This is a genomic window from Pseudaminobacter soli (ex Zhang et al. 2022), from assembly GCF_014595955.1.
Classification (GTDB): domain Bacteria; phylum Pseudomonadota; class Alphaproteobacteria; order Rhizobiales; family Rhizobiaceae; genus Kumtagia; species Kumtagia pseudosoli.
In genome coordinates, this window is sequence record NZ_JABVCF010000019.1 from 1 (window position 1) to 57,671 (window position 57,671).

38 protein-coding genes and 5 pseudogenes are annotated in these 57,671 nt (G+C 62.3%); 11 read left to right on the forward strand and 32 right to left on the reverse strand.

All coding sequences use genetic code 11. The features are described from left to right. The 11 genes and pseudogenes from HUI96_RS30140 to HUI96_RS26055 all read right to left on the reverse strand — a co-directional run. Positions 1 to 110 (reverse strand): TA system antitoxin ParD family protein (locus HUI96_RS30140; RefSeq protein ID WP_425299307.1); only part of this gene is annotated, 110 nt, incomplete at its 3' end. A 110-nt stretch (positions 111 to 220) separates the two neighbouring features. Then, positions 221 to 2,556: pseudogene (locus HUI96_RS30350) on the reverse strand (hypothetical protein). Positions 2,557 to 2,905: 349 nt separating this feature from the next. Beyond that, on the reverse strand, positions 2,906 to 5,650 hold the full coding sequence (locus HUI96_RS26015) for a LuxR C-terminal-related transcriptional regulator (RefSeq protein ID WP_237684383.1): 2,745 nt from the start codon (positions 5,648 to 5,650) through the stop codon (positions 2,906 to 2,908). A gap of 70 nt (positions 5,651 to 5,720) precedes the next feature. Continuing rightward, positions 5,721 to 6,806: a DUF917 domain-containing protein gene (locus HUI96_RS26020; protein WP_188257674.1), complete on the reverse strand. Its 1,086-nt coding sequence runs from the start codon at positions 6,804 to 6,806 to the stop codon at positions 5,721 to 5,723. A gap of 4 nt (positions 6,807 to 6,810) precedes the next feature. Next, positions 6,811 to 7,899 carry a DUF917 domain-containing protein gene (locus HUI96_RS26025; protein WP_188257624.1) on the reverse strand — a complete coding sequence of 363 codons (1,089 nt, stop codon included), beginning with the start codon at positions 7,897 to 7,899 and terminating at the stop codon, positions 6,811 to 6,813. 7 nt (positions 7,900 to 7,906) lie between these two features. Next, a complete protein-coding gene (locus HUI96_RS26030) occupies positions 7,907 to 9,448 on the reverse strand; it encodes a hydantoinase/oxoprolinase family protein (protein WP_188257625.1) in 1,542 nt (513 codons plus the stop codon). A gap of 80 nt (positions 9,449 to 9,528) precedes the next feature. Then, entirely contained in the window at positions 9,529 to 10,590 is a 1,062-nt protein-coding gene (locus HUI96_RS26035; RefSeq protein ID WP_188257626.1) for an ABC transporter ATP-binding protein, read from the reverse strand. Between the two features lie 62 nt (positions 10,591 to 10,652). Beyond that, positions 10,653 to 11,750 carry an ABC transporter substrate-binding protein gene (locus HUI96_RS26040; RefSeq protein ID WP_188257627.1) on the reverse strand — a complete coding sequence of 366 codons (1,098 nt, stop codon included), beginning with the start codon at positions 11,748 to 11,750 and terminating at the stop codon, positions 10,653 to 10,655. 40 nt (positions 11,751 to 11,790) lie between these two features. Then, the gene (locus tag HUI96_RS26045; RefSeq protein WP_188257628.1) at positions 11,791 to 12,594 is read right to left on the reverse strand and encodes an ABC transporter permease; all 804 of its coding nucleotides are present in this window, start codon (positions 12,592 to 12,594) and stop codon (positions 11,791 to 11,793) included. Beyond that, positions 12,594 to 13,511, reverse strand: coding sequence for an ABC transporter permease (locus HUI96_RS26050; protein WP_337918638.1), 918 nt, complete (start codon positions 13,509 to 13,511; stop codon positions 12,594 to 12,596). The genes HUI96_RS26045 and HUI96_RS26050 overlap by 1 nt, the downstream gene beginning before the upstream one ends. Before the next feature lie 36 nt (positions 13,512 to 13,547). Continuing rightward, the gene (locus tag HUI96_RS26055; RefSeq protein ID WP_188257629.1) at positions 13,548 to 14,318 is read right to left on the reverse strand and encodes an aspartate/glutamate racemase family protein; all 771 of its coding nucleotides are present in this window, start codon (positions 14,316 to 14,318) and stop codon (positions 13,548 to 13,550) included. Positions 14,319 to 14,654: 336 nt separating this feature from the next. On the opposite strand from HUI96_RS26055, the gene HUI96_RS26060 reads away from it, so the two are divergent. The 4 genes and pseudogenes from HUI96_RS26060 to HUI96_RS26075 all read left to right on the forward strand — a co-directional run bounded on the left by HUI96_RS26060 (position 14,655) and on the right by HUI96_RS26075 (position 20,093). Next, positions 14,655 to 15,668, forward strand: a complete 1,014-nt coding sequence (locus tag HUI96_RS26060) for a nitroreductase family protein (protein WP_188257630.1) — start codon at positions 14,655 to 14,657, stop codon at positions 15,666 to 15,668. Positions 15,669 to 15,688: 20 nt separating this feature from the next. Continuing rightward, a pseudogene (locus HUI96_RS26065) lies at positions 15,689 to 15,919 on the forward strand (2Fe-2S iron-sulfur cluster-binding protein); the annotation flags it as partial. A gap of 1,228 nt (positions 15,920 to 17,147) precedes the next feature. Beyond that, a pseudogene (locus tag HUI96_RS26070) lies at positions 17,148 to 18,595 on the forward strand (family 16 glycosylhydrolase). Positions 18,596 to 19,016: 421 nt separating this feature from the next. Further along, positions 19,017 to 20,093, forward strand: a complete 1,077-nt coding sequence (locus HUI96_RS26075; protein ID WP_188257631.1) for a hypothetical protein — start codon at positions 19,017 to 19,019, stop codon at positions 20,091 to 20,093. A 246-nt stretch (positions 20,094 to 20,339) separates the two neighbouring features. Here HUI96_RS26075 and HUI96_RS26085 read toward each other — a convergent pair whose 3' ends face one another. The 9 genes from HUI96_RS26085 to HUI96_RS26125 form a co-directional block, all read right to left on the reverse strand. Further along, the gene (locus HUI96_RS26085; protein ID WP_188257680.1) at positions 20,340 to 20,525 is read right to left on the reverse strand and encodes a hypothetical protein; all 186 of its coding nucleotides are present in this window, start codon (positions 20,523 to 20,525) and stop codon (positions 20,340 to 20,342) included. Positions 20,526 to 21,354: 829 nt separating this feature from the next. Then, the gene (locus HUI96_RS26090; protein WP_188257632.1) at positions 21,355 to 23,322 is read right to left on the reverse strand and encodes a TniQ family protein; all 1,968 of its coding nucleotides are present in this window, start codon (positions 23,320 to 23,322) and stop codon (positions 21,355 to 21,357) included. Beyond that, complete coding sequence (locus HUI96_RS26095) at positions 23,322 to 24,341, reverse strand: ATP-binding protein (protein WP_188257633.1); 1,020 nt, start codon at positions 24,339 to 24,341, stop codon at positions 23,322 to 23,324. Before HUI96_RS26095 ends, HUI96_RS26090 begins: the two co-directional genes overlap by 1 nt. Continuing rightward, the gene (locus HUI96_RS26100) at positions 24,338 to 26,605 is read right to left on the reverse strand and encodes a Mu transposase C-terminal domain-containing protein (protein WP_188257634.1); all 2,268 of its coding nucleotides are present in this window, start codon (positions 26,603 to 26,605) and stop codon (positions 24,338 to 24,340) included. The genes HUI96_RS26095 and HUI96_RS26100 overlap by 4 nt, the downstream gene beginning before the upstream one ends. A gap of 42 nt (positions 26,606 to 26,647) precedes the next feature. Continuing rightward, positions 26,648 to 27,268 (reverse strand): hypothetical protein, encoded by a 621-nt coding sequence (locus tag HUI96_RS26105; RefSeq protein WP_188257635.1) that lies wholly within the window; start codon positions 27,266 to 27,268, stop codon positions 26,648 to 26,650. Positions 27,269 to 27,518: 250 nt separating this feature from the next. Next, entirely contained in the window at positions 27,519 to 28,346 is an 828-nt protein-coding gene (locus HUI96_RS30355) for a Mu transposase C-terminal domain-containing protein (protein WP_425299303.1), read from the reverse strand. Positions 28,347 to 28,765: 419 nt separating this feature from the next. Then, complete coding sequence (locus tag HUI96_RS26115; protein WP_188257637.1) at positions 28,766 to 29,416, reverse strand: hypothetical protein; 651 nt, start codon at positions 29,414 to 29,416, stop codon at positions 28,766 to 28,768. 1,900 nt (positions 29,417 to 31,316) lie between these two features. Continuing rightward, positions 31,317 to 33,326 carry a CocE/NonD family hydrolase gene (locus HUI96_RS26120; protein WP_188257638.1) on the reverse strand — a complete coding sequence of 670 codons (2,010 nt, stop codon included), beginning with the start codon at positions 33,324 to 33,326 and terminating at the stop codon, positions 31,317 to 31,319. 44 nt (positions 33,327 to 33,370) lie between these two features. Continuing rightward, positions 33,371 to 34,978 carry an ABC transporter substrate-binding protein gene (locus HUI96_RS26125; protein WP_188257639.1) on the reverse strand — a complete coding sequence of 536 codons (1,608 nt, stop codon included), beginning with the start codon at positions 34,976 to 34,978 and terminating at the stop codon, positions 33,371 to 33,373. A gap of 244 nt (positions 34,979 to 35,222) precedes the next feature. Between HUI96_RS26125 and HUI96_RS26130 the strand changes: the two genes are divergently transcribed. The 5 genes from HUI96_RS26130 to HUI96_RS26150 all read left to right on the forward strand — a co-directional run bounded on the left by HUI96_RS26130 (position 35,223) and on the right by HUI96_RS26150 (position 40,719). Further along, on the forward strand, positions 35,223 to 36,164 hold the full coding sequence (locus HUI96_RS26130) for an NAD(P)-dependent oxidoreductase (protein ID WP_188257640.1): 942 nt from the start codon (positions 35,223 to 35,225) through the stop codon (positions 36,162 to 36,164). Between the two features lie 116 nt (positions 36,165 to 36,280). Beyond that, the gene (locus HUI96_RS26135) at positions 36,281 to 37,252 is read left to right on the forward strand and encodes an ABC transporter permease (protein WP_188257641.1); all 972 of its coding nucleotides are present in this window, start codon (positions 36,281 to 36,283) and stop codon (positions 37,250 to 37,252) included. A 4-nt stretch (positions 37,253 to 37,256) separates the two neighbouring features. Continuing rightward, the gene (locus tag HUI96_RS26140) at positions 37,257 to 38,099 is read left to right on the forward strand and encodes an ABC transporter permease (protein ID WP_188257642.1); all 843 of its coding nucleotides are present in this window, start codon (positions 37,257 to 37,259) and stop codon (positions 38,097 to 38,099) included. A gap of 2 nt (positions 38,100 to 38,101) precedes the next feature. Beyond that, positions 38,102 to 39,709: an ABC transporter ATP-binding protein gene (locus HUI96_RS26145; RefSeq protein ID WP_188257643.1), complete on the forward strand. Its 1,608-nt coding sequence runs from the start codon at positions 38,102 to 38,104 to the stop codon at positions 39,707 to 39,709. A gap of 128 nt (positions 39,710 to 39,837) precedes the next feature. Beyond that, positions 39,838 to 40,719 carry a LysR family transcriptional regulator gene (locus tag HUI96_RS26150; protein WP_188257644.1) on the forward strand — a complete coding sequence of 294 codons (882 nt, stop codon included), beginning with the start codon at positions 39,838 to 39,840 and terminating at the stop codon, positions 40,717 to 40,719. A 198-nt stretch (positions 40,720 to 40,917) separates the two neighbouring features. Here the strand turns inward: HUI96_RS26150 and HUI96_RS26155 are convergent, their stop codons facing one another. Continuing rightward, entirely contained in the window at positions 40,918 to 41,127 is a 210-nt protein-coding gene (locus HUI96_RS26155) for a hypothetical protein (protein ID WP_188257645.1), read from the reverse strand. Between the two features lie 1,500 nt (positions 41,128 to 42,627). Between HUI96_RS26155 and HUI96_RS26160 the strand changes: the two are divergent. Both HUI96_RS26160 and HUI96_RS26165 read left to right on the forward strand, forming a co-directional pair. Beyond that, a pseudogene (locus HUI96_RS26160) lies at positions 42,628 to 42,949 on the forward strand (IS3 family transposase); the annotation flags it as partial. A 250-nt stretch (positions 42,950 to 43,199) separates the two neighbouring features. Beyond that, entirely contained in the window at positions 43,200 to 43,829 is a 630-nt protein-coding gene (locus HUI96_RS26165; RefSeq protein WP_188257646.1) for a hypothetical protein, read from the forward strand. Positions 43,830 to 44,100: 271 nt separating this feature from the next. On the opposite strand, the gene HUI96_RS30150 is transcribed toward HUI96_RS26165, so the two are convergent. From HUI96_RS30150 to HUI96_RS26215, 11 genes and pseudogenes are all read right to left on the reverse strand, one after another. Beyond that, entirely contained in the window at positions 44,101 to 44,700 is a 600-nt protein-coding gene (locus HUI96_RS30150) for an NAD(P)/FAD-dependent oxidoreductase (RefSeq protein ID WP_337918642.1), read from the reverse strand. Further along, a complete protein-coding gene (locus tag HUI96_RS30155) occupies positions 44,669 to 45,127 on the reverse strand; it encodes an FAD-dependent oxidoreductase (RefSeq protein WP_337918643.1) in 459 nt (152 codons plus the stop codon). Before HUI96_RS30155 ends, HUI96_RS30150 begins: the two co-directional genes overlap by 32 nt. Beyond that, on the reverse strand, positions 45,087 to 45,581 hold the full coding sequence (locus tag HUI96_RS26175) for a phosphate-starvation-inducible PsiE family protein (protein ID WP_188257647.1): 495 nt from the start codon (positions 45,579 to 45,581) through the stop codon (positions 45,087 to 45,089). Before HUI96_RS26175 ends, HUI96_RS30155 begins: the two co-directional genes overlap by 41 nt. 99 nt (positions 45,582 to 45,680) lie before the next feature. After that, positions 45,681 to 46,328, reverse strand: coding sequence for an Hsp20/alpha crystallin family protein (locus HUI96_RS26180; RefSeq protein WP_237684384.1), 648 nt, complete (start codon positions 46,326 to 46,328; stop codon positions 45,681 to 45,683). A 39-nt stretch (positions 46,329 to 46,367) separates the two neighbouring features. Further along, entirely contained in the window at positions 46,368 to 49,235 is a 2,868-nt protein-coding gene (locus tag HUI96_RS26185) for an ATP-dependent Clp protease ATP-binding subunit (RefSeq protein WP_188257648.1), read from the reverse strand. A gap of 933 nt (positions 49,236 to 50,168) precedes the next feature. Continuing rightward, complete coding sequence (locus HUI96_RS26190; RefSeq protein WP_188257649.1) at positions 50,169 to 51,323, reverse strand: two pore domain potassium channel family protein; 1,155 nt, start codon at positions 51,321 to 51,323, stop codon at positions 50,169 to 50,171. Between the two features lie 28 nt (positions 51,324 to 51,351). Then, on the reverse strand, positions 51,352 to 52,512 hold the full coding sequence (locus HUI96_RS26195; protein WP_188257650.1) for an SMP-30/gluconolactonase/LRE family protein: 1,161 nt from the start codon (positions 52,510 to 52,512) through the stop codon (positions 51,352 to 51,354). A gap of 92 nt (positions 52,513 to 52,604) precedes the next feature. Then, positions 52,605 to 53,201, reverse strand: coding sequence for a hypothetical protein (locus tag HUI96_RS26200; RefSeq protein WP_188257651.1), 597 nt, complete (start codon positions 53,199 to 53,201; stop codon positions 52,605 to 52,607). Beyond that, positions 53,198 to 54,394: a zinc-dependent alcohol dehydrogenase gene (locus tag HUI96_RS26205; RefSeq protein ID WP_188257652.1), complete on the reverse strand. Its 1,197-nt coding sequence runs from the start codon at positions 54,392 to 54,394 to the stop codon at positions 53,198 to 53,200. The genes HUI96_RS26200 and HUI96_RS26205 overlap by 4 nt, the downstream gene beginning before the upstream one ends. 374 nt (positions 54,395 to 54,768) lie before the next feature. After that, a pseudogene (locus tag HUI96_RS26210) lies at positions 54,769 to 55,071 on the reverse strand (formaldehyde dehydrogenase, glutathione-independent); the annotation flags it as partial. Positions 55,072 to 55,207: 136 nt separating this feature from the next. After that, positions 55,208 to 57,358 (reverse strand): PAS domain S-box protein, encoded by a 2,151-nt coding sequence (locus HUI96_RS26215; RefSeq protein ID WP_210320332.1) that lies wholly within the window; start codon positions 57,356 to 57,358, stop codon positions 55,208 to 55,210. Positions 57,359 to 57,671 lie beyond the last annotated feature (313 nt).

The following is a 57,671-nucleotide window of genomic DNA, read 5'->3' on the forward strand; positions in this document are numbered from 1 at the left end:
TTTAGCCAATGGGCGATCTGCCCTGCAACAGACCGGCTCTGAAGATCCGCCTCCCGGCGGACGAGTGCCATAATGTCATCAGCGAGTTTAACGGACTGAGCCATATTCATCTCCTGTGTGACTTCGACGGCTATGGCGCGACCACGCCTTCAGCATAGTTAGCCCGATGTCCGCTTCCGGGCGGAGGCAAAGTTTGTCGAGGCCACCACAAAGAGGTTGGCTATGCTGCTTCCCAGACTTGGTTGAGAATGCGGGCCGCCAGGGCCGCCTTGTCTTGCGGAAGAAAGGACCGTAGTGCTTGGCAACCATGTCGGGGGTATCCTGGATGGCGTACCTCGCCTGTTCGTACGAGCCGGTCTTCTTCAGGATGTGCGTGGCCAGCACATCACGGACATTGTGCGGGCCGTGGGGCAATAACCCCTTGATCACGCCGCGCCCCGTGTACGGATTGTAGATGCCGTGACGCTGGATGGTGAGCCGCCAGGCCTCGAAGAACGTGGTCTGGTCATAGGCAGCCGTCACGCTGTTCTCCTTCATGGTCTTCACGAAGAAGGTGCCAGGATCATCCGCACCCTTCAGGAGGCGAATGCGGTGTCGACCGACATAGGCGTCGACATATCGATAGAGCTCGCCGATGTCGGGGAGGATCAGACGAAACGGCTTGTCTCCGAAATAGGAGGAATTCGCGTTTTTGAATGCCACGGAGGGAATGAAAACTTCCCATCCGTGATCCCGTTCGCTCCAGCGGAGTTCACCGACCTTCATATCCTCGAGCTGGCGCTCTGAAGTCGGCAATCGCCCTTTCGGGCATAATAGCATCTGCCGCAGATTCTTCTGTCGAAGGCCTGTATGCAGGCCGAACCGGATCACGAGGAAGGATCTCACCGCTTCCGCAGCTGCCACCGGATAACGCCGTTCGTCCGGCATCGTCCTGATGATCTCGTCGGCGATCTTTCGATATTCTCCGACGGGGCTGTCGGCTTCCAGGATGGGCATGATCGGCTCGAAGGGATCGCGGTGAACCTTCGCGACGCGCTGGCTTTCCCTGACGCGTCCGGCGCAGTGCTTCTGGCAGGTGTCGCAGGCGGCGTTCCAGTCAGCTTGTACCGCCATGATCTGCGCTTCGGAGACGAGACCGGGAATGGCTTGAAGATGCGCTGCTAGATCAGGTCGCTGACGAAGCCAGCCCGTTTCGGCCCGCGTCAACGCGAGCGCGATGCGTAGCATGTCGACTTCCCACGCAGTGTAGAAACCACGGCGTTTCTCGCGCCAGGTCAAATACCAGTCCCACACCGATGGAAAGACGAGGAGCGCGAATGTGAGCGCCTCCAGCGAAATGCCGTGGCCCCGTACCGCGCTGCGCTTTGGCGCGGCGAGCGCGCCGAACAGCAAGCCGAAGTGCTCGACCTTCTGGGCGGCAGTCTCTTCCCCCCAGACGCCGATCCTCTGGAATCCAAAGGAGGTCAGCGTCGCCGTCTTGAACTGCAGGAGTTCGGCCATCTCGCTCCAGAGCCGCGCCGGCGCATCGACCGCCACGTTGCTAGCGCCCTGCAAGTCATCCTGCAGATCGAATTCGAGCTCCTGGCGCTCCCGCACGACCGCGTGGGAACGGGAGACCGATGCGCCGTCGAGCACTCCCGGAAAGCGCACGCCGTAGCGGTTGCGTAGCGCTAGAGCCTGGAAGCGTCGGTAGTCCGTACCTCCGGAGATGATGTTGTTCTGCACCCACTGCAGAATCTCCTCTCGTTCCTGCGGAGGCCGGCGATCGAAGTAGTCCGGAAGATGCCACGCGATGCGTCGGAGCTGGGACGGTGATACATCTATTGGCCGATGACCAGTTGCAGCGCGGGCAGGGTGGGCAAACTTTGCCTTGAAGTACCCTTCCGGTAATCGGTACCGCCGCTCAATGCGGTTGAGGATCTCGAAGCTCGATACGGATCGCGGTGCCTTGGTCCCCTGTATCCAGGTCACGAACGTCTTGTGATCGAACGCTTCGTGTGGCTTCACGATTGCGCGGTGGAGATGCCATGGGCTGTCGCCATGGCGATCGATGTGGAGCTTGAGAGCTTCCGGAAAAGTCTCGGGCTCCTCCCATTCGTTCCACAACGGCTCCGGAAACTCGACGATAGGCCTTGACTGGATTCCCCGCTTGCGACGCCGCGGTGAGCATGCAGGCGAACTATCGTTCGCTGTCTCAGGCGTGGAAAGCGACTTTCGTGGCGTATCTCTCTTCCTCGCCGTCGATTGCGCTGCACCCCTACCAGCCGGGCGCGCTTTTCTGTCCACGGGGGAGGGTGTGAGCTTCCGCTTGCCTCCAGTCGGTCCGATGAAGCGTGTGATAGAGTTGATGCCTGGCTCCAGCACACTGCCAGCCCCGATCAGCGCGTCCGGATCCACACCGCATGCAGCCGCGATCGCATTCCAATCAGGTTGGCCTCCTGCACGTGGCGGCAGGACAGCTTCCTTGATGAGACCCCTCAGGTAGCTACCCACCCGTTCCAGGTCGCGAGGAGGAAGAACGCAGGCACCGCGCTGGCGCAGGAACTGTTCAATCATGCGGGGGGAAGGACACCCGCCGTGCACTGGTCGTCATTATCATCTCGTTTGAGAACAACGACCCCGTGCCGTTGCCGGCCAGCATCCCTAGCCGGCTGGAAGAGCGGCGTCACCGGCGAAACCTGCACGCCTCTCAGCCTGTGGAAAAGCTGACCCTGCGGAGATGTTCGCAAGGCCCAACCCGAAGTGGGCCTGGGACCTGGGAGTGTGGCATCAATGTAGGGGACATCCACGCAGTCGACGGCAGGACTACGAGCGACTCGCTGAGACATATGTGCCGAATATCATGGGCCTGCATCGCAGGTTATCAGCGATTGAGGCTCTGAAGGTCCGGGACGACGCCGCTCTATCAATTGATTTTGAGCTTGTCGGACACAGCAATCGCCATCGATCGCCGATTGACACCAAGCTTCAGGAAAACGTTCTTCATGTGAAACTTGATCGTGGCCTCGGACAGGCCGAGATCGCGCGCGATTTCCTTGTTACTCTTTCCTTTCCTCAGAAGCAGCAACGCCTCTCGCTCGCGTGCGCTCAATAGTCCTTGGGCAGATGGGGCCTTGCCGTTTCTAGTTTTTGGCGAGCGTTCTCCTGGCAAAAGGGCCCGCTGGCCGACGACGCGGCTGATGAAATCGACTCCGTCGGCACTAAACACCTTCAAGCCGAAGCGCCGGACGATTGCGCGCAAGATCGCCGCGAACTCCGGTCCCTCGTCAACGAACATCTGCGTGACCTCATGGACGCGAGCGCGAGCGATGGCCGATTGCAGGAACTCCAGCGACCGTCCGTAGGCCCCATCCTCCCAGGTAACGCGAACAGCCAGAACCTCCGCCGCCAGCAGGTAGTGACCGCTGCCGTTGCCATGACTTGTGGCCAGCACGAGGTTGATGTTCTCCATCGCTTCCGCATAGTTTCCCTGTGCGACGTGCAGCCGGGCGCGGGCGAGGTGGAAATCGTTGGTCTCGCGCCAGGTCCAGTGGTCCAGCGCAGCCGCCTCTTGAACCATTCCCGTTAGCCGATCAGCGATCGCCACTGCAGATTCGATCAGGCCGCTGCGCGTGAACAGTTCAACCCGCATGATGTTGGACGCATGCTTCAACCGCGGCAACGAGCGCTCGACGGCCACTTCCTCCGCCTTGTCAATGGCCGCAAGGGCGAGGTCCAGTCCGCTCAGCCGCAACCGACTGCGGGCAAGGTTCCAGAACAGGCGCACGAAGATCTCGACCCAGCCTTCGCCCCGCACGATCGGCTTCATCGCCTCGTTGAGGCTTTCCTCTACTTGCCGCAAATCGCCCCGCTGGTAGTGGATCTCTGCGGCCGCGACGCTGCAGATCGCGTCGAGGTTCTCGTCCTTCCACTCCGCGCTGCGGGCGAGTTCCTGCGCCTGTCGGCAGAAGGAAAGCGCGGCGGAGAAATTGCCGGCCAGCGAATTTACGAGGCCAAGATGCATCAGCATGAAGGCTTCGGCGTAGACCGCCTTTTCCTCGCGGTAGCAGGCAAGACCCTTCAGCGCGGTGCGGTGGGCAAGGTCCAGCCGGCCTGTGCGGGTGTAGGCGATGCAGAGGTGGTTGTTGATCCAGCCCAAGTCCCAGGTCGCCTGCGGCGGAAGCTCGGCCGCCATTCGTTCCAATTCGCGCACGGCAGCCGGAACGGAGCAGAGGTCCTGATAGATCCCGATCATCCCCTCGATATGGCCGAAGGCGGAGGAGTTGATGTCGAAGCCCTCCAACTCGCACTGGCCAGGCATCATCTTCAGGGCTTCAATCCGCTCACGGGCCGCCTGCACATTGCCGCTCTTGGCCAGCACTAGCGTGTGGCACAGCATCAGACCGGGCGACTCGTGGATGACACTTGCGGGCAAGTCCTCGATAAGCGTCTGAAGAACTGTATGGCCGGCGCGGATGAACAGGTTTACGCCGCCGGCCTGCCGGATCGCATCTGCGGCGAGCGAGAAGTTGCCTCCCTGCGCGGCATGCGACACAGCCTTCTGGATCAGCTGTCGCTCGGTGAACCAGACGGCGGCCTTGCTGTGCAACCGCGCGGGCAGAAGGTTGGGGTCGACCGCTAGTTCCGCCTCCAGGCACCGCCGGAGCACCGGGTGCAGACAGTACCAGCCCGGCCCGAGGGCGCTCTTCTCAATCAGCGGATAGAGATCGTCCAGTGCGCGGATTTCGGCCGGCAGCATCTTCAGGCCTGACAGGTGCTCGGCTAACTCGGGGCTGAAATCGTCGAGGATTGCGCAGTAGCGCAGGATCGCGTGCAGCGAGGGCGACACCAGTGCCGCTAGTTCCTCGCTGACATACGCGTGCAGTCGCGGATGGTTGCCGTCGAACAGCGATCGCCGCTCGCTCGGGTCGCTGATCCCGGGCAGCAGGTCGCGCGTGATCTGCGCCAGCGCCGGCCAGCCATAGGATGCCCGATAGAACGTTTCCATCTCGTTCGCGTTGGCCAGGCGGCCGAACAGCGTTCGCAACTCCGACCGGCTGAAGGCGAGTTCGCGCGCAGTTAGTTCGGTCACCAGTCCGCGCACTCCGAGCCGCGCGAGCGGCAGGTGAGGCAAATGGCGGAAGGCGCTGGCGATACGCAGATTGTCCGGCGCGTTCAGGAAGAGTTCCGAAAGCATGCTCGCCACGCCGGGTTCGGACGGTTCCTCGACCTCGTCGAGGAAAAGCAATGTGCAGCCCGATCGGCAGCCCACCTCGTCGAACAGCTCGGGGAGCGTCATCTTGCCCGGAAGCGGAGCCACGCCCAGCGCCGTGGCCAGATCGGTCACCGCATGCGCGGCATCGGCATAGCTGTGCGAAAACGTCAGCCAGCCGCAGTGCGAGATGCCCTGCGGAAACAGTTCAGCCATGCCGCCAGGATTGGTGGTGACGTGCTCGTAGGCCGCCCTCAACGCGGCCGTCTTCCCGAACGCCGGCGGCGAGTGCAGCTTCGCGATTTTGCGGGAGACGCCGTCCAGGATCTTTTCCTGGACGGAAGGCCTATCGATCGCCTGGAAAAGCATGCGTGGCGGTCGAAAGCGGGGAGGGTGGGATTTTTCCCCGACAGCGGCGGAGGCGGCATCGCCTCCTGGCGGGGGGTCGTTCTGCTGCATGGTAAACCTCTGATGCAGCAGACTAGTCGACACGCCTCTGTTTGCAACCGCCGCCGGTCGGGTCCGCAGCCTACGCCTCAAGCGGCGCGTAGTCGCGATCCAGACCGAAAGCCGACGGCCCGAACACGGCCAGCGCCTCCGGCGTGCGCATAATCGGCGGCACCTTGACCCCCAACACGTTCACCCGCTGGCCATAGCGCAGCCGCTCAGTAGTGATCGGCATAGACGTGTCCAGTTCGAGGATACAGATCAGATCCGGCACGATGGCCAGTACCATTCCGTCCTGCTCGGCAATCAGGTTCTCGTTCTGGATCTGGATCGTCACCGGCTTGCCAGGATTGTCGAACGGCTCGATGGTCACCACGCCGACCGACCAACCATTTCGCTCGCGACGCGACACGTCGATGATCTTGCCCGAGGCGATGACTCTGGCAATCTCGTAGTGCGTCGTTTGGAAGAAGTTGATTAGCGCTTCAAGAGCGTCGGCCCGTGCTTCCGCGGCTTCGCGCATGGTGCGGCCAATGCCGATCGACAGCGACATCGTCGCCGGCACCGAGACACGGCGCGTGGTTGCGCCGTCCATGCCGTAGTTGACGAGGTAAGACTGGCCCCCCATGCGAATTGTCACCCCACGCGCAAGGAACTCGGCCTTCGCCGCGTTATCGGTCTCGATGATCACGGTGTTTCCCTGCTCGTCGGCTAGGGCCAGCGGGCATGCGGGCACGCCGTAGACGTTGAACGTTTCCATCTCGAGTTGCGGGAAAGCGCGGCCCATACCGTCCGCATCGATGACGGGCAGCCGGAACTCCGCCGCGAGCATGATCGGCACCATCGAGTTGATGCCGCCCGCTTCGAACGGAATGATCGCGTCGACCTTACGACCCATGCGGCTTTCATAGGCGCGCAAGGCTACCCCTATCTCCTCGCCACTCGGCATCTTCTCGATGAGGATCGTGGGTGCGCCCATCGCACCGCAAGCGATGACGTTCATGCCATCCGGCACCTGGTCCAGAGAAAGCAACTCCACAGGGCCGTGGGTCTCCAGGGCGGCGCGCGCCATCAGCTTGCCGATATACGGATCGCCGCCGCCGCCGGTACCCAGCAATGCCGCGCCGACGGAAAGGTCTTCGATGTCCTGATTGGTGATGTTGGCCATGAGGTCACGCAATCTCTTCAATGGGAGTGAAGGGTTCCTTCAAGCCGAAACAGGCGGGGCCGAACACGTCGAGCGCCTCGGGCGACCGCATGATCTCGGGAACTGACACCGCGAGCACCGTGACGCGCTGACCATACCGCAGCTCTTCGCTGGTGATGGGCTCCGCTGTCTCAGTGTTCATGATGCAGATTAGATCGGGAACGATGGCTCTTACCTTGCCGTCAACCCGCGCGACCAGATTCTCGTTCTGGATCTCGATTTCCATGACCGAGGAGAACGGTGCCAGACCCTCAATCCGGGCTCGCCCGATAGAGAAGCCGTTTTTGGTCTCTCTGTGCACATCGATCATCTTGCCTGAGAAGATCAGCTTGCCGTACCGGTAGAGCGTGGACGGCAGGAAGCCGAGCAGCGCGTCGAAGGCATTGCGGTGTTCGGCACGCGCCTTGCGCAGCACTGCACCGATCCGGATGGCAAGCGTCATCGTGTTCGGCACCGCTGTCCGCTTTACGTCGGCTCCGGACATGGCATATTCGGCGATGTAGGCGCTTCCGCCCATTCGGATGGCGATGGCGCGGGCGAGCCATTCCATCTGGCGATTGTCGACTGCGTTGATGATCGCGCCATCACCATACTCGTCACTAATCGCCAGCGGGCTGCCGGATATGCCGTAAACGCCGAACGTCTCCATTTCGAGGAAAGGAAAGGCGCGTCCCATGCCGTCCGCGTCAACGATCGGTAGGCCCATGCGCGCACCGACGACCAACGGTATCGTGGAGTTGATGCCGCCGATTTCGATCGGCATAGTCGCATGCGCCGTCCGCCCCAAGTGTCGTTCCAAGCGTCGCAGCGAGGAGATGGCTTCGTCCCCGCTCGGGATCTTCTCGACCAGCACGGTCGGCGCACCCATCATCGCCGTGGGGATCACCAGCGCATCGTCCTTCAGTTCCTTCGGGTCGATGATCTCGACTGTCAGCCCCTCGTCGAGGCATTGCTGCACCATCAGGCGGCCGACATAGGGGTTGCCGCCCCCGCCGGTGCCGAGGAATGCCGCGCCGACCGCCAAGTCGCACAGTTGCTCGCTGTTCAGCTTCATGATGCGATCACTCCACCGCTAGGTCGCCGACGGCCTTGACGCGGATGCGCGTCGCGCTGCCGGGCAGGTAGGCGAGAGGAACTTCCTCGATGTCGATGATCTTGACTGTGCCGGGCTTGGCGCCCGCCGCCAGCGCGCGCTCGCTAGCTTCCGCCTTGGCGCCGTCGAGAACGGCGTCGCGAGACGTGCCTTCGAGCGAGAAGATGCGGTCGATCTCGCCGCCGACCTGCGCGATGGCCGCGCCGATCGCGTTCGCCACCGAGGCGTTCTCGGGCCGGATCAGCTTGGATGCTGACGGCAGGTCCCGCGAGATCAGGATCGATCCTCCGCCTGCCAGGATCACCGGCAGCGGCTCGGCGCTGGTCTTCATGCGGTCCACGGCGCCGTCCGCGATCCGGTGGATTGTGTTGAGCGCGGTCTCGATGGTCTTGGCCGGGATGTGCGCCACGCGGGAACGGTCGCCGATGTCCTCAAGCCCGGCCGCCACCACGATGTCGGTCGTGGTCAGCGTGTCGCCGCCGAACACCAGAGCGCGCGAGGTGATCTCGTACCCCACCGAGTCTGGCCCGATTCGCGCGCCGTCGTCGCGCACAATCGAGCCGCCGCCGAGGCCCACCGCCAGCACGTCTGGCATGCGGAAGTTGGTGCGCACCCCGCCGATATCTACCGCCACGGCCGACTCACGCGGGAAGCCATGCATCAGCATGCCGACGTCCGAAGTCGTGCCGCCGATATCAATGACCATCGCATCCTTCTCGCCCGCGAGCATTGCCGCTCCGCGCATCGAGTTTGTCGGGCCGGACGCGAAGGTTAGCACCGGATAGCGTTCGACATAGTCCGGCACCATAAGCGTGCCGTCGTTCTGGCTGATATAGAAAGGCGCCTCGATCGACAGTTCCTTCAGCGCGTTGCGGAAGGACGAAACCACCTTGCGAGACAGATCGGCCAGCGACGCGTTCATGATCGACGCGTTCTCGCGCTCCAGGAAACCGACGCGCCCGATTTCGTGGCTGAGCGAGATGGCTATGTCGGGATTTTCCTCGCGCAGGATTTCCGCTGCGCGCAGCTCCATGTCTGGCGTGACCGGCGAGAACACAGAGGTCACCGAGGCGCTGCGCAGGCCGCGCGCCCTAACGTCCTTGGCGATCCGAACAAGCTCCTTCTCGTCCAGCGGCGCAATCTTGCGGCCGTCGAACTCGTGCCCCCCGCGCACCATGAACGTGTGCCGGCCAAGAGTGTCGGCCAGATCCTTCGGCCAGTCGGTCAGTGGCGGCAGCGCCTTAGTGGCTGGCAGGCCTAGGCGAATCGCGGCCACTGCCAGCAAGCGACGCCGCTCGACCACAGCGTTGGTGAAGTGAGTGGTACCGATCATCACGGCGCTGATTTCGGACGCTGGGACGCGTCCCATTGCCAGCACCGTCTTCATCACTGTGACGATGCCCGATCCGACGTCGCTAGTGGTCGGCGACTTGCACGCTGCCAGAACGTTCGGGCCATCCATCAGGGCGGCATCGGTATTCGTGCCGCCGACGTCAATTCCAATGCGCATTCTCTGCCTCCTCGGCCAAAATCTTCCCTTCGCCGGAACGTCTTGTCCCCGCGTCATTCGTTCTTCCCAATCGTTGACTGTCAGGTGGCGAGCACTTCGGTCATCCCGGGATCCCAGCCGATCATCACTTCGGCTCCGGGGGAGAAGCGTTCGTTTCCTATGCTGTTCTGGCGCTCGGCGATGATTTCCTGTGCCCCTATACCTAACCGGTAGCGTACGATCGCACCCTGATAGCTTTCCCCGATCACCTTGGCCGAAAGGGTCACCGACGCACGAGCATCCGGATTGATCAGCACGTTCTCCGGCCTGACAACCAGTTTCGCCGCTCTGCCAGCCTCGAGGTTTTCCGGCCCGCGCGTCGGCAGCTTTCGCCCATCGAGGACCACCATCATGTCCGGCCCCTTGCTGACGACAGTCACGTCAATGACGTTGGAGTGCCCGATGAAGGTCGTAACGAACAGTGTCTTCGGCCGTTCGTAGATCTCCTCCGGCGTGCCCACCTGCACGACGCGCGCCTTCTGCATCACGCCGATGCGGTCGGACATGGTCAGCGCCTCATCTTGGTCATGGGTCACGTAGACGGTGGTGATGCCTAGACGCTTCTGGAGATCCTTGATCCAGTACTTCATCTCCTCGCGGAGGCTCTTGTCGAGCGCCGACAGCGGCTCGTCCAGCAGCAGGATGCGCGGCTCGGTCACCAGCACGCGGGCCAGGGCCACGCGCTGCTGCTCGCCGCCAGAAAGCTGCCGCTGGTAGCGGTCCTCGTAGCCCGCGAGCCCGACCTGCTGGAGCGCAGCCTTGACCTTGGACCGGACCTCTTCCTTCGGGCGCTTGCGCAGCTTCAGGCCGAACGCGATGTTTTCCGCCACGCTCATGTGCGGAAAAATCGCGTAGTTCTGGAACACAATGCCGATGTCCCGCTTCTCGGGCGGCAGCGCCGTTACCTCGTCGGAGCCGATGAATATCTCTCCGCTCGTCGGCCGAATGAAGCCCGCGATCATACGCAGCGTCGTGGACTTGCCGCAGCCGGATGGGCCCAGCAGCGAGAAAAACTCGCCTTCACCTATCTTGAGATCGATGCCAGCCACGGCGGTGTAGGTGCCGTAGGACTTGGTCAAATTCTTGAGTTGGATGTCGGACATGTACCCTTGCTTTCGTGGGTGGAAGCGGGGCGGTGCGTGAGGTGCCGCCCCGCCTGTCCCGATCAGCCGCCGAAGATCTCGTTCACGGTCTCGACGATGTCGTCCTCATTGTCGATGTAGGCGTTCCAGTCCGGGGTCCAGTAGTCCTTGGTGGAGTCGGCCGTGTTGACTACGCCTGCTTTGACGAGGTTGTCCGGCAGCACCGCGTTCTGGATGGTCGGCCGCAGGTAGAACTCCCGGCCCATGTCGGAGAGGAACTCCGGCGTCAGCACGCGGTCCAAGAAGGCCAGTGCCAGCTTCTTCTGCATCGGCTCGGAGTATCGGCTGATCGTGTGGACCTGCGAGATGATCGGCTGCTTCTCGGTCCAGTACCAGAAGCCGATCGGCGCGCCGCGGTCACGTGCCTGCAGCGGGTCGGAGTCGAGCGCCACGGCGACCACGACTTCGCCGCGCTCCATCAGGGTCTGCATGTTGCCGGTGAAGTCGGAGATCTTGGCTGGCATCAGTTCACGCATGGCCTGATAGCCGGCTTCCAGGTCGTACTGGTCCTTGCCGAAGAGTTCGCAGGCTGTGACGAAGAAGTCCATCTGCAGGCCGTTCGAAGTGATGTAGGTGCCGCGCTTGCCGGCATATTCCGGCTTCCACAGATCCTTGAACGCGGCAGGCGGCGGGTTCACCAGATCGTTGCGATAGGCGTAGCCGTACTGGTTGTAGGCCCACACGACGCCGACGCCGTTAGCAGTCGCAAACGGCCAAAGGTTCTTGCCGTTCGGTATGTTCGGGATGATCTCGTCCAGCGACAGGAAGTAGTCTCCCGCCTTGGAAGTCTTGACCATCTCAGGCACGTTCCAGTTGCAGATGTCGAGCGGGGGCTTCTCCGGGCCGCCGGCAACGAACTTCGGGAACCACGGCCAGCTGGAGTCGTACTGTACCTTGCAGTTGAATTCCTTTTCGAAGGCCGCGATCAGGTACTTCTGCACCGTCTCGCCCCAGGTGCCGCCCCACTCGCCGAGGCGAAGCACGGCGCCGCCGGCGTCGAACGCCTGGCCGTCGAAAAGCACTTCCTGCGACCAGGCATGATTGATGTTGAACAGCGGCAGGCTCGCCGCGGCCGCGCCCATCTTCAGGACAGAGCGGCGATCAAAGGACTTGCTTGTCATTGTATTCCCCTTTTTCGGTTTGTGATGACGGGTGCGCGGGTCAGCGTTCGAAGATCTTCTTCAGGTTCACGAGACGTGACGTGACGACCATGGAGATGACGACGAGGGCGATGGCGAAGATGCCGGCGGCGGCGGCCGTGGGCTCGAATTTGTAGCGCATGGACGTGTACATGGCGGACGGCAGGGTCTGCAGGTCCGGCGCCGTCAGGAACAGCGTCAGCTCGAACTGGCCGAATGACACGATGAAGGCGAAAATGCTGCCGGCCGAGATGGCTGGTGCGATGATCTTCAGAGTCACCAGGCGGAACGCCGTGACCGGTCCGGCGCCGAGCGAACGCGCGGCCTCTTCCAATGAGCGGTCGAACCCGACCAGGCTCGCCGTCACCGTGGCGATCACGAAGGGGCAGGTGACGAGGATGTGGCCGATCAGCAGGCCTGGCATGGTTCGGGCGAGGCCGACGCCGGAGCTGACGAAGAACACGTAGAGCGCCAGTCCAAGAACCACGCCGGGCAGCACGATCGGCAGCATGAAGAAGCCGCGCAACACTGGCACGGAGCCGCTGCTGGAGCGGCTTAGGAACACCGCTGCCATGGTGCCGAACAGCGTCGATACCAAAGTCGCGCCCAGCGCGACCACGAAGCTGACGCCATAGGCCGACAAGAAGGTGGGCGAAGTCAGGAACGCCTTGATCCAGCGCAGAGACAGGCCCTGCGGCGGGAAGGTCAGATAGTCGCCGGAGTTCAGGCCGGCCAAGACCACCACGGCCATCGGGACCAGTAGGATGGCAAGCGACAGGAAGGCGATTGCCTTAAAGACGGAGGGGACATTCGACTCTTCGTGCATCAGGTCCGTCCTCCAGAGGTGCGCGCCGCCGCCTGATGGTAGATCGCGACGGCAATGACGCTGGTGACGAAGAGCACCACGGCGATGGCCGCGCCGAACTGCCAGCGGCCTACCTCGGCGATCTGCTGGTAGATATGGATTGGCAGCACGATGACCTTCCAGCCGCCCATCAGCGCCGGCACCACGTAGGAGCTGATCGACAGCGCGAATACCAACAAAGCGCCGGCGAGGATGCCCGGCATGGAAAGCGGCAGCACGATCGAGAAGAAGGCCTGGAGGCGGGAGGCGCCGAGCGAGCGAGCGGCTTCCTCGAGCGACGGGTGGATCGCCTTGATGATGCCGATCAGCGACAGGACCATGAAGGGCAACGTGATCTGCACCAGCCCGACGATCACGCCGAACGTATTGTACATCAGTGGCAGCGGTCTTGAGATCAGGCCGAGATAGAGCAGGAAGCCGTTGATCAGACCGTTGTCGCCGAACAGCACCATCAGACCGAACAGGCGGATGACCATGTCGAGCTGCATCGACGACAGCACCAGGATCATCAACAGTGTGTTCCGGCCGGGATGGGTCGTTTTGGCGATCAGGTAGGCCAGCGGATAGCCGAACGCGAGGCTCGTCACCGAGACCACGGCGGCGATCCAGATCGATCGCAGGATCGCCTCGTAGTAAGTCGCACGAGTGAAGATGCGGACGAAATTGTCGAACGTTAGCTCGTTGGAATAGGAGATGACGCCCGCGACCGACTTGTTGAACGACAGACCGAACAGCGACGCGACCGGGATCACGAAAAACACCACGAACACTGCGGCCGCTGGCAGGCAGAGCCACCATAAGCCGGGCTCGGACATGGCCTTGCGCGGGGCAGGGGCCATGCCGTCCTCAGTCGTGTTGCTCAAGCTTGCCGTGGTCACGCGATGCTATCTCCGGCCTGTCGGACCTCGATCGACTTATTCCGCTGCGATTGCGCGCGGCAGGCGGATGTCATCGTAGCCCAGCAGCTGCTTTTCGGGCGGCAGCGGGAAGGTGTACTTGCTCTGTGACAGGTTCGAGCGAACCAGCGCGGCGGCGATCGAGACGGCAGTCGGGATCGGATCCACCACCGGCACGTCGATGCCACGGGCGAGCAATCCGTCACGTAGGCTGGCGGCGCAGCCCATCAGGCCCGTGCAACCGAAAATCAGCGCCTCTGCGCCGTCTTCCTCGACGGCCCGGATGCCTTCCCTGATCAGCATCTCCTTGGTGCGGTCGAGGTCTGCCTCGAGTTCCAGCACCGGGATGTCGACGCTACGCACCGAGGAGAGCTTGCTGGCCAGGCCGGCCACGGCGGCCTGGTTCTCGAAGGAAGCGCGGAGGCGGCGCATGACGGTCAGCACCGAGAAGCGGTGGCCGAGCATGGCCGCGACATGCATGCCGGTTTCGCAGGGACCGAGCACCGGGATGGTCGCAACTTCGCGGGCAGCGCGCAGGCCGGGATCACCCATGCAGTCGATGATGACGGCGTCGACACCCTCGGCCTCGGCGCGGATCACCTCGGCAACCGTGCCGGGCACGGACACGGCGGCCTCGAACTCACTCTCGATCGAGCCGGGGCCGGTCGCGATCTCGGTGTGGCTCACCGTGACGCCCGTGTATTCCAGTGCCTTCAAGTCGGAAGCTTTACGGAAACCGCGCGTCACGATCGGTGACACCACGCGGACCTCTACGATGTTATTCCTCACGAACCCTCTCCATTCTCGCACTCAGTTGAGGCGAAACGTGCAGCAGGCTTCCGGTCTGCGGAAGCTTCGGCGATGTATAGGTGGTGAAGTGATATGGATAGGGAGTCATTTCGCCCCATCCATACGAAACCCACCCAAAAGGATAGGTGCGTTCGGGATTCCCTGGAGGAGTCAATCTCTTGGAGGCCGACATCATCAAACTGAGAGAATACGAATGCCGCAAAAAGAGCAGTTTTCGCGCGTTTGACGGTGTCCTGTTTGCTCCTAAGGGTTCCGGTCAGGGCCGCGCCGACGCCTATGTCGGGCAGCTGAGCCGCCTAGCAACCGGAACCTCGCATGCCGCAGGAAATACGCACGCCTCGTCTCCCCTGGCCCCGTCGCGCAGCCATCGCCTGGAAGCTCTTTCTGAATTTCGCCTATGACTTTCGCCGCTTCCGCAGCGCGTGTTCGCTCGAAGGCAGCCGCAATCGGGAGAACCGCCGCGCCCACATTCATCTCTTGGCGCATGCGCTGGAATACGGCATGGCGCTGTCCGATCCGCGCAAGGGTTTCGGCGTCGAGAAGATCCGCTCGCTCTGCGCCGAGCTGCGCGCCTACATGGCGCTCTACGGCACGGACGAAACGGTGGAATCCGCTGTCGCCGTCCTGCGCGCGCATCTGGACTTCAACGCGGGCAAAGGCGCCGACACGCAGGAGACCGAGCGTCTACTGGGCGAAATCCTCACCCTGGCCCGCGGCTCTCTCGCGGCTGCTCCCGGCGGCGCCGAGATCGTCCGCGCAGAGGACATCACAAGCAAGGCCCGGATCGATTTCGAGGCCTTCATGGGCGCGCGCCACAGTGTGCGCCAGTATGCGTCCGGCCTGGCAGTCGACCGGGCGGTGATCGATCGCGTTGTGCGCGCCGCGCAGCAGACGCCGTCGAGCTGCAACCGCCAGACCTGCAAGGTCTACGCCTTCACCGACCCGACATCGGTCGCCCGCGTATTGGCGCATCACGATGGCAATCGCGGATTTGGCGATCAGCTTGGCGGCGTCTTCGTCGTCACAGTGGATCTAGCCAACTGGAACGCCATCGGCGAGCGCAACCAGGGCTGGGTTGACGGCGGCATGTTCGCGATGACGCTGGCGCTCGGTCTCCATGCCGAGGGTCTTGGCGCCTGCATGCTGAACTGGAGCGCCGAGCGGGAGCGCGACCGCGCGCTCCGCCGGCTTATTTCCATCCCCGACAACGAGGTTGTCATTACGCTGATCGGCTTCGGCCACATGCGCGATGAATTCCGCGTGCCCGTCTCACGTCGGAAGCCGTTGGACCTGGTGCTTCAGCACGAACCCAAACTGATCCAGCTTTGAACGATACTCCCGGTGTGTGCAAAACCGTGTTGCAGGTCGTACGGGCGTCTGGGGTGCGCATCCCGGCAGCCTGCGAGACCGGGCTTTGCGGCAGTTGCAAGATCCGGAAGGCTTCCGTCGAGGTCGAGATGCACCACAGCGGCAGAACCGTGGACGAGGAGATCGCGGAAGGATTCATCCTGGCCTGCTGCTTCAGCCGTGGACCGATATCTGGGTGGAATTACGACCACCTCTCGCTCACAAATCGATAGCGGATCTCGCGCTACCACCGCCGGACGAGGTGTTTGTCGACTGGCCGATGTCAGTCCCGCATGAAGCCGATATCGGGGCCGTCGCTCGACGGCAGATCGAGATTATCGATCGTCGTTGGTTTGCTTCAGTGCCTGCGCCTGTGGCTGGTCGCCGGTGAAGGTCACTGGCAGCGTTAGCCCCGACTTGGAAGCCATACGTGCGGACGCACTGCCCCTCAAGATCGGCGATTTCCTCAACGTTGCCGAGCGCCAGGTCCCGTTCAGCACACGGCAACGTTGATGTTGCCGCAGACGTTAGTCACGTTGCTGATCGGCGCGTTCGGGCCGATACCGGACCGGTAGCTTTTGGCGCCCGGAACGCGACAGCAGACATTCAGCCAGACGGAAGACCATGGCGATCGTGGGGCCCAAGGAATCCGCCTTTAGAACTCCGCGGCAAGCACACCCAGGTGGAGTGCCGCGCGCTAGCTCTGCACCTTCCAATTTAATAGGATCGCAGCCGCAGCGGAGACCCGGATATGTCGCCTAACGTGCAATCGCAGCTTCGCTCATTTAGGTCCGCGTTTGCAGCGGCAGGTTTTGCCCTATGTGCTGCGGTGAGTGTTTATGTCTTGCCAGCCTGGGACGGGGTCTTGCCTGGGGGAGCAATCATCTGGCAGGCGGTGGCGCTTGTTTCCGCCTTCTTGGGGGCGGGGTGGGCTTGGCGGCGACTTCCGATTGAAAAGTTATGGTCTAGTGCCGTCCGCTTCATCGTTGCGACGGCGTTATTAATGGCGCTGCTTTGGCTCATAGGTGTGGGCGTTCTCTGGCTAGTGTGGCCGCGCTAATCGCGGACCCAAATTGTCGCCTCTCATCCGCTCAGTGCCGCACCGACAGCGACGACCTTTAAGCTAAATTGCAGAGCGTCGCCGAGCACTCACCGTGACCTTGCTCGACCACGCGCTAAGGCAGCCGCATCCAGGTCCGGCGGCAAGGCATGGTGATTCGTGGAGGCGAGTCTGATGCATGGCTATGTATGAGCTAGATATTCGGTGGGCGCGCCCGCGGAGTGGCAGGTAGTCGAAGCGGCAAGCGCGCTGGGGAGGACAGTGGCCGCAATGAGCCACCTTTGCCGAGTGGTCCGTAATGTTCTGCAGCATAATGTTAGCGATGAGGCAGGTCGTCAGAGACGCGGCCCCTATGTTAGCCCGTGGCTGGCGGGGCGTGATTCGGCAATAAGGAGGCTGACATTCCTACTGTCCTCAACGCCAATGGTGCACTTCTCCCCTACAGCGGCTCCTCGGTAATCATTTTTCGGCGACAGGCTCCGGCCCGCAGCTTTTCGGCAGCGCCAAAAACGACTCCCTGTGGGGCGACAGCAGCGTGAATGTCACGATGTTTGGCGGGCTCGGTGACGACATCTACCACCTCTATTCCAGCATCAACCGGGCCTCGGAAGAGGCTGGCGGCGGGATCGATACCGTCAAGACGTGGATGAGCTACACGCTGCCGGAAAACATCGAAAACCTCGTCGTCACGGGCGACGGGCGTTACGCCATCGGCAACGCGGATAACAACATCATTAGCGGAGGCTCGGGCCAGCAGACGATCGATGGCGGCCTCGGCGATGACGTGCTCAAGGGTGGGACCGGAGGCGATGTCTTCATCGTCACGGCTGGGAACGGAAGCGATCTCATCCTGGATTTCGAGAGCCACGACACCGTTCGCCTGAACGGCTACGGACTCACTTCGTTCGAGGAAGTCAGGGCCAACATGGTGCAGTCCGGCTCCGATGTGCGGCTCGACCTCGGACAGAACGAGGTGCTGGTATTCGCAAACGCGAATGTCGACCAGTTCACGGCAAGTCAGTTCAAGCTCAGCCTCGATAGGTCCGACCTCACCCTGTCCTTTGCCGACGAATTCGACGCGCTCAGCCTGCGCGACGGCGACAGTGGCACTTGGGACACGAATTTCTGGTGGGGCGCGGAAAATGGCAGCACGCTTACCCCGAACGGTGAAAAGCAATGGTACATCGACCATGAGTACGGTCCGACAAGTTCCGTCAATCCGTTCGGTGTCGACGACGGAGTGCTAACCATCACCGCCGCGCGGGCTCCAGACGAGATTCGGCCCCTTATCAACAACTACGAATACACATCGGGCCTGCTGACGACCCATGGCTCCTTCTCGCAGACCTACGGCTATTTCGAGATGCGTGCCGATATGCCGGACAATCACGGTGTCTGGCCAGCGTTCTGGCTGTTGCCGGCGGATGGTTCCTGGCCACCGGAGATAGATGTCGTGGAGATGCGCGGGCAAGACCCGAACACGGTCCATGTCTCGGCACATAGTACCCAAACCGGCAGCCACACGAAGGTGGGATCGGCGGTCAACGTGCCGGACACCGAGGGTTTTCACACCTATGGCCTGCTTTGGACGAAGGACGAACTCGTCTGGTATTTCGACGATACGGAGGTGTTTCGTGCCGACACGCCGGACGACATGCACGACCCGATGTACATGCTGGTCAACCTGGCCGTCGGAGGGATTGCCGGAACGCCAAGCGATAGGCTGGCGACGCTTGCCGAAATGCAGGTGGACTACATCCGCGCCTATCAGCTGGACGATGTAGAGTCATTGTCCGATGCGGACCGCCTCGCCACCACTTCGGGCGAGAGCAGCGATTGGTGGATGTAACGCAGGCCCCGGAAACCAGTCCGGGGATCGTTGACTGAGCCAGAAAATCGGCTTCTCCTTCATCGTCGCCGGCGCTGCCCGGCGATCCCACCCACGCCTTCGAGCATTCCCCTTTGACGTTACCCGAGATCCCCCGGCAAGCTGGCGCGGCATTCGGTGCTGTCCGGTGCGGTCGGCCGGGTACGATTCCTCAAATGAGAGCAGGTGCTGCGACAAGCCACGCCAATTCCATTGGGCAGACGGGTCCCTAGAAATGAGGTGAAAAGGACCGCCGTTTGGATAGCGCACGACAAAGACGGTCAGGTTCCATGTCCAAGACGTCACTTGCGCTCGCATTGAAACAATTCTGAAAGGATAATTTATCGGATCAGTGACGTTCAGGCGCTAGCTTTCGCGTCTGAACGAATCGGAGAACTCCCCCATGTCTGCAATGCGAGCAACCGTCGTTCTTGGCTGTGCAACAGCCCTCATGCTTCTGCCGGCCCTGACTGGAAGTACAGGGTCCTTCGATGGCTTCTCGCACGAGGCCTATGCCAAGGGCGAAGGCGGAGGAAAGGGTGGCGGCAACGGTGGTGGAAACGGCGGCGGCAACCGTGGTGGAAACAGCGGCGGCAAGGGGAGTGGCAACGCCGGAGGCAACGGCGCCGGCAAAGGTGGCGGTCAAGCAGCCGGCCGTGGTGCCGCAAAGGCCAGCGAGCGGGGCAACGCAAAGGGCCTGGGCGGCCTTTTCGGTGGTGGCGCCACCGCTTCGCAGGGCAAGGGTAAAGGCGCAGCGAAGCCGCAAGTGTCAGCAGTGTCGACCAAGGACCGCAGTCGCAAGACCGGCAAGGTCTCGCTTGCCAAACAGCAGCAGGCTGCACTGAAGGAGAAGAACCTGCACGCCAAGCTCGGTGGCCTCAATTCCCTGAAGCGGAACTACAACGCCTACCTCAACGCGAAAGACCCAAAACTCGCGGCGATCCAATCCTATGTGATGGCATCTGCCAATTATGACCTGACGGCGGCGGAACTCGCGAAGGCCACTGCGGCATTGGCTGCTGCGGATGCGAACTTCGATGCCTCGGTCGGCGCGATCCAGCCGCATGACGACTTCGCCTACACCGCGGATCTGACGACCGCGGACCTGGAGGCGCGCCTTAGCGATCTCGAGGCGATCGATCCCTCGACCTTGGATGCCGATGCAGCCGCGGCACTCGCGGCGGAAATCGATGCCCTTGGCTCCGCCCTTGATAGCGCTGCCGTCGCCAGCCAGGCGGAGAAGCAGGTCGCCGATCTCGAGGCCAAGCAGGCCGAGCAGAAAGAGGCCATCACGGACGAAGCGCTCACGGCGGCGCTGCAGGCGGGCGCGAATCCGAACCGGGTTGTCGATCAGGAGATGGTGGACTGGGCAAAGGATGTGCTGGGCGTAGGGGAAACCTACGGCAAAATCGATCAGGTCCGCGAGGCGCTGCAAACGCAGACCGTCGAGCCCACCGAACCGACCACCGGCGCCGAATAGCTAACGACGGCTTCGTTACCGTCTGTCTCGTCGCCACGTGAGCGGACGCTGATCACATATCCCGGGGGCAACGTGCCCGCCCCTCCGACCTTTTCGAAGGGCTGGCATGGCCGCGCACGAGACAGTGATCATCTGCGCGAACTGGACGAGACAACGGTGCGCCGTTGCTTCAGGGGGGCTGATAGGTGGCGAAGGCTCGCGCCGTCGACGCGAGCCTGACCCGGGCTATGCGCGCAGCGGGCGAGCTTAGCGGTTCCCCTTCGACTTTCCGCCGCGGCTGTCTGGTGCATTGTTGTGGCTGCCCGAGTTGCCGGGATCGCGATCCCCATGCTCGCCGGAGGCTCCTTCGCCGCCGTCACCCGGGCCGGCATTCAGACCGGCATTGTCCTTGCCCTTGTTATGCGCAGGCTCGGAAGGATCGGCTCCAGCCATTCCAGCGCTCCGCGAACTGGCGGCTCCCGTTCCCTTGGCGGCCGATTTCCGTGTGGTCTTGGTGATCGACCCCGTAATGTCATCAGACAAGGGCGAGAGGTTTGCGCCGCCGCATCCGCCGACCCAAACCGACGTGCCACAGCTCCTGTCACCGGAAGACCCTCCCGCGCCCCCTTTTCCAGCCCCGCCGTCGCCGCCACCATTTTCGGCGAGTGCTGCTCCAACGGGCATCGCAGCCACCAGAACGACCGCTAACGTCCTTGAAAGAAATGACATGATCTTTGCTCCTCGTAGAAGTGCGCACCGATGGCTCCGTCGCATGCCTCGGGCGCAATAGCTTGCCAGCTCCAACTCTGGCTCTGCGCGGCAACGCGCTGACCGCAATGTGGTTTCTGCTTCGGGCTAGCCTGAGGACCTCTGCCCATGTTGTGTGGGACTATGGTCCTATTGGTGAACGACAATCATCCACCGATCGGCGCTTCTCGGTGCTCGGAGCCTCTGGGCACAGATCTCATCTGCGCGGCTATTTTGCAGAGCGTGGCCTTAGAGACGGGGCGAGGATACGGCCGAACCGACCGAGCGCAAGATGCCATTCATGCGTCAGTCTACTCGTCGGCGCCACCTTTCGAACGGGAACCCTTGGGCCGCATGAACGAACGTCCGATTTCAGGATCGCGGCCGGCTGGATTTTACGGCAAAAATCGGGCGCAAAGCTGCCGTTCATCAGGTCAGGTTTGATTCCAGGAACTGCCGTATCGAAGATATCCGCTTGAGCACCCCGGGGCGACTAGCAAGTGGACGTCACTTCCTCTGCTGAGGACGCGGAAAACTAGGAGACGTGCCCCGTTGTCGTGTCACGTTGTGTGGACTGTTCGCGTGCTTTCTTCTGAGCATCCACCTTGTTGTAGTGCCACAGCGATGGCTCTTGGGCTTCGGCATTCCTAACGTCTTCGCGGTTGTAGAAGAAGGCCCCGAGATCATATGGCACAAATGCGGCTTTGATCCCGGCCGACCTCAGTATGAGGCGCACCTTCTTATGGTGAAGACCTGTCTTTTGGCAGAGCTCGCCAAGCGAGACGAAGCGCGATCTGAACCCTTCCGCGCTTTCCCTCGAAACGACCGCGATCATCCGCCTTGCATCTGGGCTGAATTCCTCGACCAACGTGAGGTGACCTGCCGCGATCAACTTGTTCACGACACGATCGTAGGTACCAGGGAGGAAGGCTTCGGTCTCTTCCTTCGTGAGATTGGAGCGTGTCTCGCGCGAGCGGACGATCCGCGTCACTTCGTCGGCATCCAGTAGAAGCGCCAGGTAGTCCTTCCGGCCGGAGAGCCGTCCCTTCCAAGCAAGCTTTCCCGTGAAGATCATGTCCAGGACATCAGGGATTGTACACGTCGACGCGCGCCGCGCCCCGGTGACATCAACCTGGCGATTCGTCGGCTCGGAGACCTCGCACGCGCCTTCAAAGAGCCGCTCGCGTAGCTCCTCGATGTCTGCCCTCGAGAAACGACGCTTCGCGTACCGCCTGGACCCTGTATCGGCGAGCGCCCGGAGGTAGCCGTTTGCGACCAACTCCTTCAGGTGCAGCCGAGGCACCCCAAGAAGTGCCTCTACCTCAGGCGCGGTGATCGCGTCCTTCAACTCGGCGACGACACGATGGACTTCCGCGGATCTGACGAGGACGCGATGATCCATGAGCCCGGATTGATCCTCCGCTTCGTCGACTCCCATCCGTTGAAATAGTCGGCGAATGGTGAGGGCATGCGCGCCAGAGTCGCGTGCGGCGGTCCGCACCGTATGGACCTTGCGGCTGCCCGCGATCTCGCCGAGGATGTTCGTGCCCGGCTCGATTGGCATGGTCTCTAGGGCGAACCGGCGCACCACGTCGCGCAGCTTGCCGTATGCTGGATCGTCGAGGGTCTTCTGCAAAAGGCCATAGGCATAGCCGTATGTGTCACGCGGTCCCCAAAAGCCTCTTGTCGAGGACTGCGCCTTGTTGAGTCGCGCGAGCAGCGCGCGCAGCGCTTCTTCGCCGGCGCTGGCGATCCGAAATCCCTCATCGGCGGCGATTGCCCAGTCGGAGACGGTGAACCGCGCGGTCCTGACCTTCGGCTCGTGGAGGGACGACACCCCCAGCGCCTCGCAGAATGGAGCCGCGACGTATAGCGGGAGATCGTCCAGCCAGTTGTTGTCCGCCCTCACACCGCCAAGTCGGTCTCGGAGCCAAGTCTGGAACGGAGAGGGAGAACTTGCCATCGCCTCGTCGGCCATCCGCGCAAGATTTGGGATGAGCCCCCGCATCGTATCGTTGAAGTCAAAGGGGGCGAACGGCCTCCGCGGCGGGCTTGTGGCCGTCAGAAGCACGCCGTGCCGGGGACAGGAGCGGAAATGCGACAGGATCCATTCCAACCGAAGCCAAGGACGGCTTGCGGAGGGACCGTCGTAGTGGTCCATATCCTCCAGCGCGCAACGCGCGCAGAAACGAAAGTAGGTCCTGTTGACTGCAAGCCGAATGACAAATTCATCTCCGACTCGAAAGAGCCTGTCGCCATAAGGCACAGGCGTGTACCGCAGCAGCTTCTCAGGATCGGCTCGTCCGAGAAGGGCTATATCCCGCACGGCAGATTCGATGCCTTTGTCCAGGCTTCGCGGGGGGATGCTCATGTCGCGGAGGAGATCCTTGAGCGAGCGGCCGTTCAATGCGGCGAGGCGGGATGCAAAGCCAGCCGCGGGCTGCGGCTCCTCGAGCGGGTAGGCGAATCCAAGCGGCTCGAGTATCCGCCCGGTAGTCCTCATCAGTCGTCCTCGATCATGAACAGGCCTGGATCCAGCCGCTCCCATTCATCAACAAGGAAGGGGTTCATCTCGTCATGGCCTCTCGCCTGCGAATGCTCGATGTAGGCGTAGGCGAAATGATCACGCGTCAGAGCGGACGAGCTCCTATATGCCGCCTGCTCGATTGCGGCGAGGATCACCTGGGCAATCCGCCCGTAGCGATACCTAGCCGCGTGTGCGATACGCTCCGGAAGATCGCTCTCGAGTACGTTGTTGGCTTCAAGTCCAGCCGCTTCACACATGGCCCGAATGATCTTGAGGATCAGAACGCGTTCTTCGGGGAGCTGTACGTCCGGCAGAGCCAGGTGCCGTGCTCTCCTCTCGATCTGCTCGTCGAGCTTGGCTAGGGAAGTGATGCCCGGCAGTCCCGACATGAAGAAGCTCACGGGCCATGGTTTGTAGTTCATCACCCCTTTGAGTGCCTTGCGGACCGCGTCTCGTTCCCTGTCCGACTCGGTCAGCTTCAAAATGTGCTGGGTCTCGTCGAGGTGGACGACAAGCACCTTCCGCAGGTGAAGCTGCTCGGGAAGGATGTCCCACACCTCCCCCTGTTCGTATTTTCGAGTGATCTTGTAGCCGGCCTGCTGCAGCATATTGAGGCCGAGGAACTTTAGGGTGGAGGGGCCCATCAACGTGAGAGAAATGACGGGATTGATGATCCCGTATGATGTCTGGACCGGGGCGAGCGCGGTGGTCTCAGAGAGTAGCCGGTCCACCAGTGTCGTCTTTCCCGCGCCGCTTTCACCGGTCACGAACAGGACCCGTCCGTCATCGCGCCGTCCCGCCCTCTTCGCGAGCATCATCGTAACGAAATGGGAGACGATCATTTTGGCCACCCGGTCACGACCGCAGGGGACGTAAACACTCTTTGCGCGCTCCAAAGTCTCCTTGACGCATTTCTCCTTGTCTGTGAGGCGGCTCGAGATGGTGTTGAGGAAATCCTCATCGGAAAGGGGATTGTGGACATCATCTTGGGTCATTGATCTTCTCCGTCGTCCAGGTTCATGCTTCCGCCGAACGGCTTGGGTTTGGCTTCAGCTTCTCCGTCCTGCGAAATGGGCGAGGGGGGTGACTGCTGGTTGCTTTCAACACGTCGCCGGGTCGATCGTGACACCACACTGCCAAGGGTCCCGCGCTCGGCCCTTTCCTCGGTCCCGTAGTCGATGGACCCAAAGGCGGCTCTCGCGGAGAAGTCCACGCGATGCTCGATGAGATCCAACGTCTTCGCGGTGATCTCGTGCGTCGGAATCCCGGCACGCTTCCGGACGTCCTCAGCGAGGTCAAGGAACCGGCGATGAGCCTCAATCCGAATGAGCCGCCCGGCCTCGGCTTCCTTCTTCACCAGATCGCGGACGGCCTTCTTTGCGAGTAGCACCGTCGCCAGGGACTTACCCTGACCGATGCCACCGACGCTATGGACCTTCAGATAATGCCGATCTTCGGGGACGCCCTTGATCCGCCCTCTGAACTGCTTCGGGATTTTGACGAAGACATAGCCCAGGTCCTCCGGTTCGACGATGATGTCGACCTTCTTGCTCCCATTGAGTTTGTACAGGCCAGAGAGTTCGTTAGAGTTGTACGAGATACCGATGAACTCGATGCCATGCTTGCTGATCGAACGCTGCTTGCGCGGCAATCCAAACGCGATCGCCAGCTGCTCGTCTGACGGAGCCGGCGGCAGTCCTTCTTTTTCGAGCTCAAGCCATTTGTTATAGGGAGTCCGACCCTCGAGACCGCGATGCGGCCTAAGGTGGTAGTAGTCCACGATAAACACGATGACAGCCCTGTAGAATTCTCCGACCGTAAGGGCGGCGAGTTCTTCCGCTGGGTAGTCCCCTTTCTCCACGACGTTGGCGAAGGCACGTCCGGCGAAGTACCGACAGAGCCGCTTGAAGGTCCTGAAGAAGGCTTCAATTGTGCCGCGCTTGCGGGGATCCTGTTCCGGGGTGGTGTGAGTGATGTTTACGTGAGTTGCCGCGTCGTCGAACTCGTTACCGAATTCCGGCCCGGCATCGGTGGCGACTTCGCCGGGGCGGCCATGCATGTGCCAGGACGCCTTCGCCCCGGCGGCCGTGGCCAGTTCCGTCTTGTCCACCATGATCGATCTCAGGGCAGGCTTTGCGGTGGCCGTGGAGGGACTGTTTACGGAAAGGTTTAAGCCGGGAATGCACCGCGAGGCGCAATCAATCGCGCCAGTAAGCGTCAACCGTACGCGAGGAACCAGTTTCCGGTGTTTGGGCTTTAGTCTTTTCCACACGGATGATTTTTCGATGAGCGTGTGAAGGTCTACCTCCCAGTCGTCCATCTCGACCCGCCCCAGGGCTGTCGTGACCCGAAGCCCCATTCCGACCGGAGTGTACTTCCGGAGGGCGTAGTCAGTTCCCTTGCGACCGGCGTCGACCATGAACGGATCGAGTAAGTGGATCCGGCGGCGCACTGCGTTGTCACTTGCATAGATTTGTTGGTGCTCAGGGAGCTTCTTATTCTTTTTGTCTAGGACGGACTCAATGTTCTGGCAGATGTCCGCCATCTTGGGCTTCAGAGTGCTCGCAAACTTCTGGGCCTCGATCGCGATCACTTCAGCTGCCCGCGGGTCGAGCTGGTTCCGGTTTCCGCAGTTGGAGTAGTGCGGACTGAGGCTTTCCATTCGGCAGTGTCCTGCGATGAAGAGCCGGAGCCATACCTTCAGCGTCGCACCGCTCGGATAGTCGAACGCCTTGCGGACCTCACCTCGAAGCCTGCGCCCAGGCCGCCTCCGCACTCCGAACTTGTCGAGGAACCAGCGGTCCATGCGGTCACGGTTCTCCGTGACGAACCGTGTGCAATCCGGAATGGTGCGGCAGGGCCGCCAACTATTTTCGGGGTAGGCGGCGGCGTTGAGGAAGCGCACGCACCATTCCTTCTTCCATGCGACGGTCCTGTGCTCTTCGTCTGACAGGTCGCTGAGATCCGAGTTGTCGAAACCCACCCGAAGAATCCCGATGGCTTTGGAGTAGTAGCCTTCATCGATGCGCATTCGTTTCGCCCCGATGAGCGCGTTGATCTCGCCGTCCGTCTTCGTGATGAAGTAGTCTTCAGCGATCAGGTCCCCGGTCACGGGCTGGAGCACGTGCGTGTCCTTGACCTTTCGGTCGGCTCTGAACGACTGGCCATCAATGACTAGCCTGTCATGGCGACCAAATTTATGAGATCTCTCGCGCCTTACGACCCCGGCCGGATCGATTGGTTTCACGCCTCGTGCCATGACACTGTTTCCTTTTTCCCCGATGTGCTCGTGGCGGAGCGATTAGGGTCGCGCTTGGTGGGCGGCCTGATTGAAGAGGAGTGCGTTGCTGGTCAGCCGTTCGTTGGACGGAACCTTCAGAAGTCCTTTCTGGACAAGGGCCACGGCCGCGCGTCGGCCGCGTTCGCCAAGGCCGCTGGCACGGGCGATTTCAGCAAGCGTGACGCGCGCGGGGAGTGCCTTCAGCACTGCCGCCGCGAGTGATTGGCCTTCGAAGTCGAAGTCCCGTGCAGCGTCGAGCACGTCTTGCGCGTTCTCGACCTGGATCCGTGTCAGGTCCTTCTCTGTAAGCGTCCGGAACTCGCCCGCGAAACGGTCACCGACCTGTTGCGCCACGCAACGGAGCGTCTCGCGAAGTTCATCGTCCACGTCGTCTTCATATTTGACGGCGTAAGCAATCCTGCCGGAGGCTAGGTGCTGGACGAAGTCGAAATAGTGGACGCGCTTCCGGCCGCACTGGACATACTCTGCCGCTTGCTGTTCCCGAACCTCAAGTGTCTCGGGCAGTGTCAGGAGGACTACAAGAGCTGACTCCTCCAGATTGCTTTCGAACCAGACCTTCCGGCGGCGGAACGGATCGACGACGGAGCCGATCTTGGAGCCACGCTTCCTCGGCTTTGGCACTCGGTTTGCAACGCTGTCCTCGATGTATACGGCAGGGGCATCCCGGCCCCAGTCACGTGGAGTAGCATCGTATGGACCAGTCCCCGCGCGAGCTACGCGCCTTGGCAAGCTGCCGATTCGCAAAGACGTGGGGGTGCAAGAAGAAGCCGTGATCAGTTATCTTCAAAGCTTCGGCCAGCAAGTGGTTGTGGCAACGCATGTTCTCATCCTGGCTGTCGATGTTCAGCCGATCGCCTGTGGCTCTCGGTGACTAGCGGTCGTCACTGATGCCATCATCGGAAATCGGAATGTCTGAACAGTTGCGGCGTAGGGCGGCTACTTTCGCGCTCCAGACTGCAGCGGACACACCTTCCATGTCACACTCGCAGGAAGCACTGATCCAATCCGCCCCGCGCCTGTTCTCCGCGACCCAGATTGTTCCCAGGTTCTCAAGGTCTGCCTTGATGCGCACATGCGCCCGACCGACTTGCTTGTACAGTCGAGCAAGCTTTTCAGACCTGTAGTACAGGTTAAGAAAGCGCACGCCCCTGTGTTGAATGCGCCTGAGATCGTTCAAGTTACCGAAATCGTGTCCCGGCTTGAATTTGGAGGTGATTGGGGCGCGGGACAACTTTCCTGGAACGCCGGCGGAAGCCCATTCTCGAATGGGAGATCCTCGCTTGTAACGTTCGGAGTTTGTTTTGCTGAAGGCTGCCAGAATCTCGCGGCCTAATCGCTTCATGGTGTAACCGCGAGGATCGGGGCCTAAATCCATCCAGACAAGACGCGCCGGAGATGCTTTGGGACTAATCGACCTTGATGCGAATTGCCGCCCCCTAAATGCAAATACATTTCGCTGGCGTACACATGTATGGAGGTTTGGCGGTTTGGGCTTGGCAGTACCCTGGTACTCGATTGTTGCCGCCCCGTTCGTCAAGAGCTTCGCTAGGCGCTCGTGCGAGATGAATACCAGTCTTTTCCGACTGTCCGCCGGAACTAGTAGGTGGCCATACCAGTTGGATCTGAGACACCGGTGCCTGCTTCCTTCAATGAGGACGCAGTCTGAGCTAGTGATTAGGTGAACGACCGTACGCTCCATGGAGTGTCTCCTTTGCACTCGGTCAGTTTGTTCAGGTGATAAGATGCTGGCCTGCTCCCGCGCTGCGGGATCGGCTTACATGTGTTGGCAGGCTGGAGAGCCGTTCTGGCCTCAAGCTACTCAATTCGCTTGGGACCCTCCGCGGACCTTACACTGCTAGTCCGCTCGCCCGGTGGTCGGGCTCCGAAGGGCTGGAGCGTTGGCGCGATAAATCACGCGCCTTAGTCGCTCCGTATTCGGCAGCGCTGGATGTAGTCGGAGATTACATTGCGTGCCCCGCGAATGAAGTACCCAGCGGGATACTTCGAGATGAAATAGCTCCGCTGGGAACCAATGCTGCGGACCCGCGAGACTTGTTGCATTTGAGGCATGACTGTCGCCCTACATGACCCCTAATGGCAGGTTCGAGCTCAGGGTGGTCAAAGCTGATCCACTGATGCTTCTGCCGGGTTGACTTGACCGCGGTGAACGGCGTTCGGGGGTATCAGAATCTCTTGTGGCTCGTGAGAGAGGGCCACTTCCTGGCGGTCGATTACCCACCTTGACACCGCCGGATTGAAGAGGCCGGGCAACCGCATGTATCGATTGATAAGCACGAACTTCTTGGGGCTCGTGGAAGCAATCGGCATCGCTAGAACCAACGCGGTTGAAGCCACCCGGATGTCCTGGAACAACCGCTGCTTTGTCTCCCGGGGGTCAGGGGCGCTCAGCCAGTGAAGTTGCCTGATCTGTTCTAGATCCCGCCGTGTCTCGTAAACGGCTTGACACTCAGGTACGTATCTCATGGCGAAGTAGGTGAAGAGGGCAGCCTTCCAAGCACGCAGTTGCCGTCCATGGGTAGGATGTAGAGTCTCCTCGGAAGCGATCCCGTGGTCGATCACTTCCAAGACTGCCTCCGGCACGAAAAGACAGTTAGGTGGTATGCAATCCGCCCATCTCCGGGCGGGCGTGTCTTTCTTGCATGGCCAGGTCTGGCTTACGACAGTGGCATCAACCACGAACCCGCCTGAACTGGCGCTAGCTTCCGATTCACCGTTTGTAATCAAGCCTGCATCGTAGTTCCGTTTCATCGTTAGTGCCTCCTTTTTTTTATCAGGAAGGGAGCACCCTATTCGCGACGAAGAGGAGCGCAAGATCATGTCTGAGTTCGATCACGGACATCCAGAATAGAAAGGTAAGTAGTTGCAATGGCCGACATGGAGTGGCTGTAAGCATGCATCAACAAGCAATATACGAGTAGGAAGAGGTGTAGGGGTATGTCACGAATCCTTGGGTCGGCCTCGGAGAAATTGGCGTATATTTGCGCCATTCAGAAAAGCCCGGAGCCAGGTTTGAATCCTCTAACTAGCGTAGCCTGTCCGCTCGAATTCGCTCCCTTTTTCTCTGGCTTCACACACGGGGATTGACCGATGTGTTGCCACGGCATTGAGCCCGCGCCAGAGGCTCACGAAGGAAACTGAGACTGGGATTCGAGTTCGTTCGCCTTAGGGGCGCGGCCGTACTCGTTTTCCCCGTAATGCTCCACAGAGGTGGCCGCGACGAAACCTTCTGTTTTCGGTGTCGGTCGTCCATGCCCACAGCCAAATCTGGACACGACGCGTGCTTTCCGACCACGCCCAGAAGGGACCAAATCTTGAACAGTTGGATTGGCAGGGACTCGTTGTGGTCCGCAGGGCTACTGAAGCAAGCACGGATGATCCCACCCGCATCTTCTCCTGTGCGAGTTGGGCTGAGCGACGACAGAGAGTGCGAAGCCTACGATCACAATCCTCTATTCGTACGGAGCCCATCACTAAAGTTCACGCGCGAGCGACAGGATTCATGTGGTCACCAGCCGAAGGAGCGGGCACGTCAATGCTGATGAATACGACACAGGGCGGGGAGGGGCTTCTGCGTTCTGATCTTCAATCACGCGGCTGTTGGCATCCCCGACGCTAACCGAATCCTTGCCGACAGCCTGATGCGCGCACGAGACCTGCGCTCCGGAAATGAACCATCCTATGGAGCCAATGGCGAGAAGCTGTACTGAATTTGGCCTGGCGGAGCCCATCTGCCGACCTCGCCGCCGGCTGTATCGAGACCGGGTTGGCCTTCCTCGCGTAACGCGAATGCACGGAGATGTGAACAGTCGCACATGCGGGAGTCGCTGCGCGAAACGAAAATGGGGCGTGCAGTATGGTTGCGCGGGCGCGCTTAGTCCTTTTGCGGAGAGTGGGACCTCGGCCCACCTGTCGTAGCAGCCGAGGCCTCATTGTTGGTCAGACGATGACGGAGACAATGCTCCTGTCGGCGCTGTCGGCGTTCTGCTGCCTGCTGTCGGAGGCGCATTGATCATGGAGGAGCAGAAGAAAGGCGGGAGGTGGGGGCCTAGCTACTTCATCGTCCAAGGCAGGTGCCCCGACAAGCGGTCCGTCGAGACTTCGCAGGCTTGATTGCGAATGCCAGACAACTAGCCACGAGGATGTCACCGCCAGCAACATGGAGCGTGTCATCGGGGCACTTCTCGGCCAACAACGTGAGCAATCCCCCAGAGTTTCGCCGCGATCGAGCTGATGGGGCTGGAGAGAATGGTTTTGGTGTAGGCGAGGGCGGGCGGCACCGGCACCGAAGGGGCTGGCGAAGAAAATGGCGGAGTGGATCAAGCCGGGCTTAGCAGGCCTGGTTCGCTTCCTGAAGGGCGAGTAGAAGCTGCAGCATGCGACGGTCATGGATTGGAGCAGCGACTCGTGAGCCGATCCAATCGCTCCCGTGCCAAATGTTATGTATGGCTGCTTTGCGCACGATGTAGGTCATTCCGCGGGCCCCTCCCTTCCTCCAGAAGCGGACATGGCCATCGTCAACGAGAAAGCGCCACGGACGGTCATTAACTCAAAGCCGTGACGGCGCGATCGCCCGAACCAGACGACGTTAGTAAATACAGCTTTCCATAGCTGTTTTAATCGGCCGTTGAATCATGGCAATTGAGCGCGCTCAGACCCAGTCGCGCGAAATCCTGGGGTTCCAGCTACGGCTCAACACGCGCTCGCCGTTTTCGAACACGTCGAGTTCGCAGTTCAGTATGAAGTGCTCCCTGGTAGAGCGGACGCGGATACGCGAAGTGATCCTGATGTCCCAGTCCTCGCGCTGGAACGAATTGGTCTGATGGAACTCGGTCACCATGCTGCATGGATCGTCCAGTACGATCGAATGCTCGCGCCAGGCGTCGTTCTCCGTCACCAGGCCGACATCGGGAATGAGGTTCACCCCTTCCGCGCCATACCCGCCAGTTCCGGCCAGCTTGCGCACCACCTTGTTGTTGACCGGGTCGAAGACGATCGAACGCTGGAACTCGCGACCGGGGCGAATGTTGATCATCTCGACACGGCCCGCGGTCTCGCGCGGAAGGAAGGAGACATTGCCGTCCTCGCCGCCGGAGCGCGTCGGCAAAATAAGCGTGCCCGAATCGCGGACCTTCAATTCCACCCGCTCGGGGGAAGGCCAGACCACCGGCCAATAGCTGGGCGACAGCGAGACGCGGATGCGGTGGCCGGCCGGTAGGCGGTAGCCGACGGCGCTCAGTTTCACGCTGACGTCGTAATAGGCACCCGGCTGCAGAGGCTCGGGAAACTCGCTGCCGTCGCGGTGGGCAAGGTTGAGGAAGCCCATGGCCATCTTGGTAACGGAACCGTCGGGACGCACGTCGCTAAGCCGCACGGCAAGCTGCGCCAGCGGCTTGTCGGCTGCGACCTTGATGTCGAGCCGGCCGTTGCCGAGGATCTCCATCGGCTCGTCCAGCGGCTCGCTGTCGAAGGTGAGCGACAGGGAATCGTCATAGCGCTGGTCCGGCGCCTGCTCATGCGGCATGGCGATGGCGCCCCAGTCGCCGCCGAACTGGCCGACCAGCAGGTTGTACGGCAGGGTCGTTTCTGAAAGCGTGCCGGGACTGACGCTGAGCCCCGCATCGGTGAGATTGAACCGGCGCTCCTGCACATTGGGTGAAGGCCAATCGGCCTCGCCGATCCAGCGGCCCTCGCGGAATTCGTAATGGGTCTGCGGCGGAGCGCTGTCGACGATATAGGCGCGCAGCTTCGACTCCTCCATGACGCCGTTGTCGACGCCCTTGAGGAAATGGTCGAACCAGCGCACCGCTTCCTGCAGGAAGCCGATCTGCGGCGCCGGCACGCCGTCATGCGGATAGACATGCGCCCAGGGGCCCATGATGCATTTGGTCGGGCAGGTGAGCTTTTCGGCCATGCGCATCAGCGCGGTCTTGTAGCCGTCCACCCAGCCGCCGACGAGCAGAGTCGCAGCGGTGATGGCGCTATAGTCCTCGCAGATCGAGCCATGCTTCCAGAAGGCATCCCGCCGCTGGTGCCCGAGCCAATCCTCCAGCGGGCAGGTCAGGCCGTCGAGCCGCTCCTGCCACATGCTGCGCCAGTTCTCGCCGACCAGCGCTGGGTCCGGTGGGCGAGGCAGGAAAGTCTGCAGCACCGCGCCCCAGTCGAGCCCGTCGACCAGCAGGCAGCCGCCCATGAAATGGATGTCGTCGGCATAGCGGTCGTCGGTGGCGGCGACCGGAATGATGGCACGCAGTGCCGGCGGACGCCTTGCCGCAATCTGCAGACAGTTGAACCCACCCCAAGACTTGCCGATCATGCCGACCGCGCCGCTACACCAGTCCTGGCGGCTCAGCCAGTCGATGGCGTCGAGCGCGTCTTCCTGTTCCTGCAGGGCGTATTCGTCCGTGAGCACGCCCTCGGAATCGCCCGATCCGGCAAGGTCGAGCCGCACCGCGACAAAACCCTGCCGGGCGAAATAGCCATGCATCGGTTCATCGCGATAGCGGGTCACGTCGCGCTTGCGATAGGGGATATATTCCAGGATGACGGGAAGTCGCTCCGTCGTCACCGGCTTCCAGACGCGGGCCGACAGCTTGCGGCCGTCCCGCGTCGGGATGACGAAATGTTCGATGACTTCGACAGCGACGTTGTTCTGCTTCATGTTTCTGGGTCAATCCGGAATTTTTTAGTGAGCGTGGCGGCGGCTCAGACAAACCACCAGCGCTCGAGAATGCGATTGCCGTCCATCTCGAAGTTCGAGTTCAGCTCGCCATGCGCGACCGCCTTGGAATGCGCGGCGACGTGGTTGCTGAAAGCGATGACATTGGCGCCGCCATCGTCATGGATCAGTTGCTGCATCTCGGCATACATGGCGGCGCGCTTTTCCTCGTCGAGTTCGCCGCGCGCGGCCAGCAGCAGCTCGTCAAAGCGTGCATTGTGCCAGTTGGTGTCGTTCCACGACGAATGCGAGGCATAGGCCGTCTCGAACATCAGGTCGCAGGTCGGCCGCCCGCCCCAGGTGGACATGCACCAGGGCTTCTTCATCCAGACATTGTCCCAGTAGCCGTCCGCCGCCTCGCGCACGACATTGACGGTGATGCCGGCTTCGGCGGCGCGCGCGCTGATGAGGAGCGCGACATCCACCGCGCCGTTGAAGGCGGCGTCCGAGGCCGACAGGTCGACCGTCAGGCTGTCCAGGCCGGCCTGCTTGAGATAGTGGCGCGCCTTTTCGGGGTCGAAGCCATGCTTGGGCGCCGGATCAATGGCGTATTTGATCGTCGGCGCGATCGGGTTGTCGTTGGCTACCGTGGCGGCGCCGAAGGCAACCTTTTCGACGATCTCCTCGCGGTTGATCGCATGCTTGATGGCCAGGCGGACATTCAGGTCGTTGAACGGCGCGACCTGCGTGTTCATCAGCGAAATCCAGTGCGAGAAGCCGACGACGTTGTCGATCTCGATGTTCGGATTGCTGCGCAGCATCGGCAGCGTCTTCAGATCGCAGCGGCTCATATAGTGGATTTCGCCCGACAGGAGCGCGCTGGTGCGGGCGGTGACGTCGTTCATCACCAACAGCGTCACGTCGTCGAAATAGGGCAGGCCCGGCTTGTGGTAGTCGGGGTTGCGCACGCCCTTGGCGACGACGCCCGGCTGGAAGGATTCCAGCTTGTAGGGGCCGGCGCCGATGCCCTTTTCCCATTCGATCTGGTCGTCCCCCTTGGCCGGGAAGATGCCCAGATGATAGTCGCTCGTGAGGAACGGGAAGTCGACATAGGGCGACTTCAGCTCGAACACGACGGTGCGCTCGTCCTGCGCGCTCACATTGGCGATGACGGCAAGGGCGCTCTTGGCGGCCGACTTGGAATTCTCGCCGCGATGGTAGTTGTAGGTGGCGACGACGTCGGCGGCGCGAACCGGCCGGCCGTCATGGAACACCAGCTTTTCGCGCAGTTTGAACATCCACTTGGTCGCCGAGGCATCGGATTCGAAGCTCTCAGCCAGGTTCGGCTGAACGCTGTTGTTGTGATCGATCTCGGTCAGGCCGGCGCCGAAGAAGGAGGGGCCGAACATCGAGGCATAGGGGCTGGTCCATGTGGCTGGGTCGAGCGAGTCGTTGGACGAGCCATCGGCGATGCCCATGCGAAAGGAGCCCCCGCGCTTCGGTTCGGCAATGGCTGGGAAGCCCAGGAGCCCGGTGGCTAAAGCGGCAATGCCGGCGCCCGCCGCCAGCCGCATGAAGTCGCGTCGTCCCAGTGTGCCTTCTCGCACGGCGGAAATCATCGTCTGAAGGTCGATGCCATTGTTACGCGAAGCCATAAGTTTCCCTCCCCTGTGCCGATCGCGGCCCTGGCCTAATGCCCATCGGATTTCCTGCAAATCTTCGCGCTGTTGAAAAGCAAGTTCTCGTTGATCCCACTTTAAGCGGGGCTGAAGCTTGGGCCGCGAGGCGGCGGCATTTCAGCAAACGTTACGCTTGCTTCAAGCAAGATTTGTTTGCTCCGAAAGCGCGGCCGATCGTAACGAATATCCGGATTACCCCTTCAGCACGGTGCAGCAAGTTATGATAGTTGGATTCATCGGTCTCGGCATGATGGGCGCAAATGCCGCGCGCAACATCCTCCGCGCGGGCTACCCCATGGTCGTCCACGACATCAAGCCCGAGGCCGGAAAGCCGCTTATCGAAGCCGGCGCGAAATGGGCCGACACGCCCGCCGAGGTGATGCAGCAGGCCGACGTGGTGGTGACCATGGTCTATGGCCCGAAGGAGATCACCCAGGTGGTGAGCGGCGCCGACGGTTTCCTGTCGACCTCCTGCGAGGGCAAGTTCTGGATCGACCTGACCACTTCCAGCCCGAAGCTGATGCGCGAGCTGGCGGCCGAGTTCAAGGCTAAGGGCGGCGGTCCCGTCGATGCGCCGGTCACCGGCTCGGTCGATGCGGCGATCCGCGGCGACATGCCAATGTTCGTCGGCGGCGAGGACCAGGACGTGGAGAAGGTTCGCCCGATCATCGAGGCGATGGGCGAGGTCCGGCGCGTCGGTGCCTATGGCAACGGCTATGTCGCCAAGCTTGTCAACAACCAGCTTTGGAAGATACATGCCGCAGCGATCGGCGAGGCCATGGTTGCGGCCAAGCTGAGCGGACTTGATCCCGAGGTGTGGTGGGAAGTGATGAAGGGCGGCGCGGCCGACAGCTTTGTATTGCAGCACGACGTGCCGTCGATCTTCGCCGGACACTACGATCCGTCCTTCCCGATCGCCCTGTGCCTGAAGGATCTGTCGCTGATCGAGGAACTGCTGGTGGAGACCGGCAATCGCTGCGAGCTGACGCGCGCCACCCATGAACGCTTCCGCGAGGCGGGCGAGCGCTACGGCATGGGCGCCGGCGAGATGACCGTGTGCAAGGTGATCGAGGACGATGCCGGCATCGATTTGCGCGTCGAGGGCGACTGGGTAGCGCCGTGGAAGGTGCAGCACCCGACCGAGACGAAGAAGGCGGACTGACGCATGAACGCAAGGCTGGCGGCTTCCTGTCGGAATGGCCGGCGCCAACAGGCGCCGGGGCCAGGCATGGCGCCGCCATCCGTCCTAGATTGCGCCGGCAAGCCGGAGACAGCGCGATGACGCCGATGCTGCGCGCAATCGTCCTTCGGCTTGGCTCGGCGGCGCTGACGCTGCTTATCGTCTCCTCGCTGATCTTCGCGGCGCTTGAGATGCTGCCCGGGGGCTTTGCGCAGGCAACGCTCGGCCAGGCGGCCACGCCCGAGGCGGTGGCTGCGTTCAACAAGGAACTCGGCCTGGACCGCCCGGCATTGGTGCGTTACCTCGAATGGCTGGGCGCGGCGGCGCAGGGTGACCTCGGCGTCTCCTATGCTGGCGGCAGCGGCTCGGCCAGACGCGACATCGCAACGCTCATCTCCGACCGACTCTACAACACCTTCTTCCTAGCCGCCTATGCGGCGCTTCTGGCCATTCCGCTGGCGCTGGCGCTCGGCATTTCCGCCGCCCTGTGGCGCAACAGCTGGTATGACCGCGTCGTCAACACCTCGACGCTGGCGGCTATCGCGCTGCCGGAATTCTTCGTCGCCTATGTGCTGATCTATTGCCTCGCCATCAAGCTCAACCTTGCCGGCGCGCTTTCCAACGTCGATGCGAGCACCGGCTTTTTCGAGCACCTGAAGAAGGCGACGCTGCCGGCGCTGACGCTGACGCTGGTGATCCTCGCCCATATCATGCGCATGACGCGGGCCTCGATCATCTCGCTGCTCGACAGCCCCTATGTTGAGATGGCGCGGCTGAAAGGCACCAGGCCGGCGAAGATTATCCTGCGCCATGTGCTGCCCAATGCCTGGGCGCCGATCATCTCCATCATCGTCTTCGACCTTGCCTATCTGATCAGCGGCGCGGTGGTGGTCGAGGTGGTGTTCGTCTATCCGGGCATCGGACAATTGATGGTCGATGCCGTTTCCAGCCGCGACATGCCGGTGGTGCAGGCCTGCGCGCTGATCTTCGCCGTCACCTATGTCGGGCTGAACCTTCTGGCCGACATCATGACGACGATGACCAATCCGCAACTGCGATACAAGGCATGAGCGAATGACCCGGCAGGAGAGGGCGCAGGCAGATCCCCTGCAGCGGCGGCGCATACCTATCAGCGGTGTGGCCGGGCTGATGGTGATTGCCGCCTATCTGGTGGTGGCGCTGTTCGCGCCGTTGATTGCGCCGCATGGCGAGGCCGAGATCATCGGCCAGGCGCTGCTCCCGATGGGCGAGGGGTCTCTGCTCGGCACCGACCAGCTCGGCCGCGACGTGCTCTCGCGGCTGATTTATGGGGCGCGCAACACGATCGGCATAGCCGCACTCACCACGGCGCTGTCCTTCCTCGTCGGCGGCTCGCTCGGCCTGTTAGCCGCCGTCGCGCCGACCTGGCTGGAGCTGGCGCTAAGCCGCATCTTCGACGCGCTGATGGCCATACCCTATCTGATCCTGGCGCTTGTGCTGCTGGCGGTGTTCGGGCGCAATGTCACCGCACTGGTGGTCATACTCGGGCTGATCGATTCCACCCGCGTGTATCGACTGGCACGCGCCACCGCCTTTCCCATCGTGGTCAGCAACTATGTCACGGCCGCTCGCATCCGCGGTGAAAGCCGGTCGTGGATCATGTTCCGCGAAATCCTGCCCAACATCATCCCGCCGCTGGTCGCCGAATTCGGCCTGCGCTTCAGCTTCGTCTTCCTGTCGATCAGCGCGCTTTCCTTCCTCGGCGTCGGCATCCAGCCGCCGACCGCCGACTGGGGCTCCATGGTGGCCGAGAACAAGACGCTGATCATATATGGCAGCCCGGCGCCGCTTCTGCCGGCGGCGGCCATCGCCCTGCTGACGGTATCGATCAACTTCGTCCTCGACTGGCTGGTCAACAAGGCTGGCGGGAAACAGTGAGCATGGCGGCTTCCGACATCCTGCTGGGCATGAGCGGGCTGCGCATCGACGGCTTCAGCCGCGGCAAGCGCACCGAGATAGTCAAGGGTATCGACCTGGAGCTCGCGCGCGGCGAGATACTCGGGGTCATCGGCGAAACCGGCGCCGGAAAATCCAGCCTCGGCCTGGCCGCCATGGGCTATGTTCGCGCCGGCTGCCGCTTCACCGGCGGCTCGATCGACTTCGACGGGCTAGACCTGATCGGCATGACGGAGGAAGAAAAACGCCGCCTGCGCGGCCACCGCATCGCCTATGTGGCGCAAAGCGCGCTTTCCGCCTTCAACCCGGCCCACCGCCTGCTCGACCAGACGATTGAGACCTGCGTCGACCGCGGCCTGCAGACGCCCGAGGAAGCGCGGGCCAACGCTGTCGAGCTCTACCGCAAGCTCAACCTGCCGGACCCAGAAAACTACGGCCGGCGTTTTCCGCACCAGGTTTCCGGCGGGCAGCTGCAACGCGCCATGACCGCCATGGCGATGATGAGCCGGCCCGACCTGATCATCTTCGACGAGCCAACGACGGCGCTCGACGTGACCACCCAGGTGGAGGTGTTGCGTACCATCCGCGATCTGGTGCGCCAGCACGGCACGGCGGCCCTCTACATCACCCATGACCTGGCGGTTGTCTCGCAGCTTGCCGACCGCATTGCCGTTTTGCAGCATGGCCGCGTCGTCGAGATCGCGCCGACGCGCCAGATGATCGCCAACCCCACCCACGACTATACCCGCTCGCTATGGGCGGTGCGCAATCTCGACAAGCCCGAGCGGCGCGACGGCGAGCCGATCCTGCGTTTCAACGGCGTCGAGGCCAGCTATGGCAGTAGCCGGGCGCTGAGCGAGATCAGCTTCGACGTGCCGGCTTCTTCCTTCGTCGGCGTGGTCGGTGAATCCGGCTCCGGCAAGACCACCGTCGCCCGGATCGTCGCCGGCCTGCTGCCGATCTCCGCCGGGAGCGTTTCCTTCGCCGGCAAGCCACTGGCCGGCCTGTCGGTGCATCGCGACCGCGAAACGCTGCGCCGCATCCAGCTCGTCCAGCAATCGGCCGACACCTCGATCAATCCGCGCCACACGATCGGGCAGAGCATCGGCCGTCCGCTCGAACTCTATTTCGGATTGAAGGGCAGGGAGCGCGACAGCCGGGTGGTGCAGTTGCTGGAGCAGATGGAGCTTGGCCCGGAATTCCTGACGCGGCTTCCCTCCGAGCTTTCGGGCGGACAGAAGCAGCGCGTCAACATCGCGCGCGCGCTGGCGGCACAGCCCGATCTCATTGTCTGCGACGAGGTCACTTCCGGCCTCGACCAGCTGGTGCAGGAAGCGATCCTGAAACTCCTGATCCGCGTCCAGGAGGAGCAGGGCGTCTCCTATCTGTTTATCACCCACGACATGAACGTCGTACAGGGCATTTCCGACAAGCTGCTGGTCATGCACCAGGGCCGCATCGTCGAGCAGGGCTTTCGCAGCGAGGTGTTTTCGCCACCGCACCACCCCTATACCGAAAGGCTGCTGGCTTCGGTGCCGCAGGTCGACCCCGACTGGCTGAACAGGCTCGTCGCGGCTGACGCAACCCCATAGCCGCGCACTTCGCGGGACAGAATAGCGCCGCTTCCGGCCGGCCGCTGCCTCTGCAATTGGCGGCTGCTGTACCTTGGCGCGCCGATATGAGAGAACCGGCCCTCTTCGTCTATCGAAGGTGGCGTCTGGTGGACAATGTTGATTTACGGCTGATCCGGAGTTTCGCGAAGATCTACGAATGTCGCTCCATGTCCCGCGCGGCGGAATTCCTGCATTGCTCGCCGGCGGCGGTCAGCATGCGGCTGAAATTCCTCGAGGACCAGCTGGGACGCACCCTGTTTGTGCGCCATCATCACCGTCTGGAACCAACCGATCTCGGCGAAAAGCTCTACTGGAAGGCGGTGAACGTGCTCGCCTCCTATGACGAGTTCCTGGAAGGCATGCGCACCGGACACGACCCAATCAGCATCAAGATCGGCGTTCCCGACGACTATGCGCTGAGCTTCGTCCAGCGCGGCTTGCGCAATATCAGCTTTCCCGACGAATCGATCGAGATCGACATCATCTGTGACCTCAGCGGTGCGCTCGATGCGGCGATCCAGCGCCAGGAGATCGACATCGGCCTGGCGACGCTCGACCGCCTGCCGCAGGGCGGCAAGCTGGTTTCCAAGCTGCAGCTGAAATGGGTGGGTGACTCGACCCGCCTGCCCGAAGTCGGTGAGCGCGTACCGCTGGCCGTCTATCCGGAAGGCTGTGTGTTCCGCCGCTCGATGATCGCGGCGCTGGAAATGGCGGGCAGGCGCTGGAAGGTCGTTTCGCAAAGCCGCACCAGTTCCGGCGTGCTCGCGGCAGTACGCTCCGGACTGGCGATCACCTCGATGGCGGATGGTTCCATTCCGTCGGATTTGTGCGTGGTGGATCACCCGGCGCTGCCGATGCTGAACGAAATTCCGGTCTATTTGCTTAAACGCCCGGGGCCCGGCAGCGAGGCCATGAATCTTATCGAAGCGGCTATCATGGACCAACTCAGCCCATCGCAGGGGGGATCGCTGCAACCCGCTGCATTGTGACTACGCTGTGACGCGCGTCGATACTGGTTCCGCTTACGAACGTCTTGGCCCCGAAAACGGACAGTCTGCTTTCGGCCCGCGCCCGACAGCTTCGCGCGCCGTTCGGTTCGGAAAGGCCAACAAGTCACCGGTTGGCCCATCTACGATGGATGACAACCCAGACTTCGGCGAGATACGTATTCGCGCGACCCCGCTCGGTCATTGAATCCCTGAGGAGGCGCCACCGCGATCAAGCAGGGCGATCACTGCTCCTGCGCCGAGCACTGCGATTTTCATCAGCCGAACCGCAACGATCCTGGCCCCGGGCCTAGCTCGCGTATCCACCGCAATCACGATCGCTGTTGCCGAGCCCGCGCTGAGGACCGTCAGAACGACGACGGTGGTGAAGACGATCTCAAAGTGGTTCATGTCCATCTCCTCTTCTGCAGAGGAGTTTCTCAGATCCGAGAGGGAGGAGACAAAGTGGCTGGCTGCCACCTCGGGGAAGGTAAGGATCGCGCGGTTTTTCGGTCTTACCAGGAGGCAATCTGTTTCCAGTCCACGGGGCAGAATACGACGGCCGTGATATCCGTCCGAACCGAGCTTCGGCAGCTCGCTAAAAATCGTTGCCGAGTGGGCGACGCGACGGCGGCGGCCGCTCAGCGGCGCTGCTAATCATCCCGCATGTCCAGGACGAGCGAAACACAAGTGTGGTCGCCCGGCCACAGTGCCACCAGCATGATTAAAGTGACGTACGAAAATAACCTCCGACGTACTTATACGTCAGAATCCGGGTCTCATGCCCAAGGGGGAATCCTACTCTAGAAAGGTTCGAGTTCGTTGATCGCTGAGCGGCGCGAAAGGATTCAAATCTGGCCGCGGTGATCAAATGTGAGGTGGGCGGCGAGGGCGGAAAGCTAGCAGCACGACCGCGGCTCGCGAGCAGCGCCATCATGGACGGCGTGTTGCAAATGGCCTTGTTCGATGATGGATCCGCCGCAACGCGAGCGGGTACATGTGCGCCACACCCTCAAGTGTAAGCTCGGGCAAAGCGATACCCGATGCATCATAGACCGCCTTCAGGAGATCATCCCAAGCGCTCTGGGCTCGCATCTCGGGTGCTAGAACATCCCAACCATACATGATCGCATAGAGATGTTCGGTGTGACGGACGATCTGTCCGACAGCGTCCCGGAGCGCGTCAAGATCGGACTCGGCCCGATTCTGCCGTCTCCGGCGCTCGGCCTGCCGCTGGGCTGGACTCATCGGTGCCTCTGGATATTTCCGCGGACGGCCGCGCGGACGCTTGGCTGATTTGGTATCAGGCATCGTTTCGCTCGAGTAAAGCTAGTCACTATATTCGTGCTGGTGGCAACCCAACTTTGTCAAGATCGTAGCACATGCACTTGCGGCTCGATGCCGCCGCGGCTGCCCCTCACGCGGGCGCGCTTGTCGATCACACCGGCCTGCTGCCTGAAGACGCGACCTACGCTCGGGTTTGCAACTAGCATTGCCGGAGGGCTGCAATTAGCCAAACTGGTACCCGAAGCAGACAATCCTGGGCAGGTTAGAGCGGAGACAGGGCGTGACAATCTCTTGGCGCCCGAGGGCAATCGGCTTGGCTGTGCTCGATGTAGCGTACCGAAAATGACGCGATAAGCGACGTTTCCGCCATACAGATCCAAAATCGGAACATTGTGGCTCCTAGCAGAGCCGATCCGGGTCCAATCTCCGTAGGAGAAGAGCTGACCCGTAGCCGACTGCGGTGTGGGATGTCAGCCTTGCGCCCGATGTCGGTCATTCCAGCGGCCCTTCCGGTCCTCCAGAAGCGGACATAGCTGGTTCGCTAATGCTTGCTCACGTCGCCCTTCCACCGGTGGGCACCTGGAATGAGCCGACATCTTCAAGGCCAAATCGGTCAGGGAGGGTGATCTGGACCACGATGAGAACGCGCCGCGCACATGGATCCGCGAGGCGAAGACCGATCTGCAGAATGCCTTTCCCGCCATGGGCAGATGAAGCCGGAGCAGCTCGAGATCGACCGGCTACGCAAGGAAGTGGCGAAGCTGAAGGCGGAGCGCGACTTCTTAAAAAGGGCCGCAGCCTTCTTCGCGGGGGAAGCGATATGAGGTTCGCTTTCCTTGCGAAGAACCGGAACATCTGGCCGATGGCATGGCTATGCGATGCGCTGGATGTATCCCGCCCAGGCTTCCATGTGTGGTTCAACCGCAGCCCCGGCTCAATGCCGAGATGGTGCCGCGGCGGCCGGCGTGAGCGTGCGGTACGCGAATGCCTTGCTTGCCCAAGAGGGAACATCGATTTGCGAGCTGGTGATCCGCCTCCGAAGAGGCCGGCAGACCATCTGGGTGACGTTGTTGCGGTGTCCGGCAGTCTGGCGGCTTGCCCGACTCCCGTTCCACGCCATCTAGCTGAGGCAATTGGGGGTGTTGCGCCGAAGCGGCTTCGGAGTCACCTCTTCCTAATCCCTGACGGAGGCGAACTTGTCGCCGGACTGGATCTCGGCGTTGGGCAATCTCATGACAGGCCTAGCGGCCATCGTCGCCGGCTGGGCCGGCGTTCGCGGGCTTAATGCCTGGCGGACCGAGATGGTCGGCCGGCGCAAGACTGAGCTCGCCGAGGAGGTTCTAGCGGGGTTCTACCGGGCCAGGGACATCCTAGCATGGGCCCGCTTTCCCGCTTCGCATGAGGCCGACGATGGGGAGGATGATCGCCCTGGAGCGGGGGCTGAGGACGAGGAGCTTGAACGGAGCGAGATCTTCACCCCCGTCGACCGCCTGACCAAGGAGAGCCAAGTGTTTTCCGAGCTCCGAGCGAGTCGGTACCGCTTCATGGCCTATTTTGGCGAGGAGGCCGCCCAGCCCTTCGAGGAGATCCAGGCCATTCATAGCGAGGTCATCGACTCGGCCCACAACCTGATCCGCACCTACGGCCAGGAGCCGACGGGTCCAGAGGAAGCGAGGCGCAACCAATGGGAAGCGACGATTGGCTGGGGCGAAGGGGACGGCGACACTCTCAGGAAGCGGCTCGACCTGGCGGTGAAGGCCATCGAGCAGACTTGCCGTCCCCTGATCGACGAGCGCCATAAAACGCGCCACAATGGTGCCGTTTGAGGCTTATGGACACCGGCCGGTCAATTGTGCCTGTGTGATTAGCTAGTCTAGGGCAAGCTGGCGTTCATCAGCCTCCCGCTCTCCGCTCCGTTGCCGCATGCGGCGACACAGATGCATTTGAGAGAACGGTGTGGATCTGGGCTACCGCCGCCGCTCCCTCATCAATTGCGGCGCCGACGCGTTTAACTGAACCCGCCCGAACATCACCGACCGCGAACACATTGGCGACTTCCGCTTCCAGCGGAAGGGGGTCTTGGACCGCTTTTTTCCATCATGCCGGTGGCCGGGAGAGCCGCCCCTGTGCGAACGAAGCCCTTGGCGTCCAGGCCCACGCCGCAGCCCTTGAGCCACCCCGTTGCCGGATCTGCGCCGATGAAGATGAAACGTTGCGGATGGGCTTCTCCCTCTCCGCGCCGGTGACGCGGTTGGGCCACCGGACGCACTCAAGTTGCCCTTCGGGCGAGCCCGAGAGGACGGTGATCTCGGTTTCGGTCAGCACTTCATTGTTGTCTGCAGCCGCAATCCTGTCGATCAGGTATTGCGACATGCTCTTGGCGAGACTGGGTCCACGGACCAACATCCACACCTTCGCGGCAAAGTCCCTCAGAAACGCCGCCGATTGCCCGGCAGAGTTGCCGCCGCCCACAAGGGCAACCTCCTCGTTCCGGTACAGACGGGCTTCGATGGGCGATGCCCAGTACCACACGTCGCGCCCCTCGAACTCCCGCAGGCGAGGAATGTCAGGGCGCCGATAGCGGGCGCCCGAGGCCACAACCACCGTGGAGCCTTTGACCCGCCGGCCGTCAGCGAGTTGCAGTCCGTATGGCACTTGTGAGCAGTCAAGGCCGACAGCTTCGGCCGGGATCACCATCTCGGCGCCAAATTTCTGCGCCTGGACGAACGCGCGCGCCGTGAGCTCGCGGCGGGGGATGCCGGTGGGAAGGGTTCTCAATCCGGGCGCTCTCGCCAGCTTGGCCGCCAAATGCAACGGCATCCAGGACGATGACCGACAACCCTTCCGACGGGGCGTAAACTGCCGTCGAGAGACCCGCAGGCCCTGCTCCGACGATGGCAACGTCAGAGGCTCGATCCGGCTCATCGCCAGGCGAAGCGGCGCAGGCGGTCGACTTCCGCGGACGCGAATTTCGGAAACATCCGCTCATCGCGGGGATCAATGGCTGCCATGGGAAACCTTGCTTTTCACAGTATGAGAGACCAGGCAGGGTGGCCTCACCGAAATCCAGGAGCCGCTCCGGCTTAATCGACAGTCCCTTGGGCCTGATCCTTCTCGGCGGCATCCTTCCTGTCCTGGTCGCGCACGAGCCAATGGACGGAGCCGAGCGCCAGGATGGCTACGGCTAGCCCGATGATGGTGAGCGGCTCAGTCTTGCTCGCATCCAGGATGATGAATTTGCGCACCAGCGCCAGCAGGGCGATCAGCACCACTGTGCGCACGTGCACGATGCTTTCCCTGCGGTGAAGGACGCCGATGATCGAATGGTTGAACTCCAGGGCGATCAGCACCGTGAAGACCATGCCGAAGACCGCCTGGAACACCCCCGTCTCTGCCGGGTCGAGCAGTCCCGACTGCACCAGCATAAAGATGCGGAAGCTCAGGTGGATCACCGCGGCCGCGATCACCAGCCCGATGAGGCTGGTCAGCACCAGCGAGACGACCTGCTCGAAACGCTCGTAGGTGCTCAGGCCGGGCCAGGCCTCGCGGGTTTCGCGCAGGGCGCGCCTCATGGCCATCGGGGCCCGCCAGTTCCCATCGTGGAGCGGGGATCGTCACGCTCGGCCCGGGGGTGGCCGCCCTCGTCTGATAGCTGCCTCATGTGCGATACGCTGGCTTCAGCTGCTGGGGCCGCCCGGTGTGCTGTCCGGCGCGCCACCCTGTCCGGCTTGGCTCCCGTCCACCACCGTGCCGCCTGAGGCACCCCGGCCGCCCTGAGAAGCCTGACCACCCGAGCTGCGGCCCTGCACCGGGATGCGGCGCGAGCGCTCCTGTTGCTCGGTCTTGGGCACGGTCACGGTGAGCACGGCGTTCTCGAAGCTTGCCTGCACCCGCTCCGGATCGACAGGGTAGGGTAGGTGCAGCGAGCGCTGGAAGGTGCCGTAGGCGCGCTCGACGAAACGGAAGTTCTCTTTGTCGTTTGCGCGCTCGAACTTCTTCTCGCCCCGGATGGTGAGCACGTCGTCGTCGAGGCTGACGTCAATGTTTTGCTCGGTGACGCCGGGCAACTCCGCTGTGATGCGAATCTCGTTGTCGGTCTCCGAAATGTTCATGCTGGCGTTGACGAAGTTGCCGGCGCCGGGCTGGCCCTGTGCACCGGCAGCGAGCAAGCCTGTGCCGCGCAGGGCATTGTCGAAGAGGCGGTTCATCTCACGGTGAAGCGACAGAAAGGGGTCGCTTCCTCCCGGGGTGCCAAAGCCGGATTCAAACGGGGCTAGAGGATTACGGGCCATGAGGTTCTCCGATCCCAAGATGCGTAACGGCATACGATGTCCTCCGGATGTGTCGCCGGGCAGCCGAGATCCTCACTCGGCCGCCGTCCTGCTGTCGTCGCCGGCCCCGCGCTGGGCTTCCCGGTCTAGCTCGACCGCATTGCGGTGGTCATCCGTCGCGACCGAAACCTTTGTCGCACTGTCTGCCTTGGGCTGAGGCTCCAGCACTACCCTCTGCTGGTCTCCGTCCCAGCGCGCGAGCACCCGGTCACCTTCCTGAACCTCGTTTGCCAGCATCGCGCGGGCAAGCTGGGTCTCCAGCTCGGAGCGAATGAGGCGCCGCAGCTCGCGGGCTCCGAACTCCGGTCGGAAGCCGGCGGCCGCCAAGTGATCGACAAGGCTGCCGTCGATGTCCAGCTCCACGCCTTGGCCATGGGCGGTGCGTTTCACCCGCTCCAGCTGGAGCTGGACGATGGAGCGGATCTCGCTCCGCGCGAGGGCGTGGAAGACAATGATCTCGTCGATGCGGTTGATGAACTCCGGCCTGAAATGGCCGCGCAGCACGTCCATCAGCTCGCGCTTGAGACGGGCCTGGTCATCTTCGGCCGTGCCGCGCAGGTTGAGGTGGCGCTGGATGATGTCGGAACCCAGGTTCGACGTAGCGATCAGGATTGTGTTGGTAAAGTCCACAACACGACCCTTGCCGTCGGTGAGCCGCCCGTCGTCGAATACCTGCAGCAGCACGTTGTAGACATCCGGGTGGGCTTTTTCGATCTCATCCAGCAGCACAACGGAGTAGGGGCGCCGGCGCACGCGCTCGGTAAGCTGCCCGCCTTCCTCGTAGCCGACGTAGCCGGGAGGCGCACCGATGAGGCGGGCGACCGCGTGGCGCTCCATGTACTCCGACATGTCGAGGCGGATCATCGCGTCCTCCTCGCCGAAGACGGTTTCAGCAAGAGCCTTCGCCAGCTCCGTTTTGCCGACACCGGTGGGGCCGAGGAATAGGAAGGTTGCGATGGGTCGGCGCCCCTCCCGCAGGCCAGCGCGCGCCAGACGCACGGCATCGCTGACCGCCCTGACCGCCTCCTCCTGACCGATCACGCGCTGGTGCAGGCGCTCTTCCATCTTCACAAGGCGCTGACGCTCCTCGGTCGTGAGTTCGTTGACCGGCACGCCGGTGAGCTTGGACACCACCTGTGCGATATGCTCGGTGCGCACTTCCGTCGAGGCAGAGCCGCGTTCCCGCCGCCAACGTTCGGTCGCGTCCTGGAGGTCCTTGTTGCGGGCATCGTGCCGGGCCCGGATTTCCGAGGCGCGGTCGAAGTGCTTACGGGAGGAGGCGTAATCCTGCTCGCGCTTGAGCTGGCGCACCTCGGCCTCCATTTCCTGCACGTCCAGGGGTCTGGCGGTGGCCGAGATCTTCACCCGGGCGGCGGCCTGGTCGATTAGATCAATAGCCTTGTCGGGCAGGAAGCGTCCGGTGATGTAGCGGTCGGACAGCTCCGCCGCCGCGATGATGGCCTCATCCGTGATCGTGACCTTGTGGTGCGCTTCGAGGGTATCGCGCAGGCCGCGCAGGATCATGATGGTCTGGGCGACCGTCGGCTCGGGCACAAACACCGGCTGGAAGCGGCGCTCCAAGGCGGCATCCTTCTCAATGTGCTTCTGGTATTCGTTGAGTGTCGTGGCCCCGATCAGGTTGAGTTCGCCGCGGGCCAGCGCCGGCTTGAACACGTTGGCAATGTCGAGCCCGCCTTCGCCGCCGCCCTGGCCTGCGCCCACGATGGTATGGATCTCGTCGATGAACAGGACCAGCTCGTCCTCGCGCTCGGTGACCTCCTTAAGGATCTGCTGGATGCGCTCCTCGAACTCGCCCCGATACTTGGAGCCGGCCACCATGGAGTTGATCGAGAGCTCGACGAGGCGCTTATCGCGCAGGCTCTCCGGCACTTCGCCGGCAACGATGCGCTGAGCAAGACCTTCGACGATGGCGGTTTTGCCGACACCCGGCTCGCCGATGAGGGCCGGGTTGTTCTTCTTGCGCCGGGCTAGCACCTCAATGGTGGTCTCAATCTCCTTGGCGCGGCCGATCACCGGATCGAGCTTGCCGTCGCGGGCGAGCTTGGTGAGATCGCGCGAGTACTTATCGAGGTTGGGGGTGTTGGTGGGCGTGTCGACCCGCCCTTCCTCGGCACCGCGGCCGACCACCTTTGTGACCTGTTGGCGGATGGCCTGCGGGGTGAGGCCGTAACGATTCAGGACATCAGGTGCGATGCCCTCTCCCTCCTCGGCCAAGCCGATGAGCAGGTGCTCGGGACCGACATAGGAGTGGCCGAACTCGCCGGAGACCGAGAAGGCGCGCGAGAGGGCGCTCTTCACCCGGGGCGAGACGCCGATCTCGCCGCCTTCCTCTGGATTGAAATCGCCCCGAGGGCTTTCCTGGACAATCTGGTTGCGCAGGTCATCGAGCGAAACCTTAAACTGGTCGAGGATGGTGCGGACGACGTCACTTTCGGTCAGAGCGAGCAGGAGATGTTCGGTGTCGACCTCGCGGCGGCCGAATTCACCGGCCCGCCGGGCGGCCGATTGGAGGATCTCCTCAGCATGCTCGCTCAGACGGTCCGCCACGCCTGCTGCCGCGCCGCGGCCGCGGCCGCGTCCACGCCCGGACCGAACCGGAATGGGCGTGCCGCCGTCCCCGGGGTCGGAAGGCTCATCGGCAAGTCTCCCTGCGCTGCTGCGCGGGTTCTCGCCGAAGAAGTCGCCGCCGAAGAAGTCGTCGAATAGGCCGCCGCGCCCGCCGAATAGGGACTCTAGCGGCGAACTCGGCCGCTGCTGCCGCGCCAAACGCCGGTAATCGACGTCACAGAGCTCCATGGTCTGGCGCTGGCCGTTGCTGACCACCTGCGCCCGAACGGTCGCAGGCCGGACTCCACAGATGTCACACAATCCGTCTGCCATGGCATGCCTCAATGCTGGCTGTGCCGTGCCCCGGACGGGCGTTCTGTCATTTCAGCAGACGCTCGCCACACCACACAGCTTCGGCGCGATTCATGGAGGGTAGCAGTTGCGAGGGTGTCTACGAATGCGGTCGATTCCTGAGGAAGAGTACGTGGCTGCGGACTAAACAGCCTGAGCCGACCATGAGCAGCAAGTTTCGCGCTGAGAACGCAGGGCTTTCGTGGTTCGCGCAGGGTCGCGAGTGAATGGGCCACGCGACAGAAGCGGGCCGACAAGGCGGATGCGGAAATAGTTGACCGCATTCCCTCCGCCCGAACGATTGTCCGTCTGTTGACAACGGGCAGAGACGACCTGCGAAATCCGAAACCCTCACTATCGCCGCGATCGAAGGCCGTTTCCCCTTGCTTGTTGAGGCTAGCGATATCATTGCCGACCTCCATCTCATGATATGGCGCAAGGCGGAAAGTGAGCTGGCGTCGTGCATCAACCGTGCGCGCGACAGCTCGTGGCCTCCTTTGGTGTGGCGTGGCGAAAGACCCACAGGTGGTCCGGGCAGCGATAGTCTAACCATGGTCCAATGGACAAACCGAGGGGCCGATCACCAAGCTCAAGGCGCCAGATGTACGGACGCGGAAAGTCTCAAGCGCGTCTGATCGGCGCGACATGAAAGGACTGCACCAAATCTGCGTCAGAGCCAAAATTGCACGCCGGTTCACACCTTTGAAGTGACTCCAGATTAAATGAAGCCGCTGACGCGCATTGGCAGGTCGTTTCGGGTGTGTAGCCTTTTGCTATGGAGGATTGCGGCTGTCGAAGTGCGCTTCGCCGGCGCAATCGATGACATGACGACCCGCAATACATTGCCGGCCACCTAGGGACTTCAATTTAGCCGGGTGGCACGGGGACATGGGCCGCGTTGTCGCCTGTATTGGATCATTCCGTTACGTGTAGACGGGACAGCGAATCGTTCGGGCCGCCCTTCGATTCTAAGCCGCTGATCGCGGGGTCGATCTCCTCCATGCTATAGGCCATGGAGGGAGCCAGTTTCGAGATATGATGGTCCCATTGCGCCCGGTAGGAGAGATAGGCCTCGGCACCGGCCTTCTCGTCACCCGTAGTCTGAAGCCCCGCCTGTTGAAGCCGATGCAGGGCAGCGCGGTAGCGTGCGAGCCAGCGGTCTCGGGTCTGCTGGTCCGGTTGCGCCCCGCCGTCCGATGGTGCGCCGCGGGGAAGGAAGGTGTTCACCAGCGTGATGAGCAGCATCATTGACGCTTCCCAGAGCTGCGCGACGGCTCCCGTCTCCATCAGCCAGCGGTACTTCTGATCATCGAGCGCACTCTTGATCAGGCTCACCGTGTCCAACGCCACCAGCGTGGAGCGGGACACCGAGTGGTAGGGGTCAGTGAAGCGGAAATAGAAGAGCACCGGGTAAAAGTGGTGTGCTTCCTTGGCGTGGGTCATCTCGACGCCGAGTTCCGACAGGTTCGTGTAGCCGCCACTGAACTGTCCCTGAGGTCCGAGACGTGCCAGCAATTCGGCGGCATCGCCGGTGCACCCTGACAGGAAATGAATGCTCAGGGCCAGCACGTTGCGCCGCTGCAGCGCTGTATAGACCTGCAACAGATAGGTCAGCGTCAGCGACATCACTGACACGCCGATCAGCGAGTTGAGCAGGAAAAGCAGCCGCGTCGAGCTGGTATGTGGCGTGAAGTCGCTCGCGCCGACGATCGCCATGCTCGTGCCGCCGGCATACATTGCGGTGACGAAGTCGGTGGGCGTGTCGCCGTTGGTGGCGCGGATGGACGTGCCGAGTTCCGGGTGCATGACCAAAGCTGCCCCGAGCGTCAGCCCGAGAGCCCAGACCCCGACCAGCAGCACGAGGATGACGGGACCGCAGAAGGACAGAACGGTCCCTCGTCTGGGGCCAAAAGCCTTCGAGGCTGTGACGAAGGAGGCCCAGATCAGCCGCCCGACCCTGTATCCGACAATGCTGGTGCCAATGCGCGCGTAGAGCACGGTCAGAAAGATATCGAGCAGGATGATCAGGATCAGCACAATGCCGAGGAACTGCTCCAGTCGCCCGATCAACACGGCCTCCTGTCATTCCGGCGCTCAGTCAGGGTCGTTCGGGCTGGCTGACCGAGCCGGTCGCCTCACCGTTCTGTCCAGGCTGGATGAGCCAAAGCTGCGTTTCAAGGCGCGGGCCGTTCTCGGGCTTGAACCAGCTCATGTCCTGAATATGGGAGCTTGTGACGTATATGGTCCCGTTGGGCCCCTCCGAGAACGTATCGGGCCAGCGCAGCCGGTTGTCCTGTACAAGGGTAGCGATGCGATCGCCATCAAGGACCTTCACTGCATCCTGCTCGATGGCGCTGAGATAAAGCCGCCCGCGCTCGTCGATCCAAAGACCGTCCGTCGGCTCGGTTTCGGCGACACGCTCGACATGAGCTTCGAGGTCCTCGTCGGATAAAGTTGGGCTCTCCAAGGCATCCGTCGAAACGCGATAGAGGGTGCGGCCGGTCAGCGCTTTCCAATAGAGCGTTCGCCCATCGGGAGAGAGCGCAATGCTGTCGGCGGCAAATTCGACCCCGCGCCCGTCGGGCCGGCGCAACTCCTGGCCGTCGGTCTTTACCACCACATCCTTTTCCGGCCGGGTGCTCGGGCGGTCGTCAAGAACACGTCGAGCCATGCCGTTCATCAGATCTACAACAACGAGAGCGCCTCTGGCCCCGGAATCCGTGAGGTAGGCATGCCGCCCATCCGGCGAAAACCGCACATCGTTCAGGTAGCTGCCCTGAGGCGCGATCGTCTCGTCGAAGTGGATCACCTGCGCAACCTTGTTCGTCTTCAGGTCGATCCTGACGAGCTTGGGCCCGCCCTCCACAACGAATTCTGCGGCTGGCGCGGCCGGATCGACGACCCAGAGATTGCCGTGCGCATCCGCCACGACGCTCTGCACGCATACGAAATGATCCCCAGCCGACATCTGGTTCTTCTTGGCATTGCGCCAGGAATTCCACTGGTCGTCCGGGTAAGGCTGGATCCGGCCGTCGCGCGTCACCTCGGCAACCGAGACCGGCGCATCCTCGGTCCAACGCGGAAAGTTGACGAAGATGCGCCCATCCTTCGAAACAGTCACCCCGGTCACTTGGTGCTCGAAACTGGCGACCTGCTGCAGTTGCGCTTGCCCCTGGGATGGTCCTGCACTCTGCTGTGCCATGGATGTGGTGGCCAAAAGCGTTCCGAAAAGCAGGGTCACTATCGTGAGCCTAAGCATGTTCACCTCCGTCGCGCGGCAACGATCGTGTGGCACGCGGCTGCTAGCTCATCCCGGGAAGACCGCTCGAACGCTGCCGCATCATCCCTAATTCAGTGAGAACGTGCCCTCTCCTGAGCCGGTTGATCGGACACCGCCGCCAGGACCGGTGCGGCCCGCATGTCCGGCGGCAGCTGGAAGTCCTTGGCTGCCCCTCGCGTCGCCTCGAGGCCTCTCGGGAAGCCGCTGCGGTCACTGTACTCGCGCCACTGCCTGCTGGAACGGCTATGCCGGGAGGTCACGGACTGGGCAGCGATGACATCCAGCGCCGTGACGCCAAGAAGCATCGCCAAGGCCAGGCTGGCATTGTCGCGCTTCGGGTTGTCGTCGCGCATGGCCGGCATCACCGTCGCCACATCGAGCCCGTCGCCGGCGACGCGGCTCCACAAGCCGACCTGCTTGTCTATGGAAAGGGACAGTATGCCGCTTCCGATCTCGCGCGCGCCATAGGCGCGGATGAGGGATTCCTGGCCCTCCATGCCGAGGGCGCGCGTGATCCGGTGCGGCGCAATCAACTCCATAAGGCCGAGGCCGATGCTGAACCACCCTAGGGCGCGGGCAAGACGATCCGCAGTCCCCAAAGAACTGGCGCCGGAACTGATGACCTTCGGATCGCCCGGTGAGCGCACGATGTTCGACAGGTAAGTCATTGCAGGGTCACCTCCTGTCCGGGCTTGAGCACGACCTTGATGCAGCTGTCCTGCTTGTCGCGAAAAACCTTGTACATTTCCGGCCCATCATCGAGCCCGACCGTGTGCGTGATCACGAAGGAGGGGTCGATCTCGCCGTCTTTGATGCGCCGGGTGAGATCGTCGGTCCAGCGCTTCACATGAGTCTGCCCCATCTTCCAGGTCAGCCCCTTGTTCATGGCCTGGCCCATGGGGATCTTGTCGGAGAAGCCGCTATAGACGCCCGGGATCGAGATGGTGCCGGCGGGTCGGATGACGTAGATCATCTCCCGAAGCACGTGGGGCCGATCGTTCTCCATCATCAGCATCTGCTTCGCACGGTCGTAGATGGTGTCGGGCTGCGCCATCGAGACGTGGCTCTCCATGCCGATGCAGTCAATGCATTTCTCCGGCCCCTTGTTGTCGGTGAGCTCGTTCAGGCGCTCGATGACGCTCTCTTCCTCGAAATTGATTGTGATCGCGCCGCCAGCCTCCGCCATGGAGAGGCGCTCGGGAATGCAATCGATGGCAATCACCTGCCTGGCGCCGAGCAGGATCGCGCTGCGGATGGCCATCTGTCCGACAGGGCCGCAACCCCAGATCGCCACGGTATCGGTGGGCTCGATGTCGCACTGGGCGGCAGCCTGCCAGCCGGTCGGGAAGATGTCGCCCAGAAACAGCACCTGCTCGTCGGTGAGGCTGTCCGGCACCTTGATGTGGGTCGTGTCTGCGTAAGGGACGCGGACATATTCGGCCTGACCACCGGGATAGCCGCCGGTGAGATGCGTGTAGCCGAAAAGGCCGGCCGTGGTGTGTCCGAACGCCTTCTCGGCCAACTTCCTGCTTCTGTTCGTCCTCTCGCAGACCGAAAAGTTGCCCCGCCTGCACTGCTCGCATTCGCCGCAGAAGATGGTGAAGGGCACCACGATCCGCTCGCCTTTCTTGAGCTTTCCGTTGACCCCTGGGCCGACCTCGACGACCTCTCCCATGAACTCATGTCCCATGATGTCGCCTGGCAGCATCGCCGGGATCAGGTTATGGAAGAGGTGGAGATCAGAGCCGCAGATCGCGCAAGATGTTATCTTGACTATCGCGTCTCGAGGTTCCTCGATGCCGGGATCCGAAACCCGGTCGCAGCGGATGTCCTCCTTACCGTGCCAAACCAGTGCTCTCATGCCTTCTTCCTCCTTCGTCCAACGAAGATGCAGAGGCTCCTGCGTCTGAACTCGTTACAGCTAAAGGCAGATCTCTGCGGAGATGATCGTCGCGTGGTCCCAAAACCTCTGCGATGCCTGGAAGGACTGCGGATGATCCCTGAGGGACATTCCGCTTCATTTCATGCAGCGCTGTCCTGCCGCGGTAACAATTGCGCTAAGCAGCCGAAAAATGGGCCCGTTTGTTGAGCGGGCCCATTGCTCGGATGGATCCAATGGCGGTGCTAACAGACAACGTGCTGCCGCTATGCAGTTTTCGGTATGCTGCCGTGCGGATCGAAGACGTACTTCACCGGCGCGCCCTGATCGAAGTTCTGATAGGCCTCGGCTGCCTAGTCGCCGACGATTATCACTGCCGCCCCCAGCAACTGAGCTGAAGCGGCAGCCCAGCGGCCGACCGGACCCGCAGCGGCGATATAGACCGTGTACCCCGGCCCGACGCCCGCCGTGAAGCAGCCGTGAAAGCCGGTCGGCAGGATATCTGAAAGGAGCGTCAGGTCCCTGACCTTCTCCATCGCCTGGTCCCTGTCGGGGAAGGGCAGAAGGTGGAAGTCGGCCCAAGGCACCATCATGACGAGATTGAAGCCATAGGCGCCGCAGTCCATCTCAAGCCCTGCGTCTGAACTCGTCACAGCCAGAGGCAGATATCTGCGGGGACGATCGTCACGTGGTCCTTATACCTCTGAGGGGCCTAGAAGGACTGCGGAGTAGACATTCCGCTCCCTTTGTGCAGCGCTGCCTGCCTCGATGCCGGTCTTCGGGCCAGCCTGTTCCCTAAGGCGTGTTTGCAACGATGCCGGGCGACACGAATCCCGCGGAGGCCGCGATCAACACCGCTTGTGACAGGGTCTGCACACCCAGTCGTTGCATGACGTGGGCCCGATGTGCCTCGACTGTCCGAGGGCTGATGCCGATCACCCGTCCGATTTCCTTGTTGGTCTTGCCGGCCAACAAGCCTGTCAGAACTTCGCGCTCCCGTTCCGACATCTCGGCGATCCGAAGCCGAGCCTGGTCCGCCTCCTGGCTCTGCCCATTCGCCCTAAGGGTGCTGGCCGCGGCAGACGCAAGTGCGGCTAGAAGCTGGTCCGATCTATAGGGGACCTGCAGGAAGTCCACGGCTCCGGCTTTCATCACCTGCACGGCGAAGCTCACGTCGCCTTTGGCGTCCCCCAGAACAACGACCGGCAGGCCGATGCACCGGGCCTTGAGCTCCCTCAAAACGGTCAGGCCGCCGGAACCAGACCGGCAGACGTCGAGAACGACGCACCCGGCCGCGAGAGCTGGGCCTGCCTCCAGAAAGGCTTCGCCGGAAGAAAAGACTCTGGCCCTGTAGCCGGCGTCGCGGAGTATGTGGGCTAGATCCCGACGGGAGGTCTCTTCGCCATCGACAACATACACAAAACGCCCCTCATTGCGGGTGATGTCCTGGGCGATGCCGCCGGCTCGGCGAATCTGGCCTTGCGCGTTCCGAATGGGGAAGAAGGTGTTGCGGATCAAACGTACGACCTGATCCCGCCGGATGATGCGAAATTCCTCAGTGCTGATTTCGCCGAGTTTGACTCGTTCAAGCGCGCCCCGTGCACGTTGCCGATCATCCGGATGGACGAAGCCGCTCCAACGGTCGGGATCGATGAGGACCGCCTCCCGCGACTCGCCCCAAACAGGCTCGAAGGCGGGGCTCACATATTCGAGGTACATCGTCTCAAAGTTGAGTATCCAAAGCGTATTGCTGGAGTTGTCGGCGAACTGCCGAAAGCGCGCCTCGCTCTCACGCAGGGCTGCTTCGGCCCGCGTGCGCTCGGTTATGTCCAGGGCGGCCCCGATGAACGCCACGGGACGGCCGTGCTCGAAAGTGGTCCGACCTTGCGTGGAAACCCAGCGCTCGACCCCATCTCCGATCCCGATCACGCGGTGTTTAATGGCGTAGAGACCAGAACCGACAGGATCGATGCACTGGGCTATCGCGGCTTCGACCTGTGGGCGATCCTCGGGATGAATGCCGGACAGAAACACCTGCTCGTCGACATGAGCATCAGGGGGCAGCCCCCACATGGCCTTGAGCCGGGCATCCCAGTCCACTGCCCCCGTGACCGGATTCCAGGTGTAGGGTGATAGGCCGACAAGGGCGACGGCAGCCTGGAGCAGCGCCTCGCTTTCGCGCAACGCCTGCTCTGTGCGCTTCTCGCGGTCGATGTCCTGGACCACGAAGACTGCGCTCAAGCCCTCCTGCGGGGTGTTGCGGAACGGTGCAGCGCTCACCCTTACCCAGATTTCATGGCCATCGGGAGCTGTGATGAGGAAATCGTTGCCTGGAACAGCCGTTTCACCCCGCAATGCCCTTGCGCTTGGGTAGTCCGATGGGCTGAGACGTTGGCCCTCAGGAGTGTAGCCCCGCCAGCGCTCGGCTTGATTGGGATCTCTGGAGGGGACCTTATCGAGGCCGTATCGCTGTAGGAGCTGATTGCTCAGGGTGATGTTTCCCTGCGGGTCGGCAAGGCCCACACCGACCGGCAGTTGCTCCAGAATGGCAGCAAGCTTGTTCTCGCTATCGCGAAGGGCCGCCTCGGCTCGAACCCGCTCGGTGGTCTCGTGGACCGTGCACAGCACTCCCCCGACTTCCCCGATTTCGTCGCGAATGGGGCTGTAGGAAAAGGAGAACCAGGTCTGCTCGGGGTGGCCTCTGCGCGTGAGCGTCAGCGGCAGGTCCTCGAAGTAGCTGGCCTCTCCCCGCATGGCCCGTGTTGCAATGGGGCCGATAACGTCCCAGGCCTCGGCCCATACGTCGGGAAACGGCCGGCCAAGCGCCTCCGGTTTGTCGCCCAGTATGGGAACATAAGCATCGTTGTAAAAGCTCGTGAGGTCCCGCCCCCAGGCCATAAAGGTAGGAAAGGCGGAGTTGAGCATGATGTCCAGGGCCGTGCGCAACGACTGCGGCCACGTCTCCATCGGGCCGAGGGGCGTAGCGGCCCAGTCGTGAGATCGCACGCGCGCGCCCATGGTACCATGATTGGGGGGGAGTGCGGCCGTTCTCTCCATATTCGTGCTTGAAGTAGAGCGCGAGGAGCGGAGGTACAGACTCTGGCATTTGAACACCAGATGATGGAGGTGGTTTGGCAATTGTCTCTGCGTGCTGACCGCGTTCGATACCGTCGTGCCGGGAGGGCACAAGCACGCGAAATTTTATGGACCGCGTGTCTATGCCGGAATAGCGTGCCGCGGGTTGCGCCGCCGCCGGTGG

Excerpts from the sequence above, each read along its gene's own strand:
- HUI96_RS26015 (WP_237684383.1), bottom strand. The coding sequence starts at position 5,650 with ATGCAGCAGAACGACCCCCCGCCAGGAGGCGATGCCGCCTCCGCCGCT.
- HUI96_RS26020 (WP_188257674.1), bottom strand. The coding sequence starts at position 6,806 with ATGGCCAACATCACCAATCAGGACATCGAAGACCTTTCCGTCGGCGCG.
- HUI96_RS26025 (WP_188257624.1), bottom strand. The coding sequence starts at position 7,899 with ATGAAGCTGAACAGCGAGCAACTGTGCGACTTGGCGGTCGGCGCGGCA.
- HUI96_RS26030 (WP_188257625.1), bottom strand. The coding sequence starts at position 9,448 with ATGCGCATTGGAATTGACGTCGGCGGCACGAATACCGATGCCGCCCTG.
- HUI96_RS26035 (WP_188257626.1), bottom strand. The coding sequence starts at position 10,590 with ATGTCCGACATCCAACTCAAGAATTTGACCAAGTCCTACGGCACCTAC.
- HUI96_RS26040 (WP_188257627.1), bottom strand. The coding sequence starts at position 11,750 with ATGACAAGCAAGTCCTTTGATCGCCGCTCTGTCCTGAAGATGGGCGCG.
- HUI96_RS26045 (WP_188257628.1), bottom strand. The coding sequence starts at position 12,594 with ATGCACGAAGAGTCGAATGTCCCCTCCGTCTTTAAGGCAATCGCCTTC.
- HUI96_RS26060 (WP_188257630.1), top strand. The coding sequence starts at position 14,655 with ATGCCGCAGGAAATACGCACGCCTCGTCTCCCCTGGCCCCGTCGCGCA.
- HUI96_RS26075 (WP_188257631.1), top strand. The coding sequence starts at position 19,017 with ATGTCTGCAATGCGAGCAACCGTCGTTCTTGGCTGTGCAACAGCCCTC.
- HUI96_RS26085 (WP_188257680.1), bottom strand. The coding sequence starts at position 20,525 with ATGGCTGGAGCCGATCCTTCCGAGCCTGCGCATAACAAGGGCAAGGAC.
- HUI96_RS26090 (WP_188257632.1), bottom strand. The coding sequence starts at position 23,322 with ATGAGGACTACCGGGCGGATACTCGAGCCGCTTGGATTCGCCTACCCG.
- HUI96_RS26095 (WP_188257633.1), bottom strand. The coding sequence starts at position 24,341 with ATGACCCAAGATGATGTCCACAATCCCCTTTCCGATGAGGATTTCCTC.
- HUI96_RS26100 (WP_188257634.1), bottom strand. The coding sequence starts at position 26,605 with ATGGCACGAGGCGTGAAACCAATCGATCCGGCCGGGGTCGTAAGGCGC.
- HUI96_RS30355 (WP_425299303.1), bottom strand. The coding sequence starts at position 28,346 with ATGGAGCGTACGGTCGTTCACCTAATCACTAGCTCAGACTGCGTCCTC.
- HUI96_RS26115 (WP_188257637.1), bottom strand. The coding sequence starts at position 29,416 with ATGAAACGGAACTACGATGCAGGCTTGATTACAAACGGTGAATCGGAA.
- HUI96_RS26120 (WP_188257638.1), bottom strand. The coding sequence starts at position 33,326 with ATGAAGCAGAACAACGTCGCTGTCGAAGTCATCGAACATTTCGTCATC.
- HUI96_RS26125 (WP_188257639.1), bottom strand. The coding sequence starts at position 34,978 with ATGGCTTCGCGTAACAATGGCATCGACCTTCAGACGATGATTTCCGCC.
- HUI96_RS26130 (WP_188257640.1), top strand. The coding sequence starts at position 35,223 with ATGATAGTTGGATTCATCGGTCTCGGCATGATGGGCGCAAATGCCGCG.
- HUI96_RS26135 (WP_188257641.1), top strand. The coding sequence starts at position 36,281 with ATGACGCCGATGCTGCGCGCAATCGTCCTTCGGCTTGGCTCGGCGGCG.
- HUI96_RS26140 (WP_188257642.1), top strand. The coding sequence starts at position 37,257 with ATGACCCGGCAGGAGAGGGCGCAGGCAGATCCCCTGCAGCGGCGGCGC.
- HUI96_RS26145 (WP_188257643.1), top strand. The coding sequence starts at position 38,102 with ATGGCGGCTTCCGACATCCTGCTGGGCATGAGCGGGCTGCGCATCGAC.
- HUI96_RS26155 (WP_188257645.1), bottom strand. The coding sequence starts at position 41,127 with ATGAACCACTTTGAGATCGTCTTCACCACCGTCGTCGTTCTGACGGTC.
- HUI96_RS30150 (WP_337918642.1), bottom strand. The coding sequence starts at position 44,700 with ATGGTGATCCCGGCCGAAGCTGTCGGCCTTGACTGCTCACAAGTGCCA.
- HUI96_RS30155 (WP_337918643.1), bottom strand. The coding sequence starts at position 45,127 with ATGCCGCCGAGAAGGATCAGGCCCAAGGGACTGTCGATTAAGCCGGAG.
- HUI96_RS26175 (WP_188257647.1), bottom strand. The coding sequence starts at position 45,581 with ATGGCCATGAGGCGCGCCCTGCGCGAAACCCGCGAGGCCTGGCCCGGC.
- HUI96_RS26180 (WP_237684384.1), bottom strand. The coding sequence starts at position 46,328 with ATGCCGTTACGCATCTTGGGATCGGAGAACCTCATGGCCCGTAATCCT.
- HUI96_RS26185 (WP_188257648.1), bottom strand. The coding sequence starts at position 49,235 with ATGGCAGACGGATTGTGTGACATCTGTGGAGTCCGGCCTGCGACCGTT.
- HUI96_RS26195 (WP_188257650.1), bottom strand. The coding sequence starts at position 52,512 with ATGCTTAGGCTCACGATAGTGACCCTGCTTTTCGGAACGCTTTTGGCC.
- HUI96_RS26200 (WP_188257651.1), bottom strand. The coding sequence starts at position 53,201 with ATGACTTACCTGTCGAACATCGTGCGCTCACCGGGCGATCCGAAGGTC.
- HUI96_RS26205 (WP_188257652.1), bottom strand. The coding sequence starts at position 54,394 with ATGAGAGCACTGGTTTGGCACGGTAAGGAGGACATCCGCTGCGACCGG.